61 protein-coding genes and 1 tRNA gene (2 of these 62 running past the window's edge) are annotated in these 54,642 nt (G+C 61.1%); 32 read left to right on the top strand and 30 right to left on the bottom strand.

What is annotated here, in order from left to right; all coding sequences use genetic code 11:
• Both EOW68_RS07610 and EOW68_RS07605 read left to right on the top strand, forming a co-directional pair.
• Window positions 1-814, top strand: partial view of a radical SAM protein gene (locus tag EOW68_RS07610; protein WP_128224562.1) — the 3' portion only. It extends 179 nt beyond the left edge of the window; 814 of the gene's 993 nt are visible here — the last part of the coding sequence; the start codon falls outside the window, past its left edge; its stop codon occupies window positions 812-814.
• The gene (locus tag EOW68_RS07605; RefSeq protein ID WP_128224561.1) at window positions 814-1,107 is read left to right on the top strand and encodes a hypothetical protein; all 294 of its coding nucleotides are present in this window, start codon (window positions 814-816) and stop codon (window positions 1,105-1,107) included. Before EOW68_RS07610 ends, EOW68_RS07605 begins: the two co-directional genes overlap by 1 nt.
• A gap of 160 nt (window positions 1,108-1,267) precedes the next feature.
• Here the strand turns inward: EOW68_RS07605 and EOW68_RS07600 are convergent, their stop codons facing one another.
• On the bottom strand, window positions 1,268-1,543 hold the full coding sequence (locus EOW68_RS07600) for a GIY-YIG nuclease family protein (protein ID WP_128224560.1): 276 nt from the start codon (window positions 1,541-1,543) through the stop codon (window positions 1,268-1,270).
• A 373-nt stretch (window positions 1,544-1,916) separates the two neighbouring features.
• On the opposite strand from EOW68_RS07600, the gene EOW68_RS07595 reads away from it, so the two are divergent.
• The 3 genes from EOW68_RS07595 to ppk1 all read left to right on the top strand — a co-directional run bounded on the left by EOW68_RS07595 (window position 1,917) and on the right by ppk1 (window position 5,792).
• Window positions 1,917-2,264 (top strand): hypothetical protein, encoded by a 348-nt coding sequence (locus EOW68_RS07595; protein WP_128224559.1) that lies wholly within the window; start codon window positions 1,917-1,919, stop codon window positions 2,262-2,264.
• Window positions 2,265-2,605: 341 nt separating this feature from the next.
• Entirely contained in the window at window positions 2,606-3,307 is a 702-nt protein-coding gene (locus tag EOW68_RS07590; protein WP_128224558.1) for a metallophosphoesterase family protein, read from the top strand.
• 1 nt (window position 3,308) lies between these two features.
• Entirely contained in the window at window positions 3,309-5,792 is a 2,484-nt protein-coding gene (gene ppk1 / locus EOW68_RS07585; RefSeq protein ID WP_128224557.1) for a polyphosphate kinase 1, read from the top strand.
• A 122-nt stretch (window positions 5,793-5,914) separates the two neighbouring features.
• Here ppk1 and EOW68_RS07580 read toward each other — a convergent pair whose 3' ends face one another.
• On the bottom strand, window positions 5,915-7,693 hold the full coding sequence (locus EOW68_RS07580) for a site-2 protease family protein (RefSeq protein WP_128224556.1): 1,779 nt from the start codon (window positions 7,691-7,693) through the stop codon (window positions 5,915-5,917).
• An 84-nt stretch (window positions 7,694-7,777) separates the two neighbouring features.
• Here EOW68_RS07580 and EOW68_RS07575 point away from each other — a divergent pair, with 84 nt between their 5' ends.
• Window positions 7,778-8,203, top strand: a complete 426-nt coding sequence (locus EOW68_RS07575; protein ID WP_431358803.1) for a pyridoxamine 5'-phosphate oxidase family protein — start codon at window positions 7,778-7,780, stop codon at window positions 8,201-8,203.
• Window positions 8,204-8,208: 5 nt separating this feature from the next.
• On the opposite strand, the gene lysS is transcribed toward EOW68_RS07575, so the two are convergent.
• Together lysS and pyrH are read right to left on the bottom strand one after the other, a co-directional pair.
• Window positions 8,209-9,846: a lysine--tRNA ligase gene (gene lysS, locus EOW68_RS07570; RefSeq protein ID WP_128224554.1), complete on the bottom strand. Its 1,638-nt coding sequence runs from the start codon at window positions 9,844-9,846 to the stop codon at window positions 8,209-8,211.
• Window positions 9,843-10,529, bottom strand: a complete 687-nt coding sequence (pyrH, locus tag EOW68_RS07565; RefSeq protein ID WP_128224553.1) for a UMP kinase — start codon at window positions 10,527-10,529, stop codon at window positions 9,843-9,845. Before pyrH ends, lysS begins: the two co-directional genes overlap by 4 nt.
• A 326-nt stretch (window positions 10,530-10,855) precedes the next feature.
• Here pyrH and EOW68_RS07560 point away from each other — a divergent pair, with 326 nt between their 5' ends.
• Window positions 10,856-11,101 carry a DUF7123 family protein gene (locus EOW68_RS07560; RefSeq protein WP_128224552.1) on the top strand — a complete coding sequence of 82 codons (246 nt, stop codon included), beginning with the start codon at window positions 10,856-10,858 and terminating at the stop codon, window positions 11,099-11,101.
• Window positions 11,102-11,219: 118 nt separating this feature from the next.
• Window positions 11,220-12,374, top strand: a complete 1,155-nt coding sequence (locus tag EOW68_RS07555; protein WP_128224551.1) for a site-2 protease family protein — start codon at window positions 11,220-11,222, stop codon at window positions 12,372-12,374.
• Here EOW68_RS07555 and thiL read toward each other — a convergent pair whose 3' ends face one another.
• Window positions 12,375-13,244 carry a thiamine-phosphate kinase gene (gene thiL, locus EOW68_RS07550; protein ID WP_128224550.1) on the bottom strand — a complete coding sequence of 290 codons (870 nt, stop codon included), beginning with the start codon at window positions 13,242-13,244 and terminating at the stop codon, window positions 12,375-12,377.
• Between the two features lie 123 nt (window positions 13,245-13,367).
• Between thiL and EOW68_RS07545 the strand changes: the two genes are divergently transcribed.
• The 3 genes from EOW68_RS07545 (at window position 13,368) to EOW68_RS07535 (ending at window position 15,748) form a co-directional block, all read left to right on the top strand.
• The gene (locus EOW68_RS07545) at window positions 13,368-14,423 is read left to right on the top strand and encodes a PAS domain-containing sensor histidine kinase (RefSeq protein ID WP_128224549.1); all 1,056 of its coding nucleotides are present in this window, start codon (window positions 13,368-13,370) and stop codon (window positions 14,421-14,423) included.
• A gap of 187 nt (window positions 14,424-14,610) precedes the next feature.
• Window positions 14,611-15,072 (top strand): 30S ribosomal protein S19e, encoded by a 462-nt coding sequence (locus EOW68_RS07540; RefSeq protein ID WP_128224548.1) that lies wholly within the window; start codon window positions 14,611-14,613, stop codon window positions 15,070-15,072.
• Window positions 15,073-15,133: 61 nt separating this feature from the next.
• A complete protein-coding gene (locus EOW68_RS07535; RefSeq protein ID WP_128224547.1) occupies window positions 15,134-15,748 on the top strand; it encodes a stage II sporulation protein M in 615 nt (204 codons plus the stop codon).
• Between the two features lie 153 nt (window positions 15,749-15,901).
• Here the strand turns inward: EOW68_RS07535 and EOW68_RS07530 are convergent, their stop codons facing one another.
• The 4 genes from EOW68_RS07530 to EOW68_RS07515 form a co-directional block, all read right to left on the bottom strand.
• Window positions 15,902-16,930: a histone deacetylase family protein gene (locus EOW68_RS07530; RefSeq protein WP_128224546.1), complete on the bottom strand. Its 1,029-nt coding sequence runs from the start codon at window positions 16,928-16,930 to the stop codon at window positions 15,902-15,904.
• Complete coding sequence (locus EOW68_RS07525) at window positions 16,927-17,367, bottom strand: histone (protein WP_128224545.1); 441 nt, start codon at window positions 17,365-17,367, stop codon at window positions 16,927-16,929. The genes EOW68_RS07530 and EOW68_RS07525 overlap by 4 nt, the downstream gene beginning before the upstream one ends.
• 68 nt (window positions 17,368-17,435) lie before the next feature.
• Entirely contained in the window at window positions 17,436-18,869 is a 1,434-nt protein-coding gene (locus EOW68_RS07520; RefSeq protein ID WP_128224544.1) for a single-stranded DNA binding protein, read from the bottom strand.
• A gap of 132 nt (window positions 18,870-19,001) precedes the next feature.
• On the bottom strand, window positions 19,002-19,616 hold the full coding sequence (locus tag EOW68_RS07515; protein ID WP_128224543.1) for a DUF7504 family protein: 615 nt from the start codon (window positions 19,614-19,616) through the stop codon (window positions 19,002-19,004).
• A gap of 154 nt (window positions 19,617-19,770) precedes the next feature.
• Here EOW68_RS07515 and EOW68_RS07510 point away from each other — a divergent pair.
• Window positions 19,771-19,843, top strand: a tRNA-Arg gene (locus EOW68_RS07510).
• Window positions 19,844-20,350: 507 nt separating this feature from the next.
• Here EOW68_RS07510 and EOW68_RS07505 read toward each other — a convergent pair.
• Window positions 20,351-20,971, bottom strand: a complete 621-nt coding sequence (locus EOW68_RS07505; protein ID WP_128224542.1) for a halocyanin domain-containing protein — start codon at window positions 20,969-20,971, stop codon at window positions 20,351-20,353.
• 105 nt (window positions 20,972-21,076) lie between these two features.
• Window positions 21,077-21,784 carry a 5-formyltetrahydrofolate cyclo-ligase gene (locus tag EOW68_RS07500; RefSeq protein WP_128224541.1) on the bottom strand — a complete coding sequence of 236 codons (708 nt, stop codon included), beginning with the start codon at window positions 21,782-21,784 and terminating at the stop codon, window positions 21,077-21,079.
• Between the two features lie 90 nt (window positions 21,785-21,874).
• On the opposite strand from EOW68_RS07500, the gene EOW68_RS07495 reads away from it, so the two are divergent.
• The 4 genes from EOW68_RS07495 to EOW68_RS07480 all read left to right on the top strand — a co-directional run bounded on the left by EOW68_RS07495 (window position 21,875) and on the right by EOW68_RS07480 (window position 26,063).
• Window positions 21,875-22,936, top strand: coding sequence for a nuclear transport factor 2 family protein (locus EOW68_RS07495; protein ID WP_128224540.1), 1,062 nt, complete (start codon window positions 21,875-21,877; stop codon window positions 22,934-22,936).
• A gap of 78 nt (window positions 22,937-23,014) precedes the next feature.
• Window positions 23,015-24,319 (top strand): O-acetylhomoserine aminocarboxypropyltransferase/cysteine synthase family protein, encoded by a 1,305-nt coding sequence (locus EOW68_RS07490; protein WP_128224539.1) that lies wholly within the window; start codon window positions 23,015-23,017, stop codon window positions 24,317-24,319.
• 2 nt (window positions 24,320-24,321) lie between these two features.
• Window positions 24,322-25,527, top strand: coding sequence for a homoserine O-acetyltransferase MetX (metX, locus tag EOW68_RS07485; protein WP_128224538.1), 1,206 nt, complete (start codon window positions 24,322-24,324; stop codon window positions 25,525-25,527).
• 44 nt (window positions 25,528-25,571) lie between these two features.
• The gene (locus EOW68_RS07480) at window positions 25,572-26,063 is read left to right on the top strand and encodes a metallophosphoesterase family protein (protein WP_128224537.1); all 492 of its coding nucleotides are present in this window, start codon (window positions 25,572-25,574) and stop codon (window positions 26,061-26,063) included.
• Window positions 26,064-26,165: 102 nt separating this feature from the next.
• Here EOW68_RS07480 and EOW68_RS07475 read toward each other — a convergent pair whose 3' ends face one another.
• From EOW68_RS07475 to EOW68_RS07455, 5 genes are all read right to left on the bottom strand, one after another.
• Window positions 26,166-26,603 (bottom strand): TIGR00725 family protein, encoded by a 438-nt coding sequence (locus EOW68_RS07475; RefSeq protein WP_128224536.1) that lies wholly within the window; start codon window positions 26,601-26,603, stop codon window positions 26,166-26,168.
• A 49-nt stretch (window positions 26,604-26,652) separates the two neighbouring features.
• Entirely contained in the window at window positions 26,653-28,053 is a 1,401-nt protein-coding gene (gene phaC, locus EOW68_RS07470) for a class III poly(R)-hydroxyalkanoic acid synthase subunit PhaC (protein ID WP_128224535.1), read from the bottom strand.
• A 2-nt stretch (window positions 28,054-28,055) separates the two neighbouring features.
• On the bottom strand, window positions 28,056-28,598 hold the full coding sequence (locus tag EOW68_RS07465; protein ID WP_128224534.1) for a poly(R)-hydroxyalkanoic acid synthase subunit PhaE: 543 nt from the start codon (window positions 28,596-28,598) through the stop codon (window positions 28,056-28,058).
• Window positions 28,599-28,750: 152 nt separating this feature from the next.
• The gene (locus tag EOW68_RS07460; protein ID WP_128224533.1) at window positions 28,751-29,284 is read right to left on the bottom strand and encodes a hypothetical protein; all 534 of its coding nucleotides are present in this window, start codon (window positions 29,282-29,284) and stop codon (window positions 28,751-28,753) included.
• 25 nt (window positions 29,285-29,309) lie between these two features.
• Window positions 29,310-29,615, bottom strand: a complete 306-nt coding sequence (locus EOW68_RS07455; protein ID WP_128224532.1) for an AbrB/MazE/SpoVT family DNA-binding domain-containing protein — start codon at window positions 29,613-29,615, stop codon at window positions 29,310-29,312.
• Window positions 29,616-29,788: 173 nt separating this feature from the next.
• On the opposite strand from EOW68_RS07455, the gene EOW68_RS07450 reads away from it, so the two are divergent.
• Complete coding sequence (locus EOW68_RS07450; RefSeq protein ID WP_128224531.1) at window positions 29,789-30,415, top strand: MaoC family dehydratase; 627 nt, start codon at window positions 29,789-29,791, stop codon at window positions 30,413-30,415.
• Window positions 30,416-30,506: 91 nt separating this feature from the next.
• On the opposite strand, the gene EOW68_RS07445 is transcribed toward EOW68_RS07450, so the two are convergent.
• From EOW68_RS07445 to EOW68_RS07420, 6 genes are all read right to left on the bottom strand, one after another.
• On the bottom strand, window positions 30,507-31,823 hold the full coding sequence (locus EOW68_RS07445) for an oxidoreductase (RefSeq protein ID WP_128224530.1): 1,317 nt from the start codon (window positions 31,821-31,823) through the stop codon (window positions 30,507-30,509).
• A gap of 232 nt (window positions 31,824-32,055) precedes the next feature.
• Window positions 32,056-33,288 carry an ABC transporter permease gene (locus EOW68_RS07440; RefSeq protein ID WP_431358802.1) on the bottom strand — a complete coding sequence of 411 codons (1,233 nt, stop codon included), beginning with the start codon at window positions 33,286-33,288 and terminating at the stop codon, window positions 32,056-32,058.
• Window positions 33,272-33,982, bottom strand: a complete 711-nt coding sequence (locus EOW68_RS07435) for an ABC transporter ATP-binding protein (protein ID WP_128224529.1) — start codon at window positions 33,980-33,982, stop codon at window positions 33,272-33,274. Before EOW68_RS07435 ends, EOW68_RS07440 begins: the two co-directional genes overlap by 17 nt.
• Window positions 33,979-35,499, bottom strand: coding sequence for a COG1361 family protein (locus EOW68_RS07430; RefSeq protein ID WP_128224528.1), 1,521 nt, complete (start codon window positions 35,497-35,499; stop codon window positions 33,979-33,981). Before EOW68_RS07430 ends, EOW68_RS07435 begins: the two co-directional genes overlap by 4 nt.
• Before the next feature lie 54 nt (window positions 35,500-35,553).
• Entirely contained in the window at window positions 35,554-36,417 is an 864-nt protein-coding gene (locus tag EOW68_RS07425; RefSeq protein ID WP_128224527.1) for a TIGR01548 family HAD-type hydrolase, read from the bottom strand.
• A gap of 24 nt (window positions 36,418-36,441) precedes the next feature.
• On the bottom strand, window positions 36,442-36,840 hold the full coding sequence (locus EOW68_RS07420) for a UPF0146 family protein (protein ID WP_128224526.1): 399 nt from the start codon (window positions 36,838-36,840) through the stop codon (window positions 36,442-36,444).
• Between the two features lie 36 nt (window positions 36,841-36,876).
• Between EOW68_RS07420 and EOW68_RS07415 the strand changes: the two genes are divergently transcribed.
• Both EOW68_RS07415 and EOW68_RS07410 read left to right on the top strand, forming a co-directional pair.
• Window positions 36,877-37,398, top strand: a complete 522-nt coding sequence (locus EOW68_RS07415; protein WP_128224525.1) for an archaemetzincin family Zn-dependent metalloprotease — start codon at window positions 36,877-36,879, stop codon at window positions 37,396-37,398.
• A gap of 158 nt (window positions 37,399-37,556) precedes the next feature.
• A complete protein-coding gene (locus tag EOW68_RS07410) occupies window positions 37,557-37,775 on the top strand; it encodes a hypothetical protein (RefSeq protein WP_128224524.1) in 219 nt (72 codons plus the stop codon).
• Between the two features lie 48 nt (window positions 37,776-37,823).
• Here the strand turns inward: EOW68_RS07410 and EOW68_RS18580 are convergent, their stop codons facing one another.
• Window positions 37,824-37,997, bottom strand: coding sequence for a hypothetical protein (locus EOW68_RS18580; protein WP_431358801.1), 174 nt, complete (start codon window positions 37,995-37,997; stop codon window positions 37,824-37,826).
• Between the two features lie 85 nt (window positions 37,998-38,082).
• Between EOW68_RS18580 and EOW68_RS07405 the strand changes: the two genes are divergently transcribed.
• Window positions 38,083-38,298, top strand: a complete 216-nt coding sequence (locus EOW68_RS07405) for a hypothetical protein (RefSeq protein ID WP_128224523.1) — start codon at window positions 38,083-38,085, stop codon at window positions 38,296-38,298.
• A 10-nt stretch (window positions 38,299-38,308) separates the two neighbouring features.
• On the opposite strand, the gene EOW68_RS07400 is transcribed toward EOW68_RS07405, so the two are convergent.
• Both EOW68_RS07400 and EOW68_RS07395 read right to left on the bottom strand, forming a co-directional pair.
• Window positions 38,309-40,138 (bottom strand): ribosome biogenesis/translation initiation ATPase RLI, encoded by a 1,830-nt coding sequence (locus EOW68_RS07400; protein ID WP_128224522.1) that lies wholly within the window; start codon window positions 40,136-40,138, stop codon window positions 38,309-38,311.
• A 6-nt stretch (window positions 40,139-40,144) separates the two neighbouring features.
• Complete coding sequence (locus EOW68_RS07395; protein WP_431358800.1) at window positions 40,145-40,474, bottom strand: EMC6-like membrane protein; 330 nt, start codon at window positions 40,472-40,474, stop codon at window positions 40,145-40,147.
• 89 nt (window positions 40,475-40,563) lie between these two features.
• Between EOW68_RS07395 and EOW68_RS07390 the strand changes: the two genes are divergently transcribed.
• The 3 genes from EOW68_RS07390 (at window position 40,564) to EOW68_RS18575 (ending at window position 41,764) form a co-directional block, all read left to right on the top strand.
• On the top strand, window positions 40,564-41,064 hold the full coding sequence (locus tag EOW68_RS07390) for a hypothetical protein (protein WP_128224521.1): 501 nt from the start codon (window positions 40,564-40,566) through the stop codon (window positions 41,062-41,064).
• Window positions 41,065-41,132: 68 nt separating this feature from the next.
• Window positions 41,133-41,396 carry a winged helix-turn-helix transcriptional regulator gene (locus EOW68_RS07385; RefSeq protein ID WP_128224520.1) on the top strand — a complete coding sequence of 88 codons (264 nt, stop codon included), beginning with the start codon at window positions 41,133-41,135 and terminating at the stop codon, window positions 41,394-41,396.
• A 212-nt stretch (window positions 41,397-41,608) separates the two neighbouring features.
• On the top strand, window positions 41,609-41,764 hold the full coding sequence (locus tag EOW68_RS18575; protein ID WP_431358799.1) for a hypothetical protein: 156 nt from the start codon (window positions 41,609-41,611) through the stop codon (window positions 41,762-41,764).
• 1 nt (window position 41,765) lies between these two features.
• Here EOW68_RS18575 and EOW68_RS07380 read toward each other — a convergent pair whose 3' ends face one another.
• The 3 genes from EOW68_RS07380 to EOW68_RS07370 form a co-directional block, all read right to left on the bottom strand.
• Window positions 41,766-43,610, bottom strand: coding sequence for a PINc/VapC family ATPase (locus EOW68_RS07380; protein ID WP_128224519.1), 1,845 nt, complete (start codon window positions 43,608-43,610; stop codon window positions 41,766-41,768).
• An 88-nt stretch (window positions 43,611-43,698) separates the two neighbouring features.
• Complete coding sequence (locus EOW68_RS07375; protein ID WP_128224518.1) at window positions 43,699-44,259, bottom strand: endonuclease dU; 561 nt, start codon at window positions 44,257-44,259, stop codon at window positions 43,699-43,701.
• Window positions 44,260-44,327: 68 nt separating this feature from the next.
• Window positions 44,328-44,501, bottom strand: coding sequence for a DUF5786 family protein (locus tag EOW68_RS07370; protein WP_128224517.1), 174 nt, complete (start codon window positions 44,499-44,501; stop codon window positions 44,328-44,330).
• Between the two features lie 134 nt (window positions 44,502-44,635).
• On the opposite strand from EOW68_RS07370, the gene EOW68_RS07365 reads away from it, so the two are divergent.
• Window positions 44,636-45,247 (top strand): MBL fold metallo-hydrolase, encoded by a 612-nt coding sequence (locus EOW68_RS07365; RefSeq protein WP_128224516.1) that lies wholly within the window; start codon window positions 44,636-44,638, stop codon window positions 45,245-45,247.
• Between the two features lie 588 nt (window positions 45,248-45,835).
• Here EOW68_RS07365 and EOW68_RS07360 read toward each other — a convergent pair.
• A complete protein-coding gene (locus tag EOW68_RS07360; protein ID WP_128224515.1) occupies window positions 45,836-45,985 on the bottom strand; it encodes a 50S ribosomal protein L40e in 150 nt (49 codons plus the stop codon).
• A gap of 113 nt (window positions 45,986-46,098) precedes the next feature.
• Here EOW68_RS07360 and EOW68_RS07355 point away from each other — a divergent pair, with 113 nt between their 5' ends.
• Entirely contained in the window at window positions 46,099-46,644 is a 546-nt protein-coding gene (locus tag EOW68_RS07355) for a metal-dependent hydrolase (RefSeq protein ID WP_128224514.1), read from the top strand.
• Here EOW68_RS07355 and EOW68_RS07350 read toward each other — a convergent pair.
• The gene (locus EOW68_RS07350; protein WP_128224513.1) at window positions 46,641-47,171 is read right to left on the bottom strand and encodes a hypothetical protein; all 531 of its coding nucleotides are present in this window, start codon (window positions 47,169-47,171) and stop codon (window positions 46,641-46,643) included. The genes EOW68_RS07355 and EOW68_RS07350 overlap by 4 nt on opposite strands.
• An 82-nt stretch (window positions 47,172-47,253) precedes the next feature.
• Here EOW68_RS07350 and hemB point away from each other — a divergent pair, with 82 nt between their 5' ends.
• From hemB to EOW68_RS07320, 7 genes are all read left to right on the top strand, one after another.
• Entirely contained in the window at window positions 47,254-48,234 is a 981-nt protein-coding gene (gene hemB, locus EOW68_RS07345) for a porphobilinogen synthase (RefSeq protein WP_128224512.1), read from the top strand.
• A 581-nt stretch (window positions 48,235-48,815) separates the two neighbouring features.
• A complete protein-coding gene (locus EOW68_RS07340) occupies window positions 48,816-50,531 on the top strand; it encodes an ammonium transporter (RefSeq protein ID WP_128224511.1) in 1,716 nt (571 codons plus the stop codon).
• 94 nt (window positions 50,532-50,625) lie between these two features.
• Window positions 50,626-50,787, top strand: coding sequence for a hypothetical protein (locus tag EOW68_RS18570; protein WP_431358798.1), 162 nt, complete (start codon window positions 50,626-50,628; stop codon window positions 50,785-50,787).
• A 60-nt stretch (window positions 50,788-50,847) separates the two neighbouring features.
• Window positions 50,848-52,185: a glutamate-1-semialdehyde 2,1-aminomutase gene (gene hemL, locus EOW68_RS07335; RefSeq protein ID WP_128224510.1), complete on the top strand. Its 1,338-nt coding sequence runs from the start codon at window positions 50,848-50,850 to the stop codon at window positions 52,183-52,185.
• Between the two features lie 2 nt (window positions 52,186-52,187).
• Window positions 52,188-53,039 (top strand): HVO_0234 family beta-propeller protein, encoded by an 852-nt coding sequence (locus tag EOW68_RS07330; RefSeq protein WP_128224509.1) that lies wholly within the window; start codon window positions 52,188-52,190, stop codon window positions 53,037-53,039.
• Window positions 53,040-53,113: 74 nt separating this feature from the next.
• The gene (locus tag EOW68_RS07325; protein ID WP_128224508.1) at window positions 53,114-53,956 is read left to right on the top strand and encodes a ribose-phosphate diphosphokinase; all 843 of its coding nucleotides are present in this window, start codon (window positions 53,114-53,116) and stop codon (window positions 53,954-53,956) included.
• A 61-nt stretch (window positions 53,957-54,017) separates the two neighbouring features.
• Window positions 54,018-54,642, top strand: partial view of an MFS transporter gene (locus EOW68_RS07320; protein WP_431358797.1) — the 5' portion only. The gene runs 560 nt beyond the window's last position; 625 of the gene's 1,185 nt are visible here — the first part of the coding sequence; its start codon is at window positions 54,018-54,020; the stop codon falls past the right edge of the window.

Raw genomic sequence — 54,642 nt, 5'->3', positions numbered from 1 at the left:
AAAGCGGATGGACGCGCTGGGCTCCTCGATCACCGGTGGCGAGCCCCAGGAGGTGCTCCAACGCACCTGCCGCTACATCGAGTTGCTGAAAGAGGAGTTCGGCGAGGACCACCACACCCACCTCTATACGGGGATCACCGGTGGCCGCGAGAACATGCGTCGCCTCGCCGAGGCCGGCCTCGACGAGATCCGCTTCCACCCACCGTTCGAGCTGTGGGGCGAGATGCACGGCACCGAGTGGGAGGATATTCTGTACGTCGCGCGCGAAGAGGGACTCACCCCCGCCTTCGAGATTCCCGGCATCCGTGCCGAAGAGGAGTTTCTGGAGTTCATCGACGAGGGTGCAGCGGACTTCTGTAATATCAACGAGTTCGAGATGAGCCAGGGGAACTTCCGGCGGATGCAGGAGGAAGGCTACGAACTCCGCGAGGGCCACATGAGCGCCGTCGAGGGGAGCCACGAAATCCTGGAGACGATGGGCGACCACGAGAAGGTCTACTTCTGTACCTCCGTGTTCAAAGACGCGGCCCAGCACCGGAATCGCCTGAAACGGATGGCGAAAAACGTTCGTCGGCCCTTCGACGAGATTACCGACGACGGGACGCTGGTCTACGGCAAGACCTGGACCGAACCGGATCAACTCGACGAACTCGGTGTGCCGGCCGACTACTACGCCGTCAAAAGCGAACACGTCGAACTCGCCTGGTGGCTCCTCGAAGAGATGGTCGAGGAGGGTGATCTCTCCAAAGGTGAGATCGTCGAGCAGTATCCGACCGTCGACGGCACTGTCGTCGAACGGACGCCACTCGCCTGATGTATCTCTCTCATCCTGTCCGGCGAATGCGCGAGGATCCGATCCAGGGGGAGACAGTCTCGCTGGTCGTAACTGGCGAGTCCGAAGACGAGGAGACTGTCGAGGAACTCGAAGCTGCGGTCGAAGATGCAGGTGCGAGCGTCGAGAAACGACTTGCGTTCGGTGCGCTCGAAGTGACGACGACACAGGAGTTGATCGACGATCTCTGTACACTCTCTGGAATCGAGTCGATCGAGACGACGAACACAGTCGGTGTCAGCGGTGATGCTGGCGAAGACGTCGGAACCGAATAATACACCGAGCACACTCGGACGGCAGGAGTATCACTGCCCGATCCCCGGTCATAGTGATTATTGCGAGTCTTTACCGCTCTGGCACCGTAAACTGTGAATGACACGCCGTGACACATCGAGATCTGTGACTCGGTCACGAAAATAACCGCAATAATCACTATCAGGGATCGAAAACCACGCAAACGCGGTCGTCGTCGTCCGGAACCAGCTGTTCTTTCCGGTCTCTCCGGAGCGATTTGATCTCGTGTTCGCGGCTCAGTGCCGCGCCCCGCGAGGGGTGATACTCGACGTAGCGGAGTTCGACCGGCCGTCGACCGGCGGTGTAGCTGGCGCCGGTCCCTGCGTTGTGTTCGGCCACCCGGCGGCCGACGTCGGTGGTGTACCCGGTATACAGCGAGCCGTCGGCACACTCGAGGATATAGACGTAGTCGGTCACTGCGGGTCATTGTCGCCATAGAAATATAAACACGTCTCGAACGTGAGAGTTGTACGGATACATCGGCGACTTCTCGACGCCGCCGTACACACTGATAGTGATTGTTGCGGTTATTTTCGTGACCGAGTCACGGATATCGACGTGTCACGGCGTGTAACACAGAATTTACCTTGCTAGCACGGTAAAGACTCGCAACAATCACTATGAAAGATCCGTGATAGCTCTCATTCACGAATTCTTTGGTGTTCGTGACACCGGGTCAGTCTGCACCGTTACAATCTCACAGCAATATGCCTCTCTTGGTGATATTTTATATAACTGTCTCTGTTAGAAATCAATATATATATGTATGCCTGTATGATGCTATATACGTATGATAATCGAACTTTCTGCGAACTCTCATTTGCGTGGCCGAGAGCCACCGGATATTCTGGGTGTCACGCAGAGCGACGGTGAATGGCAGTTGGATCTCGACTATTACCGGCCATTTATAACTGATGTAACCGGGATTGACGCTGAAGACAACCTCTCGACAGACCAGATAAAAACAATTCAGACCCGTCTCGAAGGCTGTATCGAGAGATATAGACGTGATGGAATTTGTCTATGTGACGATTTGGATCGGTACGAATACGTCGATTCGATGGAAGTCGTCTACGAACTTTCGCGGTTCTTCCGGTCACTCGTCGCAAGCCGTGTTGAGACACCAGAATTTGCGTAACTATCACGAGTCATACTGCCGGCTGTAAATTCGTAAAGATATGCGCCACCCCGGGGTGGCGCAATTCTTCAGTTTCTTACAGCCGACAGTATCAGGATGAACTAACTGCCATTGAATCACGCTACGGATCGGTAGCTGTTTGGACTAGCGGATCAGTTGCTCATACTGGTAGCTATAAATTCCTGAAAATATTCGACCCTCATGGGGGTCGAAATTGTTTTAATTTCTTATAGCCACCAGTATCAGAATATTTGTATTGATATATAGTACTATTATAAATTTAGTTAAACGTAACTCCTAAACTTTCGGGTACTGACTGGTAGTGAAAAATTTGCTTTAATATGACAACTAATCTTACATTAAACAGTGCTATCGATCCATCTCATGAACACATCGATTCTGCAGAGTGGGATGATATATACGTCGTCGGCGATGTCCACGGCTGTCGGGAGGTTCTGGAACAGTTACTTGCGAGACTCGATCCGGCCCCCAACGATCTCGTCGTCTTCGTCGGTGACCTCGTCCGGAAGGGACCCGACAGCAAGGGGGTCCTCGATCTTGTGCGAGCGCATCCGAATTTTCGTTCTGTTCGGGGCAACAACGAACAGAAACTCATCGATGGTCGAAAATCGATAGAGACCCTGACTGACGACGACCTTGCGTATCTCGAATCGTTGCCCCTGATCATCTCCTGGGACGATGTCGCGGTCGTCCACGGCGGCATCGATCATCGCAAACCGTTCGATGAACACACACTTACCGAACTACTGAACAATCGGTCGCTCGTTCCCGATGGGAGCTACGAGCGTCCCTTCTGGTTCGAGGCACGTCCGGAGTCTCCACGGGTGTTTTTCGGACATACTGTCCTTTCTGAACCCTTCGTGAGCGAGCATGCAGTCGGACTCGATACTGGCTGTGTGTACGGCGGGCAACTGACTGCGTACGACTATCGGGCAGACGAACTCATTGCTGTCGATCCGCCGGAGACCTACGTCTCACGGTCGTCTGATAGCATCGTTGAGCCAGCAACACTGGACCCATAATATGACTTTCGAGGATCCACTCGATATCCCACCCTACGAGCCAGCAGATGTCGACGTGACCGACTCCGGTCTGTACCTGAACCGTGAACTAAGCGAACTTGCGTTCCAGCGCCGAGTGATGCACGAAGCCCTCGATGATCGGAACCCATTGCTCGAACGGATCCGTTTTCTTGTGATCGTTACGCGAAACCTGGACGAGTTTGTTATGAAGCGTATCGGTGGCCTCAAACAACAGATCGAGGCTGGCGTCACGGAACAGACCGTGGATGGCCATCGTCCACGTGAACAGTGGGAAGCGGTCCACGAGCAGCTCGAACCAATGCTCCAGACGCAGGCGCAGTGTTATGCCGAGATCCTTCGGCCGGCACTGGCCGAACAGGGTATCGAAATCGTTTCGTACGACCAGCTATCCGAGGGGAACCGGTCACGGATGCGCGACTACTTCGAAACATCGATCAAACCTACGCTGACACCGCTTTCGTTCGATCCTGCTCATCCGTTTCCGTTTATTTCGAACCGGTCGCTCTCGCTTGCGGTTCTTACCCGGCAACCGAGTGTAGAAGACCCGACATTTACCAGAATCAAGATCCCACCCAACAGGCCGCGACTGATCGAGGTGAACGACGATTCGCGGTATGTTCTGGTCGAGGATGTGATCCGAGAGAACCTCGATCTCCTCCTGCCAAACGTCGATATTATCGACACGGCCCTGTTCAGGCTGACACGTAACGCCGAGGTCCGCCGTAACGAAGAGGTCGCGGAGGATCTCATCGATATTATCGAGGATGTCCTCGAACAGCGTCGCTTCGCAAGCGTCGTCCGGATGGAGATTGCATCGGATGCAGACCCCCAGATCCGTGATACTCTGCAGGAACAACTCGATCTTGCCGAGCGTGAGATATACGACCTCGACGGCCCGATCGACTACCGCGATTTCGCAATCCTCACCGACCTCGACCGACCGGAACTCAAACTCGACCAGTGGACACCACAGCCCCACCCTCGCCTCAAACGCCACCGTCACTCTCCGTTTGAGGATGAGGATGAAACTGACGAGGGTCGGAGTATTTTCAGAGATATCAACGAGGACGATGTCCTGTTGCACCATCCCTACCACGATTTCGACGTGACTGTCCAGCGATTTCTCACTGAAGCGGCAAACGACCCCGATGTCCTCGCAGTCAAAGCAGCTATCTACAGAACCGCCAGTGATTCACAGGTCATCCAGTCGCTGATCGAAGCCGCCGAAAACGGCAAACAGGTCGCGGTCATGGTCGAACTGAAAGCCCGCTTCGACGAGCAGAACAATCTCGAATGGGTCCGACGACTGGAAGAAAACGGCATCCACGTCGCCTACGGAACGATCGGGCTCAAAACGCACACCAAAACTGCACTGGTCGTTCGAGAGGAGGACGACGGTGTCAACCTCTACTCGCACGTCGGCACTGGCAACTACCACTCCGAGACAGCCAAAGGATACGTCGATCTGGGGCTGTTGACGGCTGATCACGATATCGGCCAGGATCTCGTGACGCTGTTTAACTCATTTACTGGACCGGGACTGGACAAACAGTTCCGGAAACTGCTGGTCGCGCCGGTAACGATGCGACGGGAGTTTACCCGATACATCCGCCGTGAAGCCCAGCACGCACAGGCTGGCAGGCCAGCACGGATCGTGATAAAAATCAATGGCCTCGAAGACTCGGCAATCGTCGAAGAGCTGTACCGGGCAGCGATAGCCGGTGTCGAAATCGATCTCATCGTCCGGGATATCTGTCGGCTCCGTCCCGGTCTCGAAGAGATCAGCGAGAACATCTCTGTTCACTCGATCGTCGGCCGATTCCTCGAACACTCCCGGATCTATTACTTCGAAAACGGTGCACGGGCCGCTGAATCTGAAGAGATCGACCATTGTAGCGACGGCGGCGGCCCCGAGTACTATATCGGCAGTGCCGACTGGATGACCCGGAACCTCGACAAACGGGTCGAAGCTGTCACGCCGGTCGAGGATCCACGAATTCGTCGACAGCTGAAATTTAACCTCGATGTGATCCTTGCGGATAACAGGAAACGCTGGACGATGAACTCCGATGGCAGCTATGATCAAAAGCGTCCGCAGGAAGGGGCGGTCGTAATTAATACGCAGCAAGTCCTCATGGAGCAAACACGAAGAGCAGCTCGGGCTTCTGACAACGAAACTGGTCTGATGACGGATTTCCCCGTCGATAGTGATATTCTCGTCGAAACACCGGAACGCCAGCAAACGGCAGACGGTGAGCACGGTTCATCTTCGAATGCCGCCTCCGGGACAGTTGACGGGGGAACAATCTCGGAAGACCCACTCCAGCGTCACGAAAGTCGGTGGTATCGACCCGATAGCAGTATTTACGACTTCGCAGTACGAACGCCGGATGGTGGTCGGCGATATTTGAAAACGAGAGCGGGTGCCAAAGCGGCGATAGAGGAGTTGTACGGTGGAGAGTGACAGACATCTAAGTTGCCCGCTCCACTCCTTCCTGTCGGTGACTCGCGCCTCCACGTTTTGAGAGCCCGAACAAAAGTGTTGGCGCAGATCTCGGCGCCTGCGCCATTTTGTCCCTTCCGGAGCTACAACAGGACCGGTCCGAAGACCAGCACCATCACCGCGAACACCATCCCGAGCGTTATGCCGCCTGTAATGAGTGTCACCACGGTTCTCCGGCGCGGGATCGGTAGCCGGGAGATGATCGATTCGGTGCTCGTCCGAAGGATGTGTCCGCCGTCGAGCGGGAACGCCGGGATACAGTTGAACAGCGCGAGATTGAAGTTGATCCACCAGCTCCAGAAGAGGAGATTCGCTGCGAGGAAAACCCCGGGTCCGAACATCGAGAGAGGTCCCTCGACGACGAAAAAGCTCGTCACGTCGCCGGTAAAGCCTGCGAAGTTGTAGCTAAAGGATGTCGGATCCATCAGCGTCGCAAACGGCAACACGAGCAGATTCGCCGTGAAGGCGAGTACCGAGGTGATCGCCGGGAACTGTGCCGCGTTCTCCCCGGAGAGCCACGAGAGGAACTGATCGGCCGGGTACGGATCGACACCGAAATCGTCGAACACGAACCCGCTGTAGCCGTCTGCGAGCACTGTGTCCGGCACACCCAGATCACCGTCCGCGCCGACAGTCGCGTTGAACGTTCGCTGTTCGCCCTCGACGTACAGTTCGACCGGGACAGTCGTACCGGCCGTGAGGTCGTCGCGGACCGACTCGTAGCTGGAGGCGTTCGTAATTCGTCGGTCGTCGAGTCGGGTCACCACGATCGGCGTCCCGTCACTCGGCGCACCGTCTGCGGGTTCTGCGAGAGCGCTCTCTGCTGGCAGTTCGGCGATGTAGGCACCGATCGGCAAACTCTGATTCCCGCGCGTGGTGACGAGTGTGTTGACCGACCGGTCTTCGACAGCCGCCGCGAACGCACGCTCCGTGTTTACCGTGGTCTCGTTGACCGCCCTGACCCGCGTGAGTGGGTCGGTCCCGACGATATCGTCACCGAATCCGTCGGCGTTGCCGAGAACGAGTAGCCGTCTGTCGACCTGGACGGCGTCACCGTCTTTCCGTTCGACGGTGAGTTCCTCGTCTGCGTTTGCTTCGAGTGCCGTATCGAGCGCCGAGGCGTTCTCGATCGGGGTTCCGTCGATTTCGGTGACGACGTCACCGTTTCCGAGCCCTGCCTCGGCGGCTCCCGATCCCGGGACTGTATCGCCGACCGGCGCACCGCCGACGACAGCGATTGAGCCGGCGATCGGTATCAACAGGAGGGCTGCAATCACGCAGACTGCGAGGTTGTTCGTGATCCCGGCGGCGAACATCCGGGTCTGTGCGCCGCGGTCGGCCGCTCGCTGGTCGTCGGCGTCGGGTTCGACGAAGGCACCGATCGGGATGAGCGCGAAGGTTGCGACCCCCATCGACTCGATCTCGATATCCTCGACCCGACAGAGCAGGCCGTGGCCGCCTTCGTGGACGACGAGTCCGACCAGCAAGCCGAAAATAATCTCTGGGGCGGCCGACAGCGGGAGAAAGTCGTTGACGCCCGGGATGACGAGGACGTTCTGTGGATTCTCGAACGTTCCTGCCTCCGGCTGTGCGATGATCGCGGGGACTGCGATCAGGACGCCGATGCCGGTGATGACCATCACGACCAGTGCGATTCCGACGCCTACGTTCCCCCAGGCACGCCAGAAGCGTTCCCGTTTCGCGAGCCTATTGAGTAACTGTCTACCGCGTTTCGTGTGGATTGTCGTCAGCGGTCCCGAAACCTTCACCGACTCCGGCAGGTAGCCACGGGCTTTCAGCCCCATCGCAACTGCGGTGTAGAGGACGATACCGACGAGGACCCACGTCAACAGGCCAGCCATTAGCAGTACCGTAGGGAGGTCCAGTAAAGAGGTTTTGGTCTTGGTGGGTCACCCGTTTTGATCTCATTGACCCACAGCATTAGGATGCTGGCGGGCGATAGTGGCAGTGTGCCAGAGATTCCTGCCGAGTTCCACGACCTCTTCGAGAAGGAAACGTACGCCCACGTCGTGACGATGTTTCCAAACGGGATGCCCCACGTTACACCCGTCTGGATCGATTACGACCCCGAGGACGACCGGCTACTCGTCAACACCGAACGCCACCGCTGTAAGGCCAAAAACGTCTCGAAAAACCCCGCTATCGCCGCGAGCATGACCGATCCGGACGACCCCTACCGGTATCTCTCCGTCACCGGCGAAGTCGAGGAGATGACGACCGAGGGTGCACGCGAACACATCGACGAACTTTCACAGCGGTATTTCGGCAAGGACTATCCAGTGGAAATCGAAAGCGAGCGAGTGGTGCTCCGGATTCGACCGGAGCGGGTCTTCACCGCGAATCCGAACTAGGCTGGCTACCGTTCCCGCCGGAGCCGCCCAACTACGAACGCCGTATCGAGTTTCGCGAGGAACGGGCCCAGCTTCGGTCCCTCGGAATCGTCGAAGAGGAGTCGGTAGCCCGCGCCGAAGAAGTCACCGACGTCGATCCCGTGGCGCTTTGCGATCGCGAATATCTCACTCTGTATCTCGTCGCCGTCGTGGCCTGCTTCGATGAAGTCGGCCAGTTCGTCGAGTGCCTGCTCGATTTCCGCCTCGAACTCGTGGTCGGGAATTGCCGACCGCTTGAGTTCGTAGTTAAAGGCGTTGTCGGTCAGTCGGGCCCACTCGCTCGCGCGCTCGACGCGCGCGAGTGCTTGCTCGATAGCCCACTCCGGCGCATCGTCGGGGATATGTCCCTCACGTCTGGCGATCTCCTCTCGCTGGTCGGGGTCGTCGGTCATGCCGAGCACGGCAGCGAAGGTGTACGGGATGCGGATGCGCTCTTCGCGAATCTCGTCGACGACGGTCGGATACGCGCGCTCGGCGAGTTCCCGCTGGTGGTCGTCGACCTCGCTTTCACCGAAGTAGACGCGTTCGAACTCGTCGAACTCGTCGACGAGCTGGTCGACGTTCTCGATGCTGAAATCCCGCTGTTTGAGCGGTGCTTTGCTGAAGAAATACCGGAACACTTCGGGTTCGAGGATCTCGAGCACCTCGCCGACAGTGACGATATTGCCTTCCGAGGAGGAGAGGGCGTCGCCTTCCAGCGTGAACCACTCGTAGACCATCCCGACTGGTGGCTCGACGTCGACCACGTTCTCGGCGATATCGACGCCGCTTGGCCAGGAGCCTTCGGCGTGATCCTTGCCGAAGGGTTCGAAATCGACGCCTAACACCTTCCACTGGGCGGGCCACTCGAACCGCCAGGGGAGTTTGCCGTCGCGCAGACTCGCGGTTCCCTCGTGGCCACAGCCGTCGATGGTCCCGTCCCCTGCCTCCGAATCCGTACAGCGGTAGGAGACCGTGCCGGCATCGAGGTCGACGTCGGTGATCGTCTCGGTGAGCTGTCCACACTCCTCACAGCGTGCGAAGAAGGGGACATAGTCGTCGTCGACTTTTGACTGGTAGTCGGATAGTACCTCCCGAGCTTGCTCGCGGTTTGCGAGAATGTGACGGCTCACCTCCTCGAAGCTGCCGTCTTCGTACAGTTCGGTGTTGGAGACAAACGCCACGTCGACACCGAGTTTCGCGACTTCCTGGCGCAGCAGTTCGGTGAAATGTGCGCCGTAGGAGTCACAGCAGCCGAACGGATCGGGGATATCGGTGTACGGTTTGCCGAGATTCCGGCCGAGTGCGCCGGCATCGACCTCGCCGAGCCCGACCAGGTCGCCGTCGAGATCAGCGAGCTTTCGCGGGATGGAACGCAGTCGATCCCGGTCGTCGGCAGTAAAGAGCTGCCGTACCTCGTGACCGCGCTCCCTGAGCACGTCGGCGACTATGGCGCCCCGCAGGATCTCGTTGGCGTGGCCGATGTGTGGCACGCCCGACGGCGAGACGCCCCCTTTGATGACGATCGGATCGCCCGTCGAACGCGTTTCGACTGCGTCTGCGACAGCGTCCGCCCAGAAGGCGTGGTCACTGTCGAGGACGTCGTAGGGATCGGGGTGGCTCATCGTTCCTCCGGCACGATTTCGGTGCCATCGTGGCCGCCGTCGACGGCGTCCGCGACCAGTTCCGGCTCCGTCCCATCGAGCACGACCGCCCGGAGCCCGGAGCGTTCGAGCAGTTTCGTCGCCAGCAGATCGACCGGCGCGTTGCTACCGGCTTCGAGTTCGATTCCCCCGACGATGTCGACCAGTTCTCCCGGCGAGAGGCGGTCGAATTTCGTCGCCTCGCTATCCTCGCTGGGATCGGCGCTGTAGACGCCGTCGACACTCGTCGCGTAGATCAGCAGATCCGCATCCGTGTACTCCGCGAGTGCGGTCGCGACTGCGTCAGTCGTGTGCCCGGCAACTGTGCCGCCCATCACGGGGATGTCCCCGCGCTGGAGGGCTTCGCGGGCCCGGTCGTGGTCTTCTGGCGGCGTCGGTGCCACCCGGTTGTCCAGTGCAGCGATCAGTAGTCGGGCGTTCAACCGCGTGACGGCGATCCCGAGCTGGTCGAGTTCGATCTCGTTTGCGCCTAGCTCTCTGGCTGCCCCGATGTACTCCCGCGCTGTCGGACCACCGCCGACGACGAGGCCGATGGTGTGGCCGGCGTCGTCGAGCCCCTCGATGACATCTGCGTACGCCGCGACTCGGTCGGCGTCGACTGTGGGAACGAGGACGCTCCCGCCGATAGAGACGATTACCTTCATTGCTACGCCGTTACTCCGATTCCATCTTAAGGGTTGTTACCCACGCTGGCAGTGCTACAGCTGTCGTTATATGGCTCAAAAACAGGAAAGAACATCCGCATTTTCCCGCTGAATGACGATTATATCAAAATAATTGGGGTGAAATAAAATCTGATTTTATTCTCGTATTACAGTGTCTAAACGTATTATAAAATGTCTAAGCAGGTTTGGTACGCTCGTGAAAAGTCGTTTTACGTGGGTTCATCTTGAATGCAGTCAAAGCAACTCGAAGCTTCCTCCCTTTATATCCCCCTGTAAGGCATACGCATGAGTGAGGAGGACCCAACATGAGCACGACACAGACTGTCGACGACGGCCGATCGAAAGAAGAGCGACTGCGGAGCTATCTGAAACAGAAGGCAGCTGACGGTGAGATGTACTTCAAAAGCAAGTTCATCGCAGAAGAGGTCGGCCTCTCCCCGAAGGAGATCGGCGCGCTGATGGTCAAACTCAAAGACTCCGCGACCGACATCGAGGTCGAAAAGTGGTCGTACACGAGTGCGACAACCTGGCGCGTCGAGTCTGCAACCTGATACTCGTCGCGTGTCGTGTACCGTCCCCGCAACCACCCGCCCTCTCTTTTCTCTGCTGTCTCCTCGCCAGGACACCCGTTCGAGCTTTTTATACAGATCCAAGCCTTACGTGTGTTCGATGGATGGTAGCCACGGGGCCCCGTCACCGGATTCTGAGGATATCTCGTCACTGTTCGACACATACGAAGTTCGACGGGACGGGGAGACGGTTCTCTACGTCGGTGAACCGCGCACGTCCGGCAAGCAACTCGAACGGGAGCTGTGGCCGCTGTTTCGCGAACACGGCTACGAGTTGACGATCCAGCGTGGCTACCAGACCGAGGCGGGTGTCCCCATCTCACGCGGTGAGTTCGTCCTCGTCGCGGAGCCGTGGTCTATCGAGATCGATGGCATCCCGTGGACGAACGTGATTCTGTTCGGGCTCACGGTGCTCTCGACGCTGTTCGCCGGTGCCTTCTTCTGGTATCAGGTTCCGCTCGCCTCCGAGCCCTGGCGTGCGATCGAGGCCTGGCCGTTCGTCGTCGCGATTCTCGGCGTGCTCGGTGTGCACGAACTCGGCCACTACGTGATGAGTCGCTACCACAACGTCCAGGCCTCGCTGCCCTATTTCATCCCGTTGCCGACCTACATCGGCTCGATGGGTGCGGTCATCAAGATGAAAGGCCAGATCCCCAGCCGGAAGGCGCTGTTCGATATCGGGGCTGCGGGGCCGCTCGCGGGCCTCGTCGCGACGGTGGTCGTCACGGTGATCGGCCTCCAGCTCGATCCCCTGCCGGCACAGCAGGCAGCCACCGCCCAGGCACAGGCCGGGGAAACCTTCGTCGAGTTCAACAACTTCCCGCTGCTGGAGATCATCGCGTGGGCGACTGGCACGACCGCGAAGATCAACGGTGGACCGGTCCACCCGGTCGTCTTCGGCGGCTGGGTCGGCATGCTCGTGACACTGCTGAACATGCTGCCCGTCGGACAGCTCGACGGTGGCCACATCCTCCGGGCGATGGTCGGCAAACAGCAGGAACGGATCGCGTCCGCTGTTCCGCTCGCGCTGTTCGGACTCGCTGGCTACCTCTTTTTCGTCGCTGACGGCATCGACTCCGTCGGCATCTGGGCGATGTGGGGGTTGTTCTCGGTCGGGCTCGCGTACGCTGGGCCGGCGGACCCGATCGACGACGAGCCGCTGGACCGGAAACGGATGGCACTCGGCATCCTCACACTGGTCCTCGGTGCGCTCTGTTTCACACCGATCCCGATCGAAATCGTCGAAGCCGCCTGATTAGCCGTGTGTATACCCTCGATCTGGAAGTGTCTCGCCGTCGAGTGTAACTCCTGAGTCGGTGACGGTCCCGATCCGGGAGAGTGGAACAGATAGTTCGGAACGGATCGTCGGTAACTCCGTTTCGGGTACTGTACAGACGAGTTCGAAATCCTCGCCGAAAAAGACGCCGAGCTCCTGCCGTTCGTCGTCACTTTCTACAATTTCGTCGACAGAGTTGTCGATCGGCAGCGGGGACTCGATCGCAAAGCCACAGTCGCTCGCGTCGGCGAGCTGGTGCAGTGAGCGTGCGAGTCCGTCGCTCGAATCCATCATCGCCGTTGCTCGCCCAGCCAGCACGCGGCCGGCGGCTACCCGTGGCTGAAACCGGAACAGCTCGTTTGCGCGGTCGGTCTCACCGGTCTCGAACAGGTGGAGTCCGGCCGCAGATCGGCCGAGCGTTCCGGTGACACAGACCGTATCTCCCGGCGTCGCACCCGAGCGCAAGACTGGCTCGTCGGCCCGACCGATCGCTGTCGACGCGACGGTAAACTCCTCGTGACTGTCGAGATCGCCGCCGACGTACGCACCACCGACCTGTTCGCAGACGTCCCGTGCGCCAGTTACGAACGCTTCGATTTCCTCGAACTCGAAGGTCGGCGCACCGTAGACCGCGACGGCAGCGACAGCATCGCCACCCATCGCCGCCACATCCGACAGCGAGGCGCCGACAGCACGCCAGCCGGCCGTGTACCGCGTCGTCCCGTCCGGAAAGTCGGTCGACTGGTGGAGCATGTCGGTCGTCACGACCAGTCCGTCTACGACGGCCGCGTCGTCCCCGGCCTCGGGAAGGAGTGTCGCCAGTCGTGCCAGTGCGTCGCGTTCGTCCATACCCGCGATACACAACCGTGTGGGAAAAGTCGCCGGATAAGCTGTTATTCCTGTAGTGACAACAGACCGACTGGACCCGCCGTAATTAAGTACGTACTACTCGAATCCACTGTCGAGGCTGGGATGAGCGAAGAGAACACGTCAGTCGATGTCGGGCCGGGCGACGCCAACACGACCAACTACGAGTATCTGGTCGAAGAGGCCGAAGACGGGCTGTACATGCTCGACTCGAACGGCTATTTTGAGTTGATAAACAGTGCCTTCGTCGAACTCACGGGGTACGACCGGGCGGAACTCATCGGCGCAGAGCCGACACTCGTCTTCGAAGAGGCGGAGTTCCAGCGGTTCAACCGTCAGATCCGGTCGATACTCGAAACGGATGCGGAGTCTGGCTCGTTGCTGACGACGATCACGACCAAATTCGGACAGCAGAAACCAGTCGAGGTCAGGTTCAGCCTGTTGCCGATGGCGGATGGGGAGTACAACGGGCTCACTGGCGTGGCCCGGGACGTTCGGGGCCGGCGACACCGCGAGCAGAAGCTGGACGTGTTGAGCCGTGTCCTCCGACACAATATGCGCAACCGTCTCAACCTGATCTTCGGTCACGCCTCGGTGCTGAAAGGTGCCGACGACGAGCAGTATCGGGCGGCAGCAGGGAAAATCGAGAGCGCCGCCGACGAACTGATGGAGCTAAGCGAGAAAGCACGGACGGCACAGACGGAAGTCGGATTCAATCCGTCGGAGAACAACCAGACCGACATTACGGAACTGATCGAGCATCTCGCAGTCCAGTGCCGCCGGAACAATCCCGATGCGAAGATCAAACTCGATCTGCCCGAGGAGCTGATCGCCAATACGCCGAAATCGTATCGAATCGCGCTCAGCGAACTCGTCGAGAACGCGATCGAACACAATCCGACGGAAAACCCCGTGGTTCGGATCAGCACCGAGCGACAGGGGTCGGAGGTGTTGACGATCGTCGACGACGAGTGTCCCCCGATCCCCGACAGCGACTGCCAGGCGATAAACGAGGGGAAAGAGACTCCCCTGGTCCACTCACTCGGGATCGGGCTCTGGCTCGCAAACTGGGTCGCCGACACTGTGGGTGGCGAACTGGAGCTGAAACGGCGGGAAGACGACTCGGGTAACCGAGCGATCATCCGGCTTCCCTACACCTGATAGTGGTTGTTGCGAGTCTTTACCGCTGGCCTGTCACAATCCGGATGTTTCAGGTCCCGAACCTACTGCCTACGTGACCTGAACGCGAAACTAACCGCAACAATCACTATGACCGTTCGTGCGAAGGATTCGCACTCGCTTCCGCCGTTCACAAGGGTTAAATGGCGACAAGAGGAAGGATTTGCCAATGACAACAGTGTACGACGTGCCGGCTGATGCACTCATCGAGGCAGTGATGGCCGAGCTCGAATCGGAAGACGAGATCGAGGCACCCGACTGGATCGAGTTCACGAAATCCGGTGCCGACCGCGAACTCCCGCCCGAACAGGAGGACTTCTGGCTGCGCCGAACGGCGAGTCTGCTGCGGAAAGTCTCCGTCGACGGGCCGGTCGGTGTCGGCGCGCTCAAAACCGAGTACGGCGGCGGCAAACAGGGCTCGAACCGCTACCAGGTCCGACCACGAAAGAGCGCCGACGGCTCCGGCAACGTGATCCGGACCGCGCTCCAGCAACTCGAAGCAGCGGGCTACGTCGAGACTGCGGAGGGACGCGGACGGAAGATCACGGGTGCGGGACAGAGTCTGCTCGACGAGACCGCCGCGGACGTCCTCGACGACCTCGACGATCCGGAACTCGAACGGTACGCGTAACCACTGTTTTCCTGACTGTGTCTCGCGTTTCTGCGTTGCGGCGGCGATTCCCACGTGACGTATGAGAGGCGAATGGCCATCCGCCAGTCACCTGCTTGCGGCCCTCCAGGGCGATCTCCGGGCAGCGTGGCTCGCCCACAGATCGTACGTCTTCGGTTCGACGCTGCTTCTGTTCGGGTCGATGTCTGCCGGCGTTCTGTTCTGGCAGCGTGGTCGCGGGGTCAGTGATGTCCCCGCATCCCCGCTCGCCTCGCAACTGCTCCCACGGCAGTTCTCCGTGACGACGCTGCTAGGCGACAATATGGAGCTGTTCTCGCTACTCGTCGTCGGTGCACTCACTCTCGGCATTCTGACCGCGGTCGGACTCGTGGCACAGGGGATCGTCGCTGGTTACTTCCTCGCAGGGTCGGCAGGGCAGTACGGCACTGGGCTGCTGGCTGTTGCCATCGTTCCCCACAATGTCCCGATGCTCGCTGCCTTCGTACTCGCGGCTGCGATCAGTTTCCGGCTGGTCGTCTGTACGCTCGGTCGCCTCGTGGGGGCGCGTCCTCGGACGCTGACCACGGACGAGTGGCGCCAGGCCGGCCTGTTGCTCGCCTGTGCGTGGTTGGTGTTACTCGGTGCGGCACTAATCGAGGCATATCTCACCTTCTGGCTGACCGATCTCCTCTTCTAGAGTCGTACTACGTCTGATAGCGATTATTTTCGCGATTCAACAAATATTGGTGTGTCTCGCCGTCTAACCGCTCTCTCGTTCGAGCATGGCGTCGACGGCTATCGGCCGTCTGCTCGGGAGCTGTCATCTCCCGGTGGGACAGAGTCGCAACGATCAGTATGAGTCGGCCGACAGCCCGTCGAACTCTTCCTGTGATTTCACGGCGTCGAGGATATCACGGGCGCTGTCGCTTACCTCTTCGTCCGGCACCATCGGCTCGTAGCCATCGAACACTTCGTGAACTTCCCTGATGCTCTCCGAGAGCGTATCTAGCCCGTAGCCGCCTTCGAGGATGAATCCGAGCGCGCTGTCGGCGTCGTCTGCGATCTCTCGAACGCCTTTGGTCAGACAGCCATAGCCTTCCGTCGAGACCCGCATCCGGGAGATCGGATCGTGTTCGTGGGCGTCGAAGCCGGCGCTGATGAGGAACAGATCCGGATCGAACGCCTCGATTGCGGGACCGAGTACCTCGTCGATGGCTGCGAGATACGCCGCCGTCGTCGTCCCCGGTTCGAAGGGGATGTTCATCGTCGTCCCCTCGGCATCTCCAGAGCCGGTCTCGGCAATTTCGCCCGACCCCGGGTAGAGCCCTTCCTCGTGGATCGATGCGTAGAACACGTTCTCCTGGTCGTAGAAGATGTCCTGTGTCCCGTTGCCGTGATGGACATCCCAGTCGAAGATCGCGACTCGCTGGGCGTCACCGCTGTCGATGACAGCCTGTGCGGCGACGGCTGCGTTGTTGAAAAAGCAAAACCCCATCGCGTCGTCTTCGACCGCGTGGTGGCCGGGTGGCCGGCCCAGCGAGAACGGTGTCTGTCGGCCGTCGTCCCCGTCGAGGGCGTTTACGGCCGCCTGTTTCGCGAGCCCGGCACTCGTCAGCGCGGCCTCCCAGGTCCCGTCACTGACGACCGTATCGGCGTCCCAGTTGCCCCCACCCGCGTCACAGAACGTTTTCAGCGAGTCCACGTACTCCTCCTCGTGGACCGAGAGTACCCGCTCGCGGTCGACTGGCTCCGTCTCGACGTACTCGACACCGTGTCTGTCAGCGAGGCCGCGCTTGATCGCCCGCAGTCGGTCCGGACTCTCCGGATGGCGATCGCCGGTCTCGTGATCGAGACACGTGTCGCTGTATCCGAATTTCATTCAAAGTACTGCTTGAGTTCAAAGTATGCTTCGACGTCCTCGGCCTTGATAGTTCGCCTGCCGGCGTGTCGCGCGAGGAAGGCAGCCGCGGCCGCGATCTTCTCCGCGTACGCCTCCAACTGTGCGGTCAGTACGATCCGCGCATCCATCGACACCCGGTATCGGCTGTCGATATCGAGCCGTGCGACGCGGTCGACTGGCGCGATCGGCAAGTCAAGTGTATCCTTGTCCGGGACGGTGTCACTACCGAAATCGCCGACCATCAGCGTCTTTCGACCTCGACCGTCAGCCCGCTCGGCTGCTGTCTCGGCACGGCTCGCCCCCCGCTGCTGGATACGGCGTGCTAGTTCCTCTGCGGCCCCCGCACTCACACGCAATCCGTCCGCGTTCCGACGGATGACGTCGTCGACCGGTGCGACTGGTAGCTCGACACTCATACGCCACATCGGGGCTGTTCCCCTCTTAAACGTTCCGAACAGGGCCGTCGACCGTTCAGAGGCGGCCGTTACAGAATCTCGTCCGCATCGAGGCGCTCACCGTCCACTGTACCCCGTGCTGTCACCTCTTCGCCGAGCTGGAGATGGCTATTCGTCTCGACTTTCATCGTCTCGGTTCCGTTGTCGAGGACGACCGGATCGCCCGTCTGGACCACTGTCCCGGTAAACTCGGTTGCCGTGGTCTGGCCGCCGCTGTCGGATGCTCTCTCTGTCGTCTCCGGCCCGTCGCCGTCGGCGAAGGCATCCAGCCCTGCGCTGTCGCCACCGTCGGAGACGGCATCTGCGGGCTCCGGATCGGCTCCCGTTTCGGCTGGTGGTGAACCGGCGTCGATCGTCGCATCTTCCAGCACGACGACGGTCGATCCCCAGCCCGCCGAGGCTTCGAGGTCGTCCTGCCAGCCGTCCTGGATCTCGACGTCGGCGGCGAACACTTCGTCACCCGGGCCGACGTCGAGATCTGCCTTCTCGCCCCACAGCGCGACACGGATGTCGCCGGTGTCGTCCTGAATCCGGACGTTCCGGACCTGCCCCTCGGAGCCGTCGTCGCGGTCGAAGGTCCGTTTCGGGTCCGTCGATCGGACGACGCCGGCGATATCGATCGTCGTGTCGAGTTCGGCCGCGTCGATGGGTGTCGCGTCGGGCTCGAAGGCGACGTTCTCGTCGATTTCGTCGACTGCGCCCCGGTCACCGACGTGTAGTTCCAGCGAGCCGTCGCGCTCGCGGACGTAGCCGTCCACGACTTCGACTGCAGTCCCGGCGTCGAGTTCTTCGGCACGTGCTGCCCTGTCGTCCCAGAGTGTCACGCGGATCCGTCCCGTCTCGTCGCCGATTGTGAGATTGGCGACTTTCCCTTCTGAGCCGTCGTCGCGGTCGAAGGTCCGGAGTTCCTCGGTGCCGAGGACGAGCCCGCGAACGGTGACGTCCGACTGGCCGAGCGTGAGTGCGTCGATAGCGGAGTCGTCACCCAGATCGATATCGATCTCGACTTCGTCGTCGGGTTCGGCCTCGTCGACGCTGACCTCCAGGCCGTTGTAGCCGTCCTTTGGCCGGCCCTTGATGCGCAGGACGTCGCCCTGGCTGAGGCCGCCGTCGTCGATCGCTGCTGCTTGCTGGTCCCAGAATGCCAGCCGGACGGTCTCGGTCTCGTCGGCTACTTCGACGTTGATTACCCGGCCGTCTTCGTCCTCGCCGTCGCGTTCGAAGGTTCGCAGCTCCCCGACGGAGAGCACTTTCGCGAGGAATTTCACCTCGTCCATCGCCGGTTCGATATCGGAGATCGTCTCCACTTCGTTGTCGGCGATCTCGTGAGCGATGATCATCGCCGCCGTTTCCTCGTCTGCGAGCCCCTCCATCTGCTCGACTTTCTGCTGGACGGCTTCGCGGAACCGTTCTTCCGACACGTCCGCCTCGAGATCGTCGTAGATGTCCTCGATCGCGCCCATTACTGTGCGAACAACACGGCTGGTTGCTGCTTAAGCGTTGTCGTTGACTGTTCGTCCGGGACTGTGTAGTTCATTACTGTGTCTGGATGGGCGGCCTCTGGGATATAAACGTCCGGATCTGCTGCTGCGGGATTATTTCTGTATCGTCCAGCTTCCGTCTTCGTCGACCTCGATGACGGCGTCGAACAGCCCTTTCAGTGTCGCGATGGTCTGTCGGTCGTGTGCCTCCGGATCGAGGTGGAAGTGTCCGACTCCGCCGACGGTTTTGATCCGGCCGGTGACGACGTGGAGAAATCGGAACGCACGCTGGAGGTCGGCGTACTGCAGCAGGGAGGTGATCCCGTCGAAGCAGACGGCGATGTGTTCGTCGTCGGCGGCGGCGGTCGCCATCCCGGAGAGCAACTCGCTCAGTTCGATTCCGACACCGGTGAGATCGGAGGGGTTCTCGACAGTTTTGACCGCCCAGGAGGGGTCGTCGACTCCTGCATCCGCCTGTCCGATTCCGACGATTCCGCCCCGGAGCGGTGAGACGCCGACGTAATCGATCCAGCTGTCCACCCACTCCTGTGGGGTGTCGGTGTACGTAATCGTCAGGACATTCGTTTCGCTGGGCTTCGTCCGAGAGATCACGTCCAGACAGACATCGGCTCCCTGACCGCCGAGCGACGGCGTCAGTAACAGAATATTGGAGACGTCGGATAGCTCCGACAGTTTGTTTTCAGTGGTTGAGCCGGCCCGCTCAGACATATCCTACTCTCAGACTCGGTGGATTAAAAGAATGCTGGTTATTTCGTTGTTGTGTCGCGCCAGTGTCTCTTGATTTCGATCCGACAGATCTGTCTCTCGATGCTGGTCGGTGAATCGTAACCCCTATGAGTGGTTCCCTGCTACAGATGGTTGAGTCCTGATAGGGTAGTGGACTATCCTCTTGGCTTGCGGAGCCAGGGACCGGAGTTCAAATCTCCGTCAGGACGCTTTTCCAAACACAACGACGACGAGCGTAGCGAGTCGTCCGTGTTTGGGAAAGCGGACACGCGGAGATTTGAGCAGACAAGTTGCAGCCCGGAACGGCGCGACGCGCCGCATGCCCGGACCATCTTGGCCAGTTCAAATCTCCGTCAGGACGTTCATTCCTTGCGACCGCTGCATCCGCAGCGGACGCTGCGTCGTTCACGTCCTGACGTGCCCTGCGCTCACTCTGTTCGCGCAGGACTCCGTCAGGACTTGTAGACACCGGAGATTTGAGCAGGGAAGTCGCAGCGGCCGAGCAAAGCGAGGCCGACCGTCTTCACGAGTTCAAATCTCCGTCAGGACGTTCATTCCTTGCGACCGCTGCATCCGCAGCGGACGCTGTGTCGTTCACGTCCTGACTTGCCCTGCGCTCACTCTGTTCGCGCAGGACTCCGTCAGGACGCTTTTCCAAACACAAAGACTAGTGGTATGACCGCCCGCGACTATCCTAATCTCTCGTCTTAATTCGTCTAGCTGTCTTCGGTCTGATTTTCGGACATCTGGCCGTCTTCAGTTTCGTTCCCGGTTGCTTCTCCGCCGGCCTCAGCTCCTCCGCCGACGATGAACGCGCCGTGCATACCCAGTGACCGGTGGGGATCGCAGAAGTACAGTCCAACACCCTCGTCATCGAATGTCTCCTCGACTGTGTGGCCCTGCTCCTGGATGGTCTCTTCTTCCCCGAACTCAGTAAACGCGCTATCATCGGCAGGGATGACGTTGTGACCGCCGCCCTCGCCGGTCCACTCCCAGATGATGGTGGTACCGGTGTCGATCTGGATCGCTGCGGGCTCGAAGGCCAGCCCGTCCTCTCCTCCACCGACAGCGACAGTGACGCTGCTCTGTCCGGTGTTGTCCACGATCTCACCCTCGTACCCTCGTGCGTCTACCCCGGTGAGATAGCTGTCGACCTCTCCCTGTGGACCGCTCATTTCCGTCTCGCCGTCTCCACTCCCTGTTTCTCCGTTCTCGTTGTCGTCGGTCCCTAGGTGCGGGGACTCGCCGCCTCCGTCAGTCTCGCCACAGCCTGCCAGCGCGACAACTGCCCCTGTTGCGCCGGCTAACAAAAACTGTCGTCGTCTCTGTGATGTCATTGTATTATATCTCACTAACATTGGAGGGATAGTTATAGTTATATCTCACGAATCTCAAGAGAGATCGTCGATGCTGGCGCGCTCTCTGTAAGTATACCAAAACTGTCATTGAGCGTGTAGTCGCTGCAAAATCGGGATCTCCTCGATTTTTTCGGCGGGCAAGGCACCCCAGTCGATCCCAGACGGTTTTGCTCCGGCAACCTCGGTCGCAATCGCTCGCTCGGGCGTGCACAGGTGTTCGATAGGTACGTCGTGAGCGTCCGTCGGAATCTCCCTGTCGACGACCTGCATCTCGTGAACCGTCGAGACTGTCGTCGTCCCGTCTCCGACGAGTCCGAACTCCCGCAGGATGGCGAACTCCAGATCGCTGTACCCCTCGCCTTTCCCGACTCTGGCTCCCTGCTCGTCGACCGCGACGCTGCCGGAGACGATCAGATCGATCGGTTCCATCTCCTTGGGGCCGACCTGGACACCGACCTCCGAGGAGCCACCGATGGTCGTCGCGTGGTCGATATCGTCGATTTCGGCCGGATCGAGCTTCAGGAAGCAGTCCTCGTCGCGTAGCCGTGGCACTGCCATGTAGAGCGTTTTCCCCTCCCGGAGGGCTGCACGACGGACCGGGAGCTGTGGCGAGTCCGGATTCGATTTGATCGCATCGGCGTCCTGCCAGGTATCGAGTTCCGTGAGTCGTTCGGCGGCGTCTTTGGCACCAGCGAAGTTCGGAATCCGCCCGTGAGGCGGGAACGGAAACCGCGCCTCGCCGGTTTCTTCCAGCTCTTCCCAGATCTCCTTGCGGAGTTGCTGTTTGTCCATACGCCGCGTTCTCGGTGCTGGTACTAGTGCCTGTCTCCGTCGTTCTCGAATTCCACAGAGCTTACTGCACTCACTCCAACGAGAGAGGTAATGGATCGCAGAGCGTTTCTCTTTGCAGCGACCGGAGCAGCCGCCACGGCCGGTCTCGCCGGCTGTCTCGGCGCACCGGGGAGTGACCCACAACCGGAGAACGTACCCGAACAGGCGGTCGAACAGTACTTTCGGGCACTCGCTGACGGTGACCGTGCGGCCCGAGAGGCGATTCTCCACTCGGAGAACCCCGAACTGGCGCAACTCGCACAGACTGGAGACGGCGACAGTCAGACGTTCGATCTGGCACTCCAGGAGACGACTGTCGTCGAACGAGAGGGTGAGCGGGCAATCGTCGACGTGACTGTCCGGTTCGGGGACCAATCTGTCACCAACGGCCTCGAACTCCGTGTCGAGGACAACCGCTGGAAGATCTGGGGGACTGCGAGGATCGACCGGCAGGTCTCGGACCCGATTCCCGACGATCCCGTCGGCGTCGTCGTCCAGTACTTCGAGGCGGTCGATCTGAACGATGTCGACCGGATGGAACGGCTCGTCCACGCTGGGGGGCCGCTGGCTGCCGACCGATCTTTCGACGAGTCCGCAGTTTCGGAGGTCAGCGCTGCTGTCGTGGACGCGAGTCTCGTCAAACAGACCGACGGGAGCGCCGTCGTGGAGGCGACCCTGCGAACGATCTCGGATGGCAGGGCCGTCGATCAACAGAACCGGATCCGCCTCCGCACGGAAGACGGCGGCTGGCGACTCTGGAACTGGGTCGAAACAGCCGATAGCGGGATCACTGCGGGGATCCCCGAGGAACCCGAAGCGATCGTCGAGCAGTACTTCCTGGCCTTCGACGTGGCTGATCTCGACCGGGTCAGAGAACTCGAACACGCCGAGAGCCCTGGCGGACTCTCCGAGGGGATTTCCGACGAACAGCTGGGCGCGTATCTCGACTCCGTCGATATCATCGTCGAGGAGACGCGGCTGGTCAGCGAATCCGACGAGGAGGCTGTCGTTGAAGTCACTGTGACGACGGTCGTCGACAGTGGGCAGACGAACACCTCGGCGGTCGTGCTCCGACGCGACGACGCCGAATGGCGGATCTGGAGAGAGAGCTAACTGTGAAATGCTAACACTCGTTGCGAGTTTTGCCGTAACTGGTGGTTATAGATGTATAGAGATATATGAGTCACATACATGACTAACGAGAACGGAGAGCGGACGGGCTTCGGGACCCGGTGTGTTCACGCCGGGCAGGGAGCGCCCGACCCCGCAACAGGTGCGCGAGCACCGCCGATCTATCAGACATCTTCCTACGTGTTCGAGGACGCCGGCAACGCGGCAGACAGATACGCCCTCGAAGCCGACGGCAACGTCTACTCGCGGTTCGACAATCCGACAGTCTCGATGCTCGAAGAACGGCTCGCGAGTCTCGAATCCGGGACGGGCGCGGTCGCGACTGGCTCGGGGATGGCCGCACTCGACGCGGCGACCTCTGTCCTCGCTGCCACTGGGGACAACATCGTCTCTGCTTCTTCGATCTACGGCGGCACTCATTCTTACTTCTCGAATATGGCGAGCAGACGCGGGGTCGAAACCAGATTCGTCGACACCCTCGATCCCGACTCCTACGCCGAGGCAATCGACGAGAACACTGCCTACGTCCACTTCGAGACGATCGGCAACCCATCACTCGTCACACCTGATATCGAGGCGATCGTCGACGTCGCCCACGACCACGATACCCCAGTTTTCGTCGACAATACGTTCGGAACGCCGTATCTCTGCCGCCCGCTGGAACACGGCGTCGACCTGGTCTGGGAGTCGACGACGAAGTGGATCCACGGCTCCGGGACGACTATCGGTGGCGTCCTCGTCGAGGACGGCTTGTTCCCGTGGGCCGACCACGCAGACCGGTTCCCGGAGATCGGCGGCGAGAACCCGGCCTTCGACGGGGTCACGTTCGCCGAGGATTTCCCCGACCAGCCGGTGACGATGGCCACACGCCAGCGCTCGCTACGGAGTCTCGGCGACGGCCAGAAACCGTTCGACGCCTGGGTGACGATGCAGGGCGCCGAGACGCTCGCCGTGCGGATGGAGCGCCACTGCGAAAACGCACTCCAGGTCGCCGAATACCTCCAGGGTCACCCCGACGTTGCGTGGGTGAACTACCCCGGGCTTGAGAGCCACGAGACACACGCCAACGCGAGTGAGTATCTCGACGGCGGCTACGGCGGGATGGTTACCTTCGGTCCCGCTGGCGGCTACGAAGCTGCGAAAACGCTCTGCGAGGAGACCGACCTCGCCCAGTTCCTCGCGAACATCGGCGATGCCAAAACGCTCATCATCCATCCAGCGAGTACGACTCACGCACAGTTGAGTGAAAAAGAACAGCGCGCCTCTGGCGTCACCCCGGATCTGATCCGGCTCTCGGTCGGGATCGAGGACGTCGACGACATCATTGCGGATCTCGACAGCGCACTCGTGCACGCGGAGGAATAACGATGGAGACAGAACACGACACGATCTCGCTGGGCGAGTTCGAGTTCGAGTGTGGTGAGTCGATCCCCGAACTCGAAGTCGCCTACGAGACCTACGGCGAATTCACCGGTGACAACGCGGTACTCGTCTGTCACGCGCTGACCGGTAGCGCCCACGTCGCCGGCCACAGCCGAACCTCGGGGACCGCCGGCCAGGCACGCGCCTGGTGGGACGATATCGTCGGTCCCGGCAAGGCGATCGATACGACGGAGTACTACGTCGTCTCGGCGAACGTCCCCGGCTCCTGTTACGGGACGACGGGGCCGAAATCGACCAACCCCGAGACGGGCGAGCCCTACGGCACCGAGTTCCCGGCCGTGACGGTCACCGACTGGACGGAGGCCCAGCGACTCCTGCTGGACGAACTCGGCGTGCCGCATCTCCACGCGGTCGTCGGCGGCAGCGTCGGCGGGATGAACGTGCTGGAGTGGGCGAAACGCCACCCGGATCACGTCGAGCGGATCGTCCCCATCGCCGCCGCGGCCCGTCTGGACCCGCAGTGTCTCGCACTCGATGCGATCGCCCGCAGAGCGATCACCACCGACGACGACTGGCAGGGCGGCGACTACTACGGCGGCGAGCACCCGAAAGACGGACTCGCAATCGCCCGACAGATCGGCCACGTCATGTACCTCTCGAAATCCTCGATGGAACAGAAGTTCGGCCGCCGCGCAGCAGGTCGGGATGCCGTCCGGACGTTCCCGAGCGATCCGGCGGCTGGCTTTTTCCCGTACCGCGACGTCGAGTCCTATCTGGACTACCAGGCCGAGAAGTTCGTCGAGCGGTTCGACGCCAACTCGTATCTCTATCTCACGCGCGCGATGGACAACTACGATCTCTCGCAGGGGTTCGAGGGTGACAGCGACGCACTCGCTGCCTTCGAAGGGGAGTCACTCGTCATCTCCTTTACCGAGGACTGGCATTTCACGCCTGCGCAGGCGGAAGCCCTCGCCGAGGCGATGCGCGATGCCGACGTTACAGTTGCACACCACGTCATCGAGTCCGACCACGGTCACGACGCGTTCCTGGTCGAACCGGACAACGTCGGCCCGCCGCTGTCGGATTTCCTCGAAAAGGGAGTCAGAGGCAAGGCCGTCACTGACACCGAGGAGGAGTTCGACGACGGTGACCAGTTCGCACCGGTCCACACGAGTCTGTTCTCGGACTGAGCACCAGACGTACTTTCATATTTGCGTCGGACGGACAATGAGATATGGAAATCGCGATCATCAGTGATTCACATATCCCCTCTCGTGAGCGACGGATTCCGGGGTCGTTCCGCGAGCGGATCGAAGCGGCAGATCACGTCCTGCACGCAGGCGATTTCGACTCGGAGAACGCCCTCGCGGATATGCGTGCACTCGCCCGTGAACTCACTGCAGTCAGCGGGAACATGGATCCACGGATCGGACTACCTGCCGTCGCGTCGGTCGAACTCGGCGGGGTCGAGTTCGTCCTCACCCACGGCACTGGCTCTCCCCGCGGGTACGAGGCCCGCGTCGCCGAGACGGTTCGTGACAGTGCAGAGACGGCCGATCCCGTCGGTGTCTCGGGACATACCCACGAGGTGCTCGATACCCGCCACGATGGGATCCGGCTGCTCAACCCCGGTAGCGTGACGGGTGCCAGTCCAGCAACTCGGGCGACGATGATGACGGCGACGGTCGCGGATGGTTCACTGAGCGTTGAAACGCACGAACTCTAGACAACGTTCATCTGCTGTTTTCCAGCAGTTTCAGCATCACCGTCGTCTCGTGAGGGATTTTCTTGCTTTTCTAGTTCTGTTCAAAGTAGTCCACACACTGACTCATGCTTTTTCGACGTACGCCACTGCTTCCTGTGGCGTCTCCACCGCTTCGACACCCGCGATATCGTGGGTCTCGATCCCAGCCACGGGTCGACCGTAATCCAGTGCGAGTGCGATCTCCGAGAGCGTCCCGGTACTGCCGTCGATCGCAATCGTCCCGTCCCCGTTCAGAGCGACGAGAACGTTCCGCATATTTCCGATTCCGGTCGCAATTGCTGTGTCGACGAACTCGTTCGCTGCCCGGCGGTCGTCCCCCGGCAGAATACCGATCGTCTTGCCGCCGGCTTCGCTGGCACCCCGACAGACCGCCTCCATGACACCGCCACGACCACCGCAGACGACCGCGTGGTCGGCCTCGCCGAGCAACCGACCGACCTCGCGGGCCTGCTCGTAGAGCATCTCGTCGACTGTCGAACCGCCGATGACACTGACGCGCATATCACCGATCCAACCGCCGGTCAAATAAATCGACGGCAAAAGAGTCTGCTTACAGCTGGTCGAGCCAGTCCTCGACGGAGGATTCGCTCGTCTGTGCGATCTCGGCGAGTTCTTCGGGGTCCGCGTCGGCCAGATCCGCTGTCGTCTCGAAGCCAGCCGAACGCAGCCGTTCGGCGTAGGTCGGGCCGATGCCGCTGATCTCTTCGAGATCCATCGTCTCCTCGTCGGCGCTTTCTGCCTCCTCGTCGGTATCTGCTTCGTCCTCGCCCGGCGAGTCGATCTCGATCTGTGCAGCGGCCTCCTCCTGGATATCGCTGACGTCCGTTTCGGAGTCTTCCTCCTCTTGTTCTTTCATCCGTTCGGAGACATCGTGGTACCAGTCACAGACCTTCGGCCAGACCTCGCTGTGGGTCGATCCCGAGACAGCCATGCCGATGTGGCCCGTCGAGTACTCGATGGTCGTGATATCTTCTTCGGGCGTTCCGACGACCTCGTTGAACGGTTTCGAGGCCTCCGGCGGGATGAGGTGGTCGTACTCGCCGATGATCTGCAGGATCGGTACGTCGATTTTCGAGATATCGACGTGCTCGTCGTTCAGATACATCTCGTTTTTGTAGAGGGCGTTGTCCTGGTAGATGTTCTCCAGGAACTCGACGTAGGCCTGGCCCGCGAGATCGATTCCCTCGTCGAGCCACTTCTCCATCCGGCCGAAGTTCTCGACGAAGCCGTCACTCTCCATGTTCTCGTAGAAGGTGATGTACTTCCGGACGTAGTTGTCCACCGGATCCATCAGTTTGAAGCCGTCGTCCAGCATCTCCGCCGGGACGTTACCGAACGTGTCGACGACCGACTCGGGGTCGTAGTACTCCTCGTCGCCCCACTTTTCGAGGACGCCACCACTGTCGTCGAAGTAGAGGCCGGCCGCCATCAGGCCGAGTGCGTTGATTTTCTCGCCGTGCAGGGCGGTGTAGATCGTACTGAAGGTACCGCCCATACAGTAGCCGAGCAGGTTGATCTTCTCCTGGCCGGACCGTTCCCGGACCTCGTCGACGCAGTTGTCCATGTAGCGGTTGATGTAGTCGTGCAGGCCCAGATGTTTGTCGAGTCGCGATGGCTCGTTCCAGTCGATCAGGTAGACGTCGTGACCCGCATCCAGCAGTCGCCGGACGACGCTCCGGTCGGGCTGGAGATCCAGAATGAACGGTTTGTTGATCAGCGCGTAGACGATCAGAATCGGGACCTCGTTCTGTTCGTCGGTCTGTGACTCGTAGTGCAGTAGTTCCAGTTTGTTCTCCTCGTAGACGACCTCGGAGGGGGTCATTCCCACCTCGAGTTCCTCCATCTCGGTCGCGCGCTCGGGTGCGAGGGCCGCGCGCTCGGTCGCGTCCGCGAGCGCGTCCAGTGTCTGCGTGTGTGCGTCCAGTGCTGCGGAGAAGGGATTGTATGACATGGTTATTGGTTTTCGACAGCGTCGATGAGTCGATCGAGTTTGTCTTCGACCGCGTGCTGGCGCCGCTCGAGTTCGATGAGGCGTTCGCCGACCTCGTCGACGTCGTCGCGTGTCGCGATCCCGATCTGGGCCAGCGTATCCTGTGTCATCTCGTCGACTTCCTGTTGCATCTCCATGATCTGTTCGACCATCTGGCCGTTCGCGGCGGCGAAGGCACTCGTCGACATAACCTCCGAGAAGGCTTCGTTCGCCGATCGAAGCCAGATATCACGGAACTCCTCGGCTTCGACATCCTCGCCCTGGGCGGCGTCACTCGTCCGCTCGAACATCTCCTCTGCGGCGTCCATCCAGACCTCGTAGGCCTGCATGTAGCCTTCCATTCCGTCTTCCATCGCGTCCTCGTCCGGCATCGAGTCCTCGAAGGAGCCGGTCCACGACTCCATTAACGCGTTCTGTGCTTCGAGATTCTGCTCGATCGAATCCGCGACGACGTCGTTCATCTGTCCGAATAGCTCGCTCCAGTCGTCTTGTCTCTGATTGCTCATCAGGTGTATTTCCGCCGCGGAACAACAAAAAGCCCCGGCTATAATTCCCACGTGTATGTTTTTCTTCCAGCCGCTACTATTTCCCACGTGTATAGTAATATGGGATTATCGGCAAAAATGGCCCAAAATGGGTGGCCAACTGTCGGCAAACGCTACTCGTCGAGCTCCATCTCGCTGATCTGTTGCTGGATCTCTCCGACCTGTTGCTGGAGCGCCTGGAGCTGTTCGGTGATCTGGGTAGTCGCCTCGACTGACTGGTCTTCGAGCTGTTCGTGGGCGTCGATGACCATCCCGAGCTGGTCGTCGAGCGCATCCAGATACTCGACTGCGAGTGTGTCGTAACTCGACGCCCCGTCTTCGAGCTCTGCGGTGATGTTCTCGAAGGCTTCCTCGTGGTTTTCGAACAGCTGGTCGAACTGATCGTTGACCGTTTCGCGGATCTCGCTTATTGCCGACTCCGTACCAGGGACGTTCTCCTCGACGGCATCGAGTGTGCTGTGAATCGCCTCCCGCTGGAGCTCGACGGCCCGACGCTGTGCGTCTTCCTGGCCGTCGAGTCCGTCGATGACTGCCTCCTGGAAGTTCTTCTGGAACTCGACGCCCTGTTCGAGGGCCTCCTGGCTCTGTTCGATCGTCCGTCGCTGTAGCTCGAAAGTCGCCGTGATGGGTGTCGTGTAGTCGACCATGACTGTCTGGTTGATCGCCGTGGTGTTATTCGTCGTCTCTGTTGCGCTTGACAGGAACCACGACGGCCTGGACGATATCCCCCTCTTCGATATCGAGCGTCTCGCGTTCCGCGTCCGGAATGCTGATTCGCCCCCCACTCTGGACGCGCGTCTTGAACGTCGCCGTCTGACTCATAGCACCCAGCTGGTTCATATCCATACCCCCGGACATGCCGGCTCCGAGCATCTGCTTGAACAGTTCCTGCTGTTTCTCCACAGCCTGCTCGCCCGTCTCTGTAAACAGCTTCATCATGTTGGGTGGCCACGCTTGGCCGTCGCTTTCGTCTGGCATCTGTCATGCGAATCTACACAATAATAGTAGATAAATGTTGTGTGTCTCACCACCCTGAACCACTGTTTACCGATGAATGGATCTATATTCTTCTGAAACCTGGGCCGGTACTGCCCGAGGGGCTGATAATACAGCCTCGGTATTTATACGTTGGTGTGACGTAGAGACCCCTGATGAGTACCAATTGGTACGGCAATCCGTGGCTGGATACGTGGACGGAGACGTCCTCTCAGGTGGTAGAAAACGTAATCGCTGCGAATCAGGCTGCGTTCGCCGCCTGGAGTAGCACCGACACCGACCGGACGAACGGTTCGGGATCCGAACCCAAGGCTGTCGAGCGGATCGAACCCTCAGAAGACCTGCCGGAGTGGCACGCAGAATCGACCACGGAGTCGGCAGCGGAACTGAGTGTCGGTGATCGCTTCGAGTTCACGAAGACAATCACCGAAAACGACGTCAAGTGGTTTGCTGCGGCAAGTGGCGACACGAACCCACTCCACCTCGACGACGAGTTCGCCGAGAAGACACGATTCAAGGGCCGCATCGCCCACGGAACGCTCGTGGGCGGACTGATCAGTGCCGCGCTGGCACGCGTCCCCGGGATCGTCGTCTACCTCTCGCAGGACCTCGAATTCCACAATCCGGTTCGGATCGACGACCGCGTCACTGCGAAGTGTGAGATCATCGAGGATCTCGGCAACAGCCAGTATCGCCTCCGGACCCGCGTCATGAAGGGTGAGGACGCAGCGATCGACGGCGAGGCCGTGATCCTCATCGACGATCGCCCGGACGACGAATAACGACACCCCGACACCACGGTTGTCTGCTGTCACGGTAATGATACGCTTGCGGTCCAGTCACGCTCCGTTATATCCAGCGAAGTTATTGGACTTATGACTGGTTGTTTCGATTATATGAATCCTGCTGTTCCAGTCGCGCTCGTTCGCGAACGATCGCCGGGGTCCGACAGCGGCCGGGTTCGCCGGCGGCCTGTGGCACCGTGCAGTTGTTACAGCTCTCACAGAGCGCCCGCTCACCCGAGAGCAGCCGCACGGGGAGTCGGGGTTCGGCGTAGAATGGCCGGCCCATCCCGACGAGGTCACAGCTCTCCCCGAGCAACCGCTCACAGTCGGCCCGCGTCCGGATCCCGCCCTCACAGAGGACGGGGATATCGACCGCGTCTCTGACCTGCCGACAGAAATCTCCGTTCCAGCCCGCCTCGTGTGGGAACCACCGGGCCTGGAGTCGGTTGAGAGTCTTCACTGCGCGAGCGCGCACGCGACTGCCGAACACGTCCGCGTATTCCGACTGCAGGTCGGCGGCGTTCCAGGCCCGGTCGGGATAGGCACCTCTGATGATGCTCATATCCCAGTACACCGACGTTTCGACTGGAACGACCCCGTCGTAGCCAGCACCTTCGAGTCTTTGTGCGACGATCCGGCCATCCTTCCGGGTCAGCCCTTCCCGAACGAACGGTGGCGAGACGGTCTCTGCAGGGAGTTTCGTCAGTAAGGGGACACTGCCGGCGTGTTTCCGGACGGCATCGCGGATGGCGAGCAGGAAGCGGACGCCGTCGGCGAACTCGTCGTCCCGGTCGTTGTAGTACGGCGAGAGAAACTGCTGGATGATGCCCATATTGGCCCCCGAGAGGTGGATCCCGTCGTAGCCAGCGTCGACAGCGTAGCCCGCCGCCCGGCCAAAGGACTCCGCGAGGTCGTACACCTCCGTCGTCGAGAGGACGTCCGGCTGGAGATCGATAAAGCCGAGTCTGTCGGCCACCCGGAGCTGGATCGGGGGTGTCGAGACTGCTCGCTGTTGCTCGCCGGGATGGTTGTCGCGGTACTCACTGTGCCACATGCTCAAGCTCCGCAGCCCGCCCGCTGCGAGCTGCATGAAAATCTTCGAGCCGTGGTCGTGGATCCGATCAGTGAGTGCCGACAGCCCCTCGACGAAGTCGGGGTCGTGGACGCGGGTCATATTCGGTGCGGCACAGCCACCGTCCGCGGTGACGATACTCGCGCCCTGGAAGATGAGGCCGGCGCCGGCCTCGGCTGCGGGTTCGAGTTCGTCGACGAACGTCTCGACAGCGCCGGGGCCGTTGCCGGCACATTCGAGCAGTGGCGCACGGTAGAGTCTGTTCTGTAGCTCGACCCCGCCGATCTCGACCGGTTCTGTTAGTTCCGTCTCCGTGTCACTGCTCGTTCTCATACCGGGAACTCACGGAGGCAGCCACAAATATGCTGGTGTCGGGTTTTTTGCGCGATTTCTGGCCGATCCCACCGGCTCTCGTGGCTGGCTGTGTTGATTTTTTTCGTGAACACCGGGATTGTTAACAATTCGGCTGTAGCTCTAGACGAGGAGAGACACCGATCTCCGCGCTGGCCCCGGCTACCACCGCCCGTCATCTTTCCGACTGTCTCTCCTCGTTCTGTCGACAGTCTCACCCTCGCAGTGCCTCGACCGGTCGTTCGCTCGCGGCTTTCCAGGCCGGATACGCGCCACTGACGAGTGCAACGACGATGCCGAAGACGAAGCCGCCGACGAGATAGAGTCCGTTCTGTGAGACCACCACCACGTCGAGACCGACCGGTGTCACTGCCCACAGGAGCAGCGCCGCCGCGCCCGAGAGCAAAGCCCCGGCGACGCCGCCGACCGCACCGAGCAGCGCGGCCTCGACGAGCAGGAGTTTGAGCACGTCCCGTCGGTGGATGCCGACCGCTCGCATCAGTCCGATCTCACCCCGGCGTTCCGCGGTCGACATCAGCATGAGGTTGAAGATGCTCACGCCGGCGACGATCAGTGAGACACTGCCGAGTGCGATCAGGAAGCGATTGAGCAGCGTAAAGAACTCCCCGATCGTCGCCAGGATCTCCGAGAGTTCGAAGACGCTGACCTGTTCGACGCGGACGTTGAGTCGCTCACGTACACCGGACGCGATCGCCGTGGCATCCGCCGGCGACTCGGCGACGATGACTGCCTGATCGTAGCCGCCAGTGAACTCCCGTTCGGCCAGCACGACCGCGTTGTCCGGCTGGACTGGTGTGATATCCTCACCGGGTGCCATCACGCCGATCACCCGGTAGCTGTCCTGGCCGACCTCGATCGAGCTGCCGATCTGGAGATCCAGCGAGGCGGCGACGCTCGACCCGACGAGCGCACCACCCCGGTGCCGGCGTGGCAGCGGCTCCTCCTGTCCCTCGAACAGCGCGGCCGGTCTGTCGATCCCGTACACCTGTGTGGGTGTCGACTCGCCACTCGCCGTCGTGAGCGCGTTGTCACTGAAGATCGGGACGACGGTACCGCGACCGGCCGCCGACCGCTGGATATCCTGGAGCTGTCGGGGTGTCAGCGCCTCGGCCTCCGTTTCGGCAGATGGCGAGACGATCACCTGGTTGCCGATCCCGCCGAGTTCCTGGCTGGCCGACAGCTGTAACACCGTCCCGAACACCCCGAGAACGACGATCGTGAAGACGCCGATGGCGATGCCGAGTGCCGCCAGCAGCGAGCGCAGCCGGTTCCGGCGGAGGTTCTGCCAGGCCAGTGCGAAGGCCGGGAACCGCCAGAGGCCGCCGGACATCCCCGAGCGGGCATCCCGATCCATCCCGCCGTCTGTTTCGAGATCACCGGTGGAATCCTCGTCGGCGTCGCGCCACTGCTCACGTGACGAAGTCATCGTCTCCCTCCCCGATCTTGCCGTCGACAAGTCGGACAGTTCTGTCGGCAAACTCCGTGACGAGTTCGTCGTGTGTGACGGCGACGACCGCGACGCCGCGGTCACAGATGGCCCGGAACTCGTCGAGAATCTTCGTTCCCGTCTCGCGGTCGAGATTCCCCGTGGGCTCGTCGGCCAGCAAGACGGCGGGCTCGTTGATCAGTCCTCTGGCGATCGCGACGCGCTGTTTCTGCCCGCCGGAGAGCTCGTCGGGGGTGTGATCGAGCCGGTCACCGAGCCCGACCCGGCGGAGGAGATCGACCGCGCGGTCGGTGTACTCCCCATCGATGAACGCCGTCGGTAGTTCGACGTTCTCCACGGCAGTGAGTGTCGGCAGCAGGTGAAAATCCTGGAAGACGAAGCCGATATACTCGCGGCGGGCGTCGGTCAGTTCTGCCTCGGTCAGGACCGTGATATCCTCGCGTTCGAGGCGGACGACGCCCTCGGTCGGCACGTCGAGCAGGCCGAGCAGGTTCAACATCGTACTCTTGCCGCTCCCGCTGGGGCCGACGACGGCGAGAAACTCGCCGGGCAACACCCGGAGGTCGACGTTCGAGAGCGCGGTGACCGTCTCCGCGCCCTCGTATCGTTTGGTCACATCCCGCAACTCGACGGCCGGCTCCAGATCGTTTGCGGCCTGCTGTGCCCCTCTCATCCTCTTCGATACCACAGCCCACCTACGGTCAGGATTGCCAGGAGGACGACGAGGACGAACCCGATCACTAGCGCGGAGGGTCCACCGTTCCCGCCCGTCTCGGTCGCTCCCTCGACCGGGAACCGGACAGTTTCGGTTCGCTCGTCACCCGCGACGAGATAGTCGACTTCGAGCGGGACCTGGGTGGCGTTTTCGTCGATCGTGGCCGTGAGCTCGAAGGGTGCGAAGCCGTCGCCGTCGATCGATCCGACGAAGAAATCACGGGCCGGGTACGACGGCGAGACACCTTCGGCCTCGTCGACTGCCACGACGACGCCGGTCACCTCACCCTCGCCCCGGTTGCCGATATCGCCCGTGATCACGAGTTCCTCGCCGTCCCGTTCGAGGTCGACACCCGTGACGGCGACAGCGCCCTGGTTCGGTGTCGGCCTGTACGTCGTCGACGCTGTTGACTCGCCGCCGCCCGTGTTGTACTGTGCCTCGAAGCGCACCTCGGCGGCCGGCGTCCGTTCGAGCGAGACGACGACAGACTCCTCGGTGCCCGCCGCGAGTTCGTCAGTCACGGGTCGAGGGCCAAGCGAGCGGTTCCCCGCCCGTGGGTCGAGTACCACGTCCGTGACCGGTGCGTTCCCGACGTTGCTCACCGTCACACGGACGCCCGACTCGGACTCCTCGGACTCCTCGTTGTTGTTTTGCTGATCGAGAATCCCGGCGACGCCCACACCGAGATCCGTTCCGCCTGACTCCTGTGCTGGCTCCCGGGTCGTCACACGGACGGCGACTCGTTCCTCACGGGGCTGGATCTGGAGAACCTCGCTGCTTGTCACTGTGGCCTCCGTCCCCGCGGCAGTGGTGTAGGACATGTTCGTTTCGAGCAGCGTCTCACCTGCTGACTCCGGCTGCAGGCGGAAGTTCAGTGGGGTTTCCTCGCCCGGATCGATGGAGGGAACGACACGGCGGTCGATCTCGCCGACCAGCCCCGACCCGTCGAGGCTGACGACGACGTTTCGTAGCGTCGCCTCCGTGGGGTTGCCGACGGTCATCGTGATGTTCGCGGGGGCACCCGCGACGGCAGTGTTGTTGCGCGTCTCGATGCTGGGCGCGCCACCCTCCACGACGAGAGTGAGCGGCTGGCTCACCGTGACCGTCTGGCCGTCTTCGTCTGTGCCAGTGAACTCGACGGTCACCTCGTGAACGCCGGCCTCGTCGAACGTGGTCGTCAGCGGTACCGTCGTCCCGTCTCCGACCGCCAGCGATCCGACTCCGCCCGCGTCGACGAGCGTCTCGCCGTCCTCGACGATCGCGACGCGGTCGATCTCGACGGCTTGAGTGCTCCCGGCGGAGTTCTGGACGGTCGCCTCGACGGTGACAGGCTCTCCGGCAGTCGGCGTCTCCGGACTGACAGTCACGTCGTCGACGGTCAGTCGCACCTCTGGAACTGCGGCACCTGTCATCGTGAGCGCGATCCCGAAAAAGAACACACCCAACACGGCAGTCGCGACTGCGTACCGATTCATATGGGAGTGTAGGTCTGTATCCCGTTATGTGTGACGGTGGGGACGTTTCTGGCCTTATTCGAGGAGTTCGGGAAGGTCGTTGACAGAGTCGATGACGGCCGCCGAACCGACCTGTTCGTACTTCCTGCGTCCGTCCTCGCCGGTGAGCCCGCCGGTCAGCACACCGATCCCGTGGTAGGTGCGGGAATCGTTCTCTGTGGCGTTGACTGCCGTTCTGACGTCGTCCAGCGTATCACCTGCGAACGCGACCGCGTCGGCGTCGAACCGCTCGGCGAGTGTGATCAGCGCTTTTGGATGCGGTTTGCCCGCTTCCCAGTCGTCCATCGTGAACCGGTGTTCTTCGGGGATCGACAGCCCGACGCGGTCGAGTGCGATCTCGGCTTCGGCAGCCGGCCGCCCCGTCAGTACACCGACTGCGTACTCGTCGGTTAGCGCTTCGATCGTCCCCTCCTCGATCAACACCGGTTCGTCGTTGATGAATCCCTCACAGTCGAGCGTCGGCTCCTCGCCTTCGAGCTCCCGGTACAGCTCGGTGCCGAGATAGAGTTGCTGGAAAATCTCCCTGTGGCGGTCGGTATCCCACCGACTCAGGACCAACTCGCGGTCGGCGGGTGTCAGCGATTCGCCGGCAGCCGTCCGAGCCGCAGAGAGACCGCCCCCAGTGCCAGCGATCGTGTCTGTGAACTCTTTGATCGAACTATCCATCCCCTCGCCTGTGGCGAGAAAGTACAGCGCGACGGCGTCAGTCAACTCCCAGTCGTTGTTGAACCCGCCGGCGTCCTTGAACCGCTGGATGGTCGTGTTGTCGATCTGCTCGTCGTATAGTCGGTCGATCGTTTCGATGATCGCTCGCCGATACGAGTTCTCGACATCCACCAGCACGCCATCAATATCGAGTACCACTGCCTCGACGTTCATTAAACGCAGCCAGGGGCTCCTCGTTCAAGCACGTTGTGAATCGTACACGAAGATGGTCTCCCCGGGAACCGTCTCGCGGCTGACTGGCACTGTCGGCGGATCGCCGCCGAGTGTGGTAAACAGAAAGGCGCAGCCGATCTGGTCTGCGAGCCGGGAAACAGCGCCGTGGAGTTCGGGCGGGAGATTGAGTGCGTACAGCGCGTCGGCCTCGGTGTAGACGGATAGCGTCGGATCGGTCACGTCGTCCCGGACGAAGCGAACTCCGTCCGGGGGCTGTCGGTCGTGGATGTCGGTGGCTGTCACGTCGATCCCGCGTGCTGCGAGCTCGCGGGCCACAACTGGTCGGTGGCCGACCCCGATCTCGACGACTCGTTCGAACTCGGTGAGTCGGCAGACCAGTCCATCTCGGGTGACAGCTCGCACGGGATTTTTATTTGGGTGCACCCAATATATAGTTGCATGCACGTCGACATCGTGCCGGTCGGTGGGGTCGACGCAGTGGTCAAACGGGAGGCATCCTCGGGCCTGCGTTCCGTTTACGACTGTGAGGTGACCGTTCACGACGCCGAACCGGTACCATCTGGATCGTACGACTCCTCGCGCGAGCAGTACCGCGCAGAGGAGTTCATCGACCTCGCAAAACGGGTCGGGAATGGGACGAAAAATATCGCGATCACACCCAAGGATCTGTTCTACCACCGCCGAAACTACGTCTTTGGACTCGCCTATCTCGGAGGCAACGGCAGTGTCATCTCGACCTACCGGCTCCGGACCTCGTCTGACGGGGGGTTTTCGAACCGGTCGCCGGGCGAAATTTTCTCCGACCGCGTCCGCAAGGAAGTCGTCCACGAGATCGGCCACACGCTCGGACTCGAACACTGCGACAACAAACGCTGTGTGATGAACTTCTCGCCGACGGTGCGCGAAGTTGATGTCAAAGAACAAACACTCTGTGGCTCCTGCCAGCGAAATACTCTCTGATCAGTCGACCGGCCCTACTGCCCGTTTTGGTGCTTTGGGAGTCTCGTCTTTACTGTGACGTTACAGAACTCCTCACCTGTTAGGTTACTTTCTGCCGCGAAATTCCCTAACCAGTTTGGCATCATCTCTATATCGGTACACACACTACAATATTTTGTATGAGCCAAACACAATCCGCGGATCGAACCGAAGAGCTGAGCGACATTTTCGTCTCCGTCACTGGCGACGAGTCGGTCACCGAAGAGCAAGAAGACGACACGATGGACCGCGAGCTGCCCGGCGAGAGCCGCATCGACGAGGCTGTCGAGGACGGCCTCGACGATGCGATCGACGGCGCACAGGCGGACACTGGCGACCCCGGCGACGCGGGCGGCTAACTACCCGTAGAGACCTTCCCCAGCCGACCGACGCCACAGTGGTGTCCCTCACCACTCTCCTTTCTCTTGCGTTCCGCTCGATAGGTACTGCAACGTAACTGTCGTATCAGCACACGCGGCTGCCGTCTGAGCCTCGGGCTGGCGGTGGACGACGCCATCTTCACTGTCGACACCGACGACTGGACACTGTGCTGGTTCGATATCCGGTTCGTCGATTCCCATCGTGGTGCACCTCGATTTTTGTTTTCCGGGTACCGTCACATATCACACCGAATTGATTTCATTTCGTGAATGATATCCGTGGTGTATGGACGACAGCGTCGATTCCGGCCACTCGATCGGGTCGACTGTCTCCCGCCGCCGATATCTCCAGACGACGGCGACCGGGGTCGCGGCAGTCGCCGGCCGTCGTGGCAACTACACGCTCGACGGCCAGGACTGGGGTGTGCTCGGACTCTTCGGTGTCGTGACTGGTGGGCTCGCCGGTATTGCAGAACCGCTGTTCGAGGAATCTGAGGAGTGACACCGACCAGTTACGGCGCGTAGTAGTACTCGCCGGCATTTTTCTGCTCCCGATCCAGCTGGCTGTCGGGTTTGTTGATCCGTGGTCGGGAGGTTCGTTCGTCCCGGCGGAACGTAATGTCCAGATTCGAGAGGAAGTCGTTCATTCCCTCGCGCATCCCCTGTGGCTCGGCGGCGATCCCGTGCTGGGCTGGTTCGCCCTCGAAGACGAGCAGCCGGTCCGCGAGCAGATCGATCATGTAGATGTCGTGGTCGATGACCATCGCCGTCGCGTCGTGGTTCTCGGCGTAGCGACGGATCGCCGAGGTTGCCATCACGCGTTGCTCGACGTCCAGGTGTGCCGAGGGTTCGTCGAGGAGGTACAGATCCGCGTCCTCGGAGAGACAAGCCGCGATGGCGACCCGCTGGCGCTCCCCGCCGGAGAGATCGTCGAGGCTCTGCTCCATGATCGGTTCGAGCTGGAGGGGCTGGGCGATCTCGGTCGTCCAGTAGGAGCCACCGAAATCGTCCGTGATCGTCGACAGGAAGGTGTCGACACGCATCGGCTGATCGATCTCGATGTACTGCGGTTTGTAGGCGATATCCAGCCGTGAACTCACCTCGCCGCCGTCGGGTTCGAGTCGGCCGGCGAGCATCTTCGCGAAGGTCGATTTCCCGATCCCGTTCGGCCCGACGACACCCAGCACCTCGCTTTCGTGGATCGTCCCGGCGTCGACCGACAGCGAGAACTCGCCCTCGCCGTAGCTCTTTTCGAGTTCTGGGTACTCGACGAGGACACTACCTGTGGTGTTCGACCGTGGGGCGTGTTCCTCGAACTCGATGTCTGTCTCCCTGATCCGCATATTCTCGTTTTCGAGGTAGCCCGAGAGATACTCGTTGATGCCGTTTTTGACCGACTTCGGCGGGGTGATGATCCCGAACGCGCCGGACTGGCCGTAGGCGACGTGGATCGCGTCGGCGATGAGATCCAGAATCGCCAGATCGTGTTCGACGACCAGCATCGACCGGTCTTCCTCCTCGGCGAGTTCACGAACCAGTCGCGCAGCGGTCATCCGCTGGCTGATGTCCAGATACGGCGTGATCTCGTCGAGGAAGTAGAAATCCGCGTCGCGGGCGAGCGTCGCGGCGAGTGCGACACGCTGGAGCTCGCCACCGGAGAGCGTATCGATGGGCTGGTCGACCACCGGTCGGATGTTCAACCGGTCGATCAGCTCGTCCAGTACGCCCCGTTCGTTGGTCTGTTCGAGTAGCGCCGACGTGGGGCCGTCGAACTGGTCGGGGATCTGGTCGACGTACTGTGGTTTGCGGGCAACAGTTACGTCACCTTCCCGCATCGCTTCGAGATACTCCTGGAGCGCAGTGCCGCGGTACTCTTCCAACACCTCTTCCCAGTCGGGTTCGTCCCCCGCCTGGCCGAGATTCGGTGCGAGTTCGTCGGCGAGAATCCGCACAGCCGTCGTCTTCCCGATCCCGTTCGGGCCCAAAATTCCGGTCACACGCCCTTCTTCGGGTGCGGGGAGCCCGTACAGTGCGAAGGCGTTCTCGCCGTAGCGGTGGATCGGCTCCTCGTCGAGTTCCTGCGGGAGATTCAGAATCTGGATCGCGTCGAAGGGACACTTCTCGACACAGATTCCGCAGGTTTCGCCCAGACAGATCTCCTCGGAGATCCAGATCTGGTCGTCCGTTCCCGAGTAGACGTCGTCTTCCTCGTAGTGTTCGCCACGGGTGACGATGCACTCCTTGCCCGTTCGGTTGGGTGGACAGAAGTTCGCACACTCGTAGTTACATCTGTCCGGCTGACACTTCTCTAGGTCGACAACCGCGATACTATCGTCTGCCATTGGTAATCACACTCCTGCAGTCAGCAGGATGCCCCAGGAAATAAACCACATTGCGAAGGTCATAAAGGCGATATAGAGGTAGTCTTTCGTTCCGAACTCGTCGGTATCGATCCCGATCGCGGAGTACAGCAGGAACTGGACGACGATCGCGGCGATGAGCCAGACGGCACCGCTTGTGTCACCCGGACCGGCCGCTCGCATCGTCGAGACCACGCCAGCCAGCATCCCGAAGATCGTCGCCGTCGTCGTGACGGTCACGCCGCGCATGTACGGGGAAAGGCCCTCGTCCGACTCCGTCTCGGAGTCGGTCGTCCCGTCACCCGTCTCTGTAGCCATACCCCACTGTCCGACACCCGGAGTAAAAAGCCGTTCGTTCGCGGGCCGTTCCGACCGATTTATTCGGCTGCCGGCGGGATAGCTACTGTATGGCCGACGATGTCGAGAGCTGGGAGGGTGGCTCGCCGTGGCTGTTTCTGCTCGGACTCGTCGTCTTTCTCGGCTCCGCGCTCCTCTTCGTCGCCGATCTGATCCGGGGGATCGATGTCCTGCGCTCTGTCGGTGCGAACTCGGTCGGTGCCGGGCTGTTGATCGCCTGGGCCGCCCAGGATACGTACTCGAACCCCGACTCCGAGGTTGCCTCTGCCGGCGGGGCCATCGGGACGGCACTACTTCTGTACGGGCTGTATCTCCTCGGTGCCGGTGCGATCATCGCAGTTACGGGACTCGTCCACGGTCGACTCCGACTCGGCTTCCTCTATCTCGGATTCGCTGTCGCGACCGTTCTTATCGGATTTCTTATCTTCCCACGCGAGGCGGTCATCGACAGCGAGGGGGCAGCAGACGGCCAGGAGCGTGACGGCTCCGATCAGTCGGAGAACCGTCAGGATGGGGCAATCGTTGACGACCACTCTGTGGACGACCAGTGACCCACAAACGTCCGTCTCTGATCTGATCCCTCAATCTTTATACAGCCAGCGTTCATTACAGTTATCCGATGACAGAATCCGACGAGGAGGGGATCGCGGATCTGCCTCCGAGTGCGAAACTCGTTTACAAGGTACTCGAATACAATGGTCCGCTGACACAGAAAGGAATTGTCCAGGAATCGATGCTCTCCGCACGAACAGTCCGGTACGCGCTCGAACGCTTAGACGAGATCGGCGTCATCGAGGAGGATGTCTACTTTGCCGACGCCCGCCAGAATCTCTACGAAATCTCCGAAGCTGGCGCCGAAACTGAAGCTGCTGTCTCGGACTGACTCTCTGTCACGGTTCCCGCTGCTCTCTTGTTGCACTCGGTCGGTGTCCACCCGGTGTCTGGAATCGCGCGCTGACTAGGCATTCGATCCTTTCCACCGATATTCATCAAATCTTGAATGAATTGTAGATAAATAAACGTCTTTCGAATCCTGAAAGAACCCCTCGTTCCGGTAGTTAAATTAATCCCTACTAGCATTTATTTGCTATTCCAATGGCCATCGACACGATGTTCCCGTTCAACCTCGTCACATCAACACGGGAGACAACACCGCAACACTGCGAGTGTCGGGAGTGTGGGTACAATCTCCGTTCAGAACGAGAAGAGTGTCCGGAGTGTGGGGGACAAGCAGTCGTCTACAACTGGTAGTTTACGAGGGCGAGACGGTGATGGTTTTGCCGTGATCGATCGCTTTCTCCAGTTCCTCGGCGATTGCGCTCCCGCGTGAGACCTGGATTTCACCACCGCGCGAGACCGTCGCGGTGAAGAGATACTCACCGTTTGCCTGTACCTCGACGGTCTCGCCTGCGTGGCCGTCCATCGGGACGATGACGTGTCGGCTGGTGACCTCCGGCTGGACGGTGAGGCTCTTCGAGCCAGTCTCGGGGGCTGCTGCGGTGCTCGAACTGCCAGTATCTCGATCTTCGAAGGTCCGCACGTCGATGCTGATGCCCAGCCGGTTCTCGATATCGGAGATCCGACCGCCACCCTTGCCGATCACACTCGAAATGTCGCCGTCCTCGACCCAGACGATGGCGGTGTTCTGATCGCGCAACTCGACTTCGACGTGGCCGTGGGCGACGGCACGGATCTCGCGTTCGATCTCCTGTTTCGCGATCCGATCGACGCCGGAGTCGGGGTCGTCCTCGTCGCCGACGGGGACGGTAACGACCTGGCGGTTGAAGGTGTAGATCTCGTACTCGGGGCGCTGGGTCTCGAAGTCTTTGATCATGATGACCGGCCGGGCGAGATCCTCCTCCATCAGCCCCTGTGGCACCTTGACTTCGGTGGTGACGTCGTAGACCTTCGCGACCTCACCGGCCTCGATGTAGATCACCGTGTCGGCGACCTGCGGGATGAGGCCGAGTTCGACCCGGCCGATGAGCCGCTGGAGCGCGTCGATGGCCCGCGTCGCGTGGACGACACCGACCATCCCGACGCCGGCGAGTCGCATATCCGCGAAGACCTCGAAGTCGTCGGTCTTCCGGACCTCGTCGTAGATGGTGTAATCCGGTCGGACCATCAGCAGTGAGTCTGCCGTCTTCGACATCTGGCCGTCGAGTGCGGTGTACTGGGTGATCTCGGGGCCGACCTGGAGATCCCGCGGTTTCTCCATCGTCTTGACGGCGAAATCCGCGTCGGTCAGAAACTCCGCGACGGCCTGGGCGAACGTCGACTTCCCGGCACCCGGCGAGCCGGCGATGAGGACACCGCGCTGGCGTTCGAGCAGTCGATCTTTGAGTTCGTCGGCGTACTCGTAGTCTTCGAGTTCCGTCTTGACGATCGGTCGCACCGCCGTGATCTCGACGCCGTCGCTGAACGGTGGCTGGGCGATCGCGATCCGGAAATCACGGAACTGGACGATCATCATGCCTGGCTCGTCGAGCTCGACGAACCCCTCCGGGTTGGCCCGGGTCGCTGCCTCGATGTCGGCGGCGTACTCTCGAACAGTATCCTCGGTCAGTGGGCTGTCGTCGAGTTTCTCGTAGCTCATCTCGCCGACAGTGCCGCGTTTGGCCATCGGTGCCACGCCGACTTTGAGGTGGACACTCATCGTCGTCTCGTCGAAAAACTCCTCGATGGCGAGTTCGTCGAACTCCTGGGTGACGGGCTCGAACTCGGTCACCTCGACACCGGTCGACCGGGCGACCTCGGCCTGGACCGAGTCGCTGGTGATCAGCGTCGCGCCGCGGTCGGCGGCGATATCGCGGATGAGCGCGTCGATGTCACCCTCGTCGGCGTCGCGTTTCTCGACTGACTCGGGTCGCCGACCGACGTACTCGACGCTGATCGTACCGCTCTCGTCGAGTTCGACCAGCCGCTGGAGTTCCGAGAGTCCCTCCCAGCCGGTCTCCCGGCCGTCGTTTGCCTGCGCTTCGAGTTCGCCGACCACCGCCTCTGGAACGATGACGGTGGCGTCGGTAAACTCGCCATCATCGACACGGGACGATATCTGCCCGTCGATGATGACACTCGTATCCGGGACGATTTTCATACCACTACTAGTGGTCTCGCTGTTATATGTACCGTGATCTGCAATCCAGGGACACTGACGCCACTGATCTGGGTTTTCTGGGAAGTGACTACCCGTCTGTACTGGAGAACTGATCGACCGCCCGCGCGGCCAGTCGCGCGACTCGCACTGGCTCCGGCCGGCCACCCTCGGGCGTGAACGCTCGGACGACTCGCTTTGCCTCCCGGCTGTCGATGCCGACACTCCGGCAGAACAGCCGTTCGCTCCCGACCGAGAGATCATGGCGGTCGGGGAGTGAGCGGTAGGTTTCGAGCCGTTTCGTCGCTGCGTCGCCGTCGAACGCCTCCCGAATTCCGGGTTCGAGGCCCTCACTCTCCTCGAAGGAGACCGACAGCACTGGCAGCCCGGTCTCCTCGTGGAGCTGGTGCAGGTCGACGATGTTGTACCAGGCGAGCCCGACTCCGGCAACCAGGAGATACTGTAGATCCTCGCGAGCGAGTCGCTGGTGGAGCGTCGCGATCTCGTCGGTCGCGTCCGTGCCACCGACTGTGCAGCTGCCGAAAACGAAGCCGTCGACGACCCTGCTCCGGCGGGTGACCACGCCGGCCAGGGTGCTCCGGTCTGCCTGGTAGGACTCCGCGACGCCCAGCGCACGGACGCCTTGCTTCATACTGGTTGTTGCGGGTCTTTACTGCCCGATTTCCGTAACCGTGGCTGAGATAACCGCACCAACCACTATCACTCCTTGATATCCTCCAGTCGATCGAGCAGTTCGTCGTTGGAGGCTGTGAATTCGAACTCGACGTCGCCGTCGTGTTCGGACTGTGCTGTGGAGACACCGTCTTCGTCGTCAAAATCAGCGTCGTAATCTTGATTGTCTTGTTCGGTCTCGTCGTAGCTCCCGAACCCCATACAGGAGGTACTTACCGATTCGAACGGAAAAATTACACGGGATATGTCAGTGAATCTGTGAACTCAGTTCTGGGATAACTGGTCGCAACCGACCGAGGGGCAGTTTCTTGGCCGGGGCTGGCCTGGGATACGGTATGGAGGTACACAACGTCACCGCGGACGCAGAGGTGTTCACGTGCAACGCTTATCTGGCACTCGGTGAGACGCCGACACTCGTCGACGCCGGCTCGATGGACGGGGTCGAGGATGTGATCCGGGAACACACCGACGAACTCGATCGTGTCGTGGTCACACACCAGCACTCCGATCACGTCGCGGAGCTGGAGACCGTCTGCTCGGAGTTCGACGCCGACTGTTATGCCTACGCCGACCATTCTGCCCGGACACACGAACTGAAAGACGGCGACGAGGTCGTGATCGGCGACCAGTCCTGTGAGGTCGTCCACACGCCGGGTCACGGCGACGACCACGTCTCGTTCGTTGGCGAGACGGCGCTCTTCTCGGGCGATGTCGTCGTCTACAACGATGGCGCCTTCGACGACGGGAGCTTCGGACGGACGGACTATCCCGGGATGTCTCGCGAACGGCTCATCGAGAGTATCCACGATCTGCTCGACAGGCTCCCGGACTCCGTCGATTCGATGTATGCAGGTCACGGCGACGTCTATACTGGAGATGTCAGGACTGTAATCGAGCGTGCGCTCGAACGCGCCGAGCGCCGGGAACCGAAGTATCCCGACGAATAAGACGGCAGATCACCACGGACGCCGTTCGTCCGTCCGACCGGCTCGTCACAGTAGTTGGTGTATCGAAAGAGAGTGGTGGGTGGGGAGTTGGGACGACAGTACTGCGGTGCCGGCCGCCGGAAAAAGACGGTCCAGCTGTGGGCAGTCCTGTCGCATTCTGGTGGATGCACGGCCACGCCAGCTGAGCTGACACCGGCGACGCCGGCGTACTGGAGCTGAAGCCGTCAACGGGATCGGCCGAGGGGTGGATAGATGACTTCGACCACTCCGAGTAGCCGGCCGCCGGACGGTCCTGGGGGAAGAGACCGACCGGAACGGTACCGGTGTCGCCCGAATCCGCCGGATTTCAGGCAGGCGCCGCCGGGCCGGTGAGGGGGAGACCGGCACGGCAACCCCCGCTGGGGAGGCGGGTTCGCGTGGCATGCAACCTCAAGTTGGGTCTGTAAACATATAAACTTGGTGCAGGATGGTGCTGATTGGGCCTGAATGGGGTCGAACCGTCGTCACCGGGATAGAACAGTCGACCGTCCGAACAGACTGCCCACTATCGGGTCGACAGGAATCGCCGCCGACGACAGATGTCGGTCGTTACGTGCTACGCGTCTCGCGAGCTTTCGGTCGGAGGTTCTTGTAGCCGCATTTCCGGCACCGGTTCGTCCGCTGCGGGTTCCGTGCGTTACACCGCATACAGATCTGTTTGCTGAAGATCCGATCTTCTGCTTTGTCGAAAGAGGCCATACCGAATCTTGTCGCCAGTGCTGTTAACCGTTTCCCATCGTGCTTTCCAGTCTCTGTGTGTGCTCCGGACCCGGATCGGGGCTGATTTATTGGCTCGTCACCCACCGACTGGTATGTGGCCGATCGGACACGCGTCAGCTGCGTATCTTCTCTACACTGCGCTGTGTCGCCAGCGCTTCGACACGGGACCGACCGCTATCGCGGCGATTCTCGTCGGCTTCGGGGCTATCTTCCCGGATCTCGTCGACAAACCGCTCTCCTGGTCGGCCGGTATTCTCCCGACAGGCCGGTCACTGTCACACTCGCTTCTCGTGCTCGTCCCGGTCGTGCTGGCTGTGTATCTCGTCGCCAGATGGTACACGGATGCCGAGTACGGTGTCGCCTTCGGCGTCGGTATGGTCTCACACCCGCTGGTCGACGCGTTCCCGGCGCTGTGGGACGGTGGCGCGAGCTGGACGTTTCTGCTCTGGCCCGTCCTTGCTGTCACACCGTACGACGAGGCACCGACCGTGCTCGGTCTGCTCCGGAGTTCGCTCTCCGATCCGTACTTCATCGTCGAGTTTCTGCTCCTGGCGCTCGCGCTCGTAGTCTGGCGGTCCGACGGCTACCCGGGGCTGTCGGTACTTCCTGGTATCGAGACCAGTGACCGGGCGGCCTAGCCGTTCCGGGTCGATCGGCCGAGGCGCTCGTACTGGTCACCGTTGCTGTAGAGATACCAGGCCATCCCGCCGTACAGCGCGAGCCCTGTCAGCCCGACCAGCCCGAGACCAGTCATCGTGAACAGGCTGCCGACCAGCCCGACGGTACCGAGCCCGAGCGCGAGCCGTCGCCCCCAGGGCTTGAGTGTCCACGTTCCGTAGCCAGCCGCGAGCTGGATCAGCCCGTAACCAGCCATCACAACACCGGCAGCCAACAGTGTCCCGCTGGCACCGCCCGCATACGGCGCAACGTTTTGGGCGCCATCGATAACGAGGTATCCCGCATAGAGGAGAAGCACTCCGAGCGTCGCGAACGTTACCGATATCAGGCGGAATCCGAGCGGAACGGTTGCCGAGTCTGCCTGCTCACGGGCGTGTGCTCCCGTCTGCGGTGTGTGATTCCTGGTACCCTGTCCTGACCGCTGTGGGTTCGTTCTACCGGGTTCCTGACTCGACTCTGACGGCGCCGTTTGGTTGCTGGAACGCATACGGCCGGTTGGTCCCGGTATCGTACTTAAATAACTGGACGGGGAGCGACACGGCTTTGATCTCTCAGTCAGTACTCCGTGTATGGATCTGACACGTCGACCCCGTCGGCTCCGAACCGACGGCGTTCGGCCGCTCGTCCGCGAGACGGAACTGTCCGCGAACGATTTCATCGCCCCGGTGTTCGTGGACGCGACGACCGACCAGCGCCAGCCGATCGAGTCGATGCCCGGCCACGAACGGGTTCCCCTCGACGAGGCTGTCGCCCGGGTCGAGGAGGTCCGCGAGACGGGTGTCGAGGCTGTCATTCTGTTCGGTGTTCCGGAATCCAAAGACGAGCGGGGGTCGCGCGCGTGGGCAGAGGATAGTGTCGTCCAGGAGGCGACACGCCAGATCACCGCCGAGACAGATGCCTACGTTATCACCGACGTCTGTCTCTGCGAGTACACCGACCACGGCCACTGCGGCGTGCTCGAAGACAGCGCAGCCGACGATCCGACGGTGACCGTCGAAAACGACGAAACACTTGCCTTGTTACAGCGGATCGCGACCTCCCACGCCGAAGCAGGTGCGGATATGGTCGCCCCGTCGGGGATGATCGACGGGATGGTCGGTGCGATCCGCGAAGGGTTGGACGAGCACGGGTTCGAACACGTCCCGATCATGAGCTACGCGGCGAAATACGAGTCGGCCTTCTACGGCCCGTTCCGGGATGCAGCAGACGGCGCGCCGGCCTTCGGTGACCGCCGGCACTATCAGATGGATCCTGCCAACGGCCGCGAGGCGATCCGTGAGGTCGAACTCGACGTCGAACAGGGTGCAGACGTCCTGATGGTCAAACCCGCCCTCCCGTATCTCGACGTCATCTCGACGGTGCGCCGGGAGTTCGACCACCCCGTCGCCGCCTACAACGTCTCCGGCGAGTACGCCATGCTCCACGCCGCCGCAGAGAAGGGGTGGCTCGATCTGGATGCCGTCGCCGAGGAGTCACTGCTCTCGATCAAGCGGGCGGGTGCAGATCTCATCCTGACCTACTTCGCCGAGGATATCGCAGCCCAACTGTGAGAATCACGGCTGGTGGCCTGTTGCTGTCTGACTGAACTCCCCTCGAATATATTACCGAACTGTCGTATCCGAACCTTGTAGTGATTGATTCGTCCTACTATCATATCCCAGTCTAGTTTGACTACTCTCTAAATTTGACTTCTTTCGCTCTAACCACGCTTCCGTTCGGCTGTACCGGCTGTTTGTTTTCTTTTCACGGTTTACTTCCGGTAATTATTACTCACATCTGATACTGCTGTGCGAACTGATACGTCGATCTACCGGCAGGAAAAATCGACCGTTTCGCGCCGCGGAGGCGCCCAATGAGGCGACAGCCGGAGAATCGCCGTCGACAAATGTCCAGTTCTGGGCCCAAATACATCCAGATTTCTGGACACAATATAACCTTATATTCATCATATCGTATCCAAGACTGGTTGTTTGTCTGGTTATATGGTGAAATCTTATCGAATTTTAAGCCAACCCTTATATGCTGTGATGTCGCACACTCTCCCGTGCGAAAGTTCACAAACGCAACGCGAAGTGCAGATATGATGGATAGATCTCAACTGAACGCAGAATCCAATCACTGATACACAACAATGGACTCGATCCTACTACAAAGCGAAATTACGGAAGTTGCAACGGCAGTAAACGATACGTGGATACTGACGGTATCCTTCCTGATCTTCTTCATGCACGCAGGGTTCGCGATGCTGGAGTCGGGTCAGGTCCGGTCGAAAAACGTCGCCAACCAGCTGACGAAAAACCTGCTGACCTGGAGTGTCGGCGTCGTCGTCTTCTTCGTGATCGGCGTCGGAGTCGCAAACGTCGCCGCCGGGAACGCGTTTTCGGCCGGTGCACCGTTCCTCGACACCGGCGGCTCGTTCGGTCAGTACATCGGTTGGTTCTACGGAGCAGTGTTCGCGATGACCGCCGCGACGATCGTCTCGGGGGCAGTGGCTGGTCGAGCACGCCTTCGTGCGTACGTCGGCTACACGTTTCTGCTCGCAGCGGTCATCTACCCGGTCACGCTCGCGATGACCTGGACCGGTCAGGGGACGGAGGCCGGTGGCATCGTGCAGGTCATCACCGGTGACTTCCTCGGCCTCAACGGCGGTGACGGCGTCGTCTTCGCCGACTTCGCCGGCGGGATGATCGTCCACGGACTCGGCGGGATCGCCGGGCTGACCGCGGCCTGGATCCTGGGTCCGCGGATGGACAAATACGACAGTGACGGCTCTGTCAACGTCGTCCCCGGTCACTCGATGACCTTCGCCGTGCTCGGTACGCTGATGCTCGCCTTCGGCTGGTACGGCTTCAACGTCGGTACTGCATCCGGCATCAATATCGCCGACTCCGGTATCACCGCGAACACCGAGGTCCTCGGCCAAGTCGTGATGACGACGACGCTCGCGATGGCGATGGGTGCGATCGGTGCGGGACTCGTCTCGCTGGTACAAAACCAGAAAGTCGACACCCTCTACGTCGCGAACGGGCTGCTCGCTGGCCTCGTCGGTATCACGGCGATTCCGAACACGACGACGTGGTGGGGCGCAATCGTCGTCGGTCTCGTCACCGGTGCGCAGCTCCCGATCGTCTTCGATTTCGTCCAGAAGACGTTCAAGATCGACGACGTCTGTGCGGTCTTCCCCGTCCACGGCAGTGCCGGTGTGATCGGGACGCTCATGTTCCCATTCGTCGCTGCTGATCTCGGCCCGTCGATCGGAACTGCGTTCATCGGCCAGTTCGTCGGTGTGCTGATGATTACGCTGTGGACGGTCACCTCGACTGCCCTCATCTGGGCTGCGTTCAAAGCAGTCGGCTGGGCACGCGTCACGGAAGACCACGAACGCGAAGGGCTGGACATCTCCGAACACGGCGTCGAGACCTACCCCGAGTTCGGTGACGCGAACGTTGCGACCGACGGCGGTGTCGAAACGCACGATCTTCGAACGGACGGCGGCGAGGGTAGCGGTATCGAGATGATCACCGCGATCATCCGCCCGGACAAACTCGGCGAGGTCAAACAGTCACTCGCGGAAGCCGAAGCACCGTCGCTGACGGTCACCAACGTCTCCGGCCGCGGCTCACAGCCAGCGAAGAAAGGCCAGTGGCGCGGTGAGGAGTACACGGTCGACCTCCACCAGAAAGTCAAGATCGAATGTGTCGTCGCGGATATTCCGACCGAGGACGTCGTCGAGGCAATCGCGGACGCTGCCAACACCGGCGAACCAGGTGACGGCAAGATCTTCGTGATGCCGATCGAGGACGCACTCCAGATCCGGACTGGCAAACGCGGCACCGAAGCAGTCTGATCGCCGCGCACGGCGCTGTTTTTCTGCGGGCTATTTTTCGACCCACTCTCCGATAGTGCCATCTATTTTTATGCTGGTTACCGTAGGAGTCGGTATGACAGTCGACAGCGCGAAGTGTCCACACTGTGGCACTCGGATCAGTGACGACGACATCGAAAAGCTGGAAGTCGACAGCGGGCGAATCGTTCCGATGGGCGCGAACAAGGGTGCAGATGACGAACTCTACGTCTGTCCGTCCTGCGAGACGATCCTCTGACATTCCCCACGGACAGCCCGACGCGTTAGCTTCTTTCCGGCGGCCACCAAAGGGGCCGATATGACTCACGAGCAGTCGCGGTCGTTGTACGACAGAGCGCTTTCGGTCATGCCCGGCGGCGTCAACTCCTCCGTGCGTGCGATCCAGCCCTATCCCTTCTTCGTCGAGCGCGGTGACGGCGGCGACGTCATCGACAGTGACGGCAACAAGTACACTGATTTCGTGATGGGCTATGGCCCACTTCTGCTCGGTCACGACCTCCCCGAACCAGTCCAGGCGGCGGTCCAGCGACGGGCGAGTGAGGGGCCGATGTACGGCGCACCGACCGAGGTCGAGGTCGAACTCGCCGAGTTCGTCGCCCGCCACGTCCCGAGTGTCGAGATGATCCGCTTCGTCAACTCGGGAACCGAGGCGACCGTCTCGGCGGTCAGACTCGCCCGTGGCTACACCGGTCGCGACAAGATCGTCATCATGGAGGGTGGCTACCACGGCGCCCAGGAGTCGACGCTCGTCGAGGGCTCTGGAACCAACACCCACCCCTCCAGCCCCGGTATCCCCGACTCGTTTGCCGAACATACCATTACTGTGCCGTTCAACGACGAGGAAGCGATCCACGAGGTGTTCGAGGCTCACGGCGACGAGATCGCTGCCGTCCTGACCGAGCCGATCCTGGGCAACTACGGCATCGTCCACCCGGTCGAGGGCTACCACGAGACGCTGCGAGAGCTGACGGAAGACCACGGTGCCTTGCTGATATTCGACGAGGTGATCACTGGCTTCCGGGTCGGCGGGCTCCAGTGTGCCCAGGGAAAATTCGGCGTCACACCCGACGTGACCACCTTCGGCAAGATCGTCGGTGGGGGGTTCCCGGTCGGTGCGATCGGCGGCCGCGCGGAGATCATCGAGGAGTTTACCCCCGCCGGCGAGGTGTTCCAGTCGGGCACGTTCTCGGGGCATCCGGTCACGATGGCGGCCGGGCTGGAGACACTCCGGTACGCCGCCGAAAACGACGTCTACGACCACGTCAACGGGCTGGGAGAACAGCTCCGCGAGGGACTGACTGATATCGTCGCCGACCAGGCTCCCAACTACACCGTCGTCGGTACTGACAGCATGTTCAAGATCATCTTCACCCGTGACGGACCCGGTGCGGGCGACACCCACTGCGAGGCGGGCTGTCGGCAGAACCCCGACTGCTCGCGGTTCGAGTCCTGTCCGAAAAACGGGATGGACGTGAAACAGGCCGAGACGGAGCGCTGGGAGCGGCTGTTCTGGCCGGCGATGAAAGAGCAAGGGATCTTCCTCACGCCGAACCAGTTCGAGTCACAGTTCGTCTGCGATGCCCACACGGAGGCCGATATCGAGGACGCACTGGAGGCGTACAAGACCGCGCTGTAACCATGTCAGGAGACAACGCCAGCGAGGAACGCCAACTGTTCGGCGACAGACGCGAGGAACGGACGCTGTTCGTGGCGAGCGAACTCGGCGTCACACGGATTGCGGTGGCCGCTGCTCAGGTCGGGGAGTTCTCCCTGATCGAGCGCTGTCCCGCGACGGATGTCGCGGCAGATGCCGAAACACTGCTCGTGGGAACCGACGAGTCGGTTCTCGTCGATACCGGTGACGGCCTCGATTCTCTGGAGTTTGGCCCCGCCGTTGCGGTTGGCATCGACGACGACTGGCTGTACGCAGCCAGTCCGAACGGAACAGTCGCCCGTTTCGATCGAGACTTGCTGACCGAGGGGAACACTCCGGCCGAGTCCACGGCGTGGGAGACGATCAGCGAAGTGACCGGGCCACGCCGGTTCGACGGTGATCTGCTTGCCGCCGAGGGTGGAGTGTATCGCGTGGGTACCTCGCTCGAATTGCTCGGGCTGGACGATGTTCACGATGTCTCACGGGCTGGACCCCTCGCTGCGACGGCGTCGGGACTCTACTATCATGAGGACGGCGAATGGGTATCCGCGCACGACGGGACGGCGACGGCGGTCGTTTCGGATGCAGACAGTGCTCACGCCGTGATCGACGGTGCACTGTTCGAGCGTGTCGATGGTGACTGGCAGGAACTCGACGGGCCGACAGACAGTCAACCCACACTGCTTGCGTACGTCGGAACGCTGTCGGTCATCGACGCTGCTGGCAGCATTTCGGTCGCAGCCGATCCGGAAACGAGTACGGACGGCCACGGCGGCTGGCGATCACAGGCGCTCGGGTTACGTGGGCCGACCGGGGCCGCGTCGCCCGATCAGTGAGATCCGGCCGGGAGTACGACGGCCGACCGGTGAGAACCGAAAAGCCGTTTACCGCGGGTGGCGAGTGGTCGGATATGATTGTCTCAAGCTCTGCGACCCAGTCGCTCTCGGTCACACTCGCAGCCGAGACGGGCCGGGAACTCGCGCCGGTATCCTACGAACGGTTCCCGGACGGCGAACAGAAAGTCCAGGTGGGGGCGGTCGGCGACCGGGCGACTGTCGTCGCATCCACCGTTTCGGATGGAGATTGGGTGCAGTTACTCCAGTTGCAGGACGCCCTCCGGGAGGTCGGGTGTGAAGAGATAACAACCGTGCTTCCGTATATGGGTTATGCCCGCCAGGATCGGGCCTTCGAGGCCGGTGATCCAGTGTCTGCACGCGCGATGGCGCGAGCAATTTCCACCGGAACAGACAGGGTTGTGACTGTGAACCCACACGAAACGGCCGTCTGTGACTTCTTCGACGTGCCCACAGAATCTGTCGACGCTGGGGGAGTGCTCGCCGAGCCACTGCCCGAACTCGTCGACCCACTCTTTCTCTCTCCCGATGCGGGTGCGATCGATCTCGCGGAGACGGTCAGGGATGCGTACAGCACGGGTGAGACCGATCACTTCGAGAAGACGCGCCACTCCGGGAGCGATGTCTCGATCGAACCCAGTGAGGCCGCTGTCGAGGGTCGGGACGTCGTGCTCGTCGACGACATCGTCGCGACCGGATCGACGATGAGCGAGTCGGTGGCCGTGCTTGCCGACCGTGGCGCTGCTCGGATCTTCGTCACCTGTGTGCACCCGCTGCTCGTCCAGAACGCCCACCTGAAACTCTCGCGGGCTGGTGTCGAAACGATCTACGGCACTGACACCATCGAACGCCCGGTAAGTACCGTCAGCGTTGCGCCGGCTATCGCCGACGCGCTGTGACTGGCTGTCGAACGCGCCCGATTTGGGAAGGGTCAAATCCGCCGATTTGCTAGACCGGGCTGTGAGTATACGTCGAATCAGTCGCTTGCTGTCGCTGTCCTACGAGGGCCGGATGCTCGTCGTCCTGGCGCTCGGCTGGGGGACGCTGCAGTGTGGGCGCTTCCTGCTCCCGCCGCTCCTGCCGCGGATCACGGAGACACTCGCCTTCTCGCCGGCTGGTATCGGCGCGGCGCTGACTGCCTTCGGACTCATCTACGCGGTCACGCAGTATCCCAGTGGAACCTACTCGGATTCACTCTCGCGAGCGACGCTCATCCTGCCCGGATTTATTATTCTGCTCGCTGGCTTCGTCGCGGTCGGGTTCGCTGTCACACAACTGCTCTTCGTCGTGGCTGTGGTGGTACTGGGGATCGGGAAAGGGCTGTACGCCAGCCCGTCGCGGGCGTTGCTCGGTGATCTGTTCACGGCTCGCCGTGGTCGGGCGCTGGGGATCTACTCGGCTGGAACCGACGTTGGTGGTCTGATTGCTGCTGGATTGGCGGTGCTCGTCCTCGCGACGACGACCTGGCGGGCCGCGTTTGTTCCAGTTGTCGTCGTACTTGCCGCGGTGACTGTGCTCTACATTCTCTGGAACCGGGAGTCCTACGAACTCTCCCGCGTTCGACTCTCGCCCGGTGAGACTGCCG

This window comes from Halovenus amylolytica (genome assembly GCA_004015825.1).
Taxonomy (GTDB): domain Archaea; phylum Halobacteriota; class Halobacteria; order Halobacteriales; family Haloarculaceae; genus Halovenus; species Halovenus amylolytica.
This window is presented reverse-complemented; position numbering and strand designations above follow the sequence as displayed.

Coding starts and splice junctions, on each gene's coding strand:
- EOW68_RS07605 (WP_128224561.1), top strand. CDS start 814: ATGTATCTCTCTCATCCTGTCCGGCGAATGCGCGAGGATCCGATCCAG.
- EOW68_RS07595 (WP_128224559.1), top strand. CDS start 1,917: ATGATAATCGAACTTTCTGCGAACTCTCATTTGCGTGGCCGAGAGCCA.
- EOW68_RS07590 (WP_128224558.1), top strand. CDS start 2,606: ATGACAACTAATCTTACATTAAACAGTGCTATCGATCCATCTCATGAA.
- ppk1 (WP_128224557.1), top strand. CDS start 3,309: ATGACTTTCGAGGATCCACTCGATATCCCACCCTACGAGCCAGCAGAT.
- EOW68_RS07580 (WP_128224556.1), bottom strand. CDS start 7,693: ATGGCTGGCCTGTTGACGTGGGTCCTCGTCGGTATCGTCCTCTACACC.
- EOW68_RS07575 (WP_431358803.1), top strand. CDS start 7,778: ATGCTGGCGGGCGATAGTGGCAGTGTGCCAGAGATTCCTGCCGAGTTC.
- lysS (WP_128224554.1), bottom strand. CDS start 9,846: ATGAGCCACCCCGATCCCTACGACGTCCTCGACAGTGACCACGCCTTC.
- pyrH (WP_128224553.1), bottom strand. CDS start 10,529: ATGAAGGTAATCGTCTCTATCGGCGGGAGCGTCCTCGTTCCCACAGTC.
- EOW68_RS07560 (WP_128224552.1), top strand. CDS start 10,856: ATGAGCACGACACAGACTGTCGACGACGGCCGATCGAAAGAAGAGCGA.
- EOW68_RS07555 (WP_128224551.1), top strand. CDS start 11,220: ATGGATGGTAGCCACGGGGCCCCGTCACCGGATTCTGAGGATATCTCG.
- thiL (WP_128224550.1), bottom strand. CDS start 13,244: ATGGACGAACGCGACGCACTGGCACGACTGGCGACACTCCTTCCCGAG.
- EOW68_RS07545 (WP_128224549.1), top strand. CDS start 13,368: ATGAGCGAAGAGAACACGTCAGTCGATGTCGGGCCGGGCGACGCCAAC.
- EOW68_RS07540 (WP_128224548.1), top strand. CDS start 14,611: ATGACAACAGTGTACGACGTGCCGGCTGATGCACTCATCGAGGCAGTG.
- EOW68_RS07535 (WP_128224547.1), top strand. CDS start 15,134: ATGAGAGGCGAATGGCCATCCGCCAGTCACCTGCTTGCGGCCCTCCAG.
- EOW68_RS07530 (WP_128224546.1), bottom strand. CDS start 16,930: ATGAAATTCGGATACAGCGACACGTGTCTCGATCACGAGACCGGCGAT.
- EOW68_RS07525 (WP_128224545.1), bottom strand. CDS start 17,367: ATGAGTGTCGAGCTACCAGTCGCACCGGTCGACGACGTCATCCGTCGG.
- EOW68_RS07520 (WP_128224544.1), bottom strand. CDS start 18,869: ATGGGCGCGATCGAGGACATCTACGACGATCTCGAGGCGGACGTGTCG.
- EOW68_RS07515 (WP_128224543.1), bottom strand. CDS start 19,616: ATGTCTGAGCGGGCCGGCTCAACCACTGAAAACAAACTGTCGGAGCTA.
- EOW68_RS07505 (WP_128224542.1), bottom strand. CDS start 20,971: ATGACATCACAGAGACGACGACAGTTTTTGTTAGCCGGCGCAACAGGG.
- EOW68_RS07500 (WP_128224541.1), bottom strand. CDS start 21,784: ATGGACAAACAGCAACTCCGCAAGGAGATCTGGGAAGAGCTGGAAGAA.
- EOW68_RS07495 (WP_128224540.1), top strand. CDS start 21,875: ATGGATCGCAGAGCGTTTCTCTTTGCAGCGACCGGAGCAGCCGCCACG.
- EOW68_RS07490 (WP_128224539.1), top strand. CDS start 23,015: ATGACTAACGAGAACGGAGAGCGGACGGGCTTCGGGACCCGGTGTGTT.
- metX (WP_128224538.1), top strand. CDS start 24,322: ATGGAGACAGAACACGACACGATCTCGCTGGGCGAGTTCGAGTTCGAG.
- EOW68_RS07480 (WP_128224537.1), top strand. CDS start 25,572: ATGGAAATCGCGATCATCAGTGATTCACATATCCCCTCTCGTGAGCGA.
- EOW68_RS07475 (WP_128224536.1), bottom strand. CDS start 26,603: ATGCGCGTCAGTGTCATCGGCGGTTCGACAGTCGACGAGATGCTCTAC.
- phaC (WP_128224535.1), bottom strand. CDS start 28,053: ATGTCATACAATCCCTTCTCCGCAGCACTGGACGCACACACGCAGACA.
- EOW68_RS07465 (WP_128224534.1), bottom strand. CDS start 28,598: ATGAGCAATCAGAGACAAGACGACTGGAGCGAGCTATTCGGACAGATG.
- EOW68_RS07460 (WP_128224533.1), bottom strand. CDS start 29,284: ATGGTCGACTACACGACACCCATCACGGCGACTTTCGAGCTACAGCGA.
- EOW68_RS07455 (WP_128224532.1), bottom strand. CDS start 29,615: ATGCCAGACGAAAGCGACGGCCAAGCGTGGCCACCCAACATGATGAAG.
- EOW68_RS07450 (WP_128224531.1), top strand. CDS start 29,789: ATGAGTACCAATTGGTACGGCAATCCGTGGCTGGATACGTGGACGGAG.
- EOW68_RS07445 (WP_128224530.1), bottom strand. CDS start 31,823: ATGAGAACGAGCAGTGACACGGAGACGGAACTAACAGAACCGGTCGAG.
- EOW68_RS07440 (WP_431358802.1), bottom strand. CDS start 33,288: ATGACTTCGTCACGTGAGCAGTGGCGCGACGCCGACGAGGATTCCACC.
- EOW68_RS07435 (WP_128224529.1), bottom strand. CDS start 33,982: ATGAGAGGGGCACAGCAGGCCGCAAACGATCTGGAGCCGGCCGTCGAG.
- EOW68_RS07430 (WP_128224528.1), bottom strand. CDS start 35,499: ATGAATCGGTACGCAGTCGCGACTGCCGTGTTGGGTGTGTTCTTTTTC.
- EOW68_RS07425 (WP_128224527.1), bottom strand. CDS start 36,417: ATGAACGTCGAGGCAGTGGTACTCGATATTGATGGCGTGCTGGTGGAT.
- EOW68_RS07415 (WP_128224525.1), top strand. CDS start 36,877: ATGCACGTCGACATCGTGCCGGTCGGTGGGGTCGACGCAGTGGTCAAA.
- EOW68_RS07410 (WP_128224524.1), top strand. CDS start 37,557: ATGAGCCAAACACAATCCGCGGATCGAACCGAAGAGCTGAGCGACATT.
- EOW68_RS18580 (WP_431358801.1), bottom strand. CDS start 37,997: ATGGGAATCGACGAACCGGATATCGAACCAGCACAGTGTCCAGTCGTC.
- EOW68_RS07405 (WP_128224523.1), top strand. CDS start 38,083: ATGGACGACAGCGTCGATTCCGGCCACTCGATCGGGTCGACTGTCTCC.
- EOW68_RS07400 (WP_128224522.1), bottom strand. CDS start 40,138: ATGGCAGACGATAGTATCGCGGTTGTCGACCTAGAGAAGTGTCAGCCG.
- EOW68_RS07395 (WP_431358800.1), bottom strand. CDS start 40,474: ATGGCTACAGAGACGGGTGACGGGACGACCGACTCCGAGACGGAGTCG.
- EOW68_RS07390 (WP_128224521.1), top strand. CDS start 40,564: ATGGCCGACGATGTCGAGAGCTGGGAGGGTGGCTCGCCGTGGCTGTTT.
- EOW68_RS07385 (WP_128224520.1), top strand. CDS start 41,133: ATGACAGAATCCGACGAGGAGGGGATCGCGGATCTGCCTCCGAGTGCG.
- EOW68_RS18575 (WP_431358799.1), top strand. CDS start 41,609: ATGGCCATCGACACGATGTTCCCGTTCAACCTCGTCACATCAACACGG.
- EOW68_RS07380 (WP_128224519.1), bottom strand. CDS start 43,610: ATGAAAATCGTCCCGGATACGAGTGTCATCATCGACGGGCAGATATCG.
- EOW68_RS07375 (WP_128224518.1), bottom strand. CDS start 44,259: ATGAAGCAAGGCGTCCGTGCGCTGGGCGTCGCGGAGTCCTACCAGGCA.
- EOW68_RS07370 (WP_128224517.1), bottom strand. CDS start 44,501: ATGGGGTTCGGGAGCTACGACGAGACCGAACAAGACAATCAAGATTAC.
- EOW68_RS07365 (WP_128224516.1), top strand. CDS start 44,636: ATGGAGGTACACAACGTCACCGCGGACGCAGAGGTGTTCACGTGCAAC.
- EOW68_RS07360 (WP_128224515.1), bottom strand. CDS start 45,985: ATGGCCTCTTTCGACAAAGCAGAAGATCGGATCTTCAGCAAACAGATC.
- EOW68_RS07355 (WP_128224514.1), top strand. CDS start 46,099: ATGTGGCCGATCGGACACGCGTCAGCTGCGTATCTTCTCTACACTGCG.
- EOW68_RS07350 (WP_128224513.1), bottom strand. CDS start 47,171: ATGCGTTCCAGCAACCAAACGGCGCCGTCAGAGTCGAGTCAGGAACCC.
- hemB (WP_128224512.1), top strand. CDS start 47,254: ATGGATCTGACACGTCGACCCCGTCGGCTCCGAACCGACGGCGTTCGG.
- EOW68_RS07340 (WP_128224511.1), top strand. CDS start 48,816: ATGGACTCGATCCTACTACAAAGCGAAATTACGGAAGTTGCAACGGCA.
- EOW68_RS18570 (WP_431358798.1), top strand. CDS start 50,626: ATGACAGTCGACAGCGCGAAGTGTCCACACTGTGGCACTCGGATCAGT.
- hemL (WP_128224510.1), top strand. CDS start 50,848: ATGACTCACGAGCAGTCGCGGTCGTTGTACGACAGAGCGCTTTCGGTC.
- EOW68_RS07330 (WP_128224509.1), top strand. CDS start 52,188: ATGTCAGGAGACAACGCCAGCGAGGAACGCCAACTGTTCGGCGACAGA.
- EOW68_RS07325 (WP_128224508.1), top strand. CDS start 53,114: ATGATTGTCTCAAGCTCTGCGACCCAGTCGCTCTCGGTCACACTCGCA.